At 57.5% G+C, this 54,035-nt stretch carries 66 protein-coding genes, 1 other RNA gene and 1 pseudogene (2 of these 68 only partly in view); 18 read left to right on the top strand and 50 right to left on the bottom strand.

Translation table 11 applies throughout. The annotated features are described in order from the left end of the window. From PspR84_RS04300 to PspR84_RS04275, 6 genes are all read left to right on the top strand, one after another. Positions 1-2,730: the 3' portion of an FAD-binding and (Fe-S)-binding domain-containing protein gene (locus PspR84_RS04300; RefSeq protein ID WP_160055763.1), read on the top strand. 81 nt of this gene lie to the left of the window's left edge; only the last 2,730 of its 2,811 coding nucleotides appear in the window; its start codon lies beyond the left edge, outside the window; the stop codon is at positions 2,728-2,730. A gap of 130 nt (positions 2,731-2,860) precedes the next feature. Continuing rightward, positions 2,861-3,139: a hypothetical protein gene (locus tag PspR84_RS04295; protein WP_160055761.1), complete on the top strand. Its 279-nt coding sequence runs from the start codon at positions 2,861-2,863 to the stop codon at positions 3,137-3,139. A 96-nt stretch (positions 3,140-3,235) separates the two neighbouring features. Then, positions 3,236-3,624: a transfer-messenger RNA gene (gene ssrA / locus PspR84_RS04290) on the top strand. 234 nt (positions 3,625-3,858) lie between these two features. Next, positions 3,859-4,386, top strand: coding sequence for a Panacea domain-containing protein (locus PspR84_RS04285; RefSeq protein WP_160055759.1), 528 nt, complete (start codon positions 3,859-3,861; stop codon positions 4,384-4,386). A gap of 92 nt (positions 4,387-4,478) precedes the next feature. Further along, positions 4,479-4,859, top strand: coding sequence for a hypothetical protein (locus PspR84_RS04280; RefSeq protein WP_160055757.1), 381 nt, complete (start codon positions 4,479-4,481; stop codon positions 4,857-4,859). Positions 4,860-5,206: 347 nt separating this feature from the next. After that, positions 5,207-5,671, top strand: coding sequence for a hypothetical protein (locus PspR84_RS04275; RefSeq protein WP_160055755.1), 465 nt, complete (start codon positions 5,207-5,209; stop codon positions 5,669-5,671). A 25-nt stretch (positions 5,672-5,696) separates the two neighbouring features. Here PspR84_RS04275 and PspR84_RS04270 read toward each other — a convergent pair whose 3' ends face one another. The 6 genes from PspR84_RS04270 to PspR84_RS04245 all read right to left on the bottom strand — a co-directional run bounded on the left by PspR84_RS04270 (position 5,697) and on the right by PspR84_RS04245 (position 12,497). Next, positions 5,697-6,206 carry a lysis system i-spanin subunit Rz gene (locus PspR84_RS04270; RefSeq protein ID WP_160055753.1) on the bottom strand — a complete coding sequence of 170 codons (510 nt, stop codon included), beginning with the start codon at positions 6,204-6,206 and terminating at the stop codon, positions 5,697-5,699. Then, a complete protein-coding gene (locus PspR84_RS04265; RefSeq protein WP_160055751.1) occupies positions 6,206-6,628 on the bottom strand; it encodes a cell wall hydrolase in 423 nt (140 codons plus the stop codon). Before PspR84_RS04265 ends, PspR84_RS04270 begins: the two co-directional genes overlap by 1 nt. A gap of 60 nt (positions 6,629-6,688) precedes the next feature. Further along, on the bottom strand, positions 6,689-7,828 hold the full coding sequence (locus tag PspR84_RS04260) for a tail fiber domain-containing protein (RefSeq protein ID WP_160055749.1): 1,140 nt from the start codon (positions 7,826-7,828) through the stop codon (positions 6,689-6,691). 26 nt (positions 7,829-7,854) lie between these two features. After that, on the bottom strand, positions 7,855-8,271 hold the full coding sequence (locus PspR84_RS29575) for a hypothetical protein (protein ID WP_238785218.1): 417 nt from the start codon (positions 8,269-8,271) through the stop codon (positions 7,855-7,857). 242 nt (positions 8,272-8,513) lie between these two features. Beyond that, entirely contained in the window at positions 8,514-8,870 is a 357-nt protein-coding gene (locus PspR84_RS04250) for a hypothetical protein (RefSeq protein WP_160055745.1), read from the bottom strand. A gap of 3 nt (positions 8,871-8,873) precedes the next feature. Continuing rightward, positions 8,874-12,497 (bottom strand): phage tail protein, encoded by a 3,624-nt coding sequence (locus PspR84_RS04245; RefSeq protein WP_160055743.1) that lies wholly within the window; start codon positions 12,495-12,497, stop codon positions 8,874-8,876. Positions 12,498-12,631: 134 nt separating this feature from the next. Between PspR84_RS04245 and PspR84_RS04240 the strand changes: the two genes are divergently transcribed. Then, positions 12,632-12,988 (top strand): hypothetical protein, encoded by a 357-nt coding sequence (locus PspR84_RS04240; RefSeq protein ID WP_160055741.1) that lies wholly within the window; start codon positions 12,632-12,634, stop codon positions 12,986-12,988. A 42-nt stretch (positions 12,989-13,030) separates the two neighbouring features. Here PspR84_RS04240 and PspR84_RS04235 read toward each other — a convergent pair whose 3' ends face one another. The 23 genes from PspR84_RS04235 to PspR84_RS04125 form a co-directional block, all read right to left on the bottom strand. Beyond that, positions 13,031-13,615, bottom strand: a complete 585-nt coding sequence (locus tag PspR84_RS04235) for a tail assembly protein (protein ID WP_160055739.1) — start codon at positions 13,613-13,615, stop codon at positions 13,031-13,033. Beyond that, the gene (locus PspR84_RS04230) at positions 13,612-14,394 is read right to left on the bottom strand and encodes a Mov34/MPN/PAD-1 family protein (protein ID WP_160055737.1); all 783 of its coding nucleotides are present in this window, start codon (positions 14,392-14,394) and stop codon (positions 13,612-13,614) included. The genes PspR84_RS04235 and PspR84_RS04230 overlap by 4 nt, the downstream gene beginning before the upstream one ends. A gap of 3 nt (positions 14,395-14,397) precedes the next feature. After that, the gene (locus PspR84_RS04225; protein ID WP_160055735.1) at positions 14,398-15,099 is read right to left on the bottom strand and encodes a phage minor tail protein L; all 702 of its coding nucleotides are present in this window, start codon (positions 15,097-15,099) and stop codon (positions 14,398-14,400) included. Between the two features lie 54 nt (positions 15,100-15,153). After that, positions 15,154-15,498, bottom strand: a complete 345-nt coding sequence (locus PspR84_RS04220; RefSeq protein WP_160055733.1) for a phage tail protein — start codon at positions 15,496-15,498, stop codon at positions 15,154-15,156. Then, a complete protein-coding gene (locus tag PspR84_RS04215) occupies positions 15,498-18,926 on the bottom strand; it encodes a tape measure protein (protein ID WP_160055731.1) in 3,429 nt (1,142 codons plus the stop codon). Before PspR84_RS04215 ends, PspR84_RS04220 begins: the two co-directional genes overlap by 1 nt. A gap of 54 nt (positions 18,927-18,980) precedes the next feature. Beyond that, a complete protein-coding gene (locus PspR84_RS04210; RefSeq protein ID WP_160055729.1) occupies positions 18,981-19,391 on the bottom strand; it encodes a hypothetical protein in 411 nt (136 codons plus the stop codon). Positions 19,392-19,451: 60 nt separating this feature from the next. After that, positions 19,452-19,661, bottom strand: a complete 210-nt coding sequence (locus PspR84_RS04205; RefSeq protein ID WP_160055727.1) for a hypothetical protein — start codon at positions 19,659-19,661, stop codon at positions 19,452-19,454. A gap of 41 nt (positions 19,662-19,702) precedes the next feature. Beyond that, positions 19,703-20,029, bottom strand: a complete 327-nt coding sequence (locus tag PspR84_RS04200) for a hypothetical protein (protein ID WP_160055725.1) — start codon at positions 20,027-20,029, stop codon at positions 19,703-19,705. Between the two features lie 39 nt (positions 20,030-20,068). After that, complete coding sequence (locus tag PspR84_RS04195; RefSeq protein WP_127648850.1) at positions 20,069-20,566, bottom strand: hypothetical protein; 498 nt, start codon at positions 20,564-20,566, stop codon at positions 20,069-20,071. A 55-nt stretch (positions 20,567-20,621) separates the two neighbouring features. Further along, a complete protein-coding gene (locus PspR84_RS04190; RefSeq protein ID WP_160055723.1) occupies positions 20,622-21,008 on the bottom strand; it encodes a DUF3168 domain-containing protein in 387 nt (128 codons plus the stop codon). Next, the gene (locus PspR84_RS04185) at positions 21,001-21,579 is read right to left on the bottom strand and encodes an HK97-gp10 family putative phage morphogenesis protein (protein WP_160055721.1); all 579 of its coding nucleotides are present in this window, start codon (positions 21,577-21,579) and stop codon (positions 21,001-21,003) included. The genes PspR84_RS04190 and PspR84_RS04185 overlap by 8 nt, the downstream gene beginning before the upstream one ends. Positions 21,580-21,582: 3 nt before the next feature. Further along, positions 21,583-21,765: a hypothetical protein gene (locus tag PspR84_RS04180; RefSeq protein WP_160055719.1), complete on the bottom strand. Its 183-nt coding sequence runs from the start codon at positions 21,763-21,765 to the stop codon at positions 21,583-21,585. A gap of 10 nt (positions 21,766-21,775) precedes the next feature. After that, positions 21,776-22,108, bottom strand: a complete 333-nt coding sequence (locus PspR84_RS04175; RefSeq protein ID WP_174244431.1) for a head-tail adaptor protein — start codon at positions 22,106-22,108, stop codon at positions 21,776-21,778. Next, positions 22,108-22,407 (bottom strand): head-tail connector protein, encoded by a 300-nt coding sequence (locus PspR84_RS04170; protein WP_160055717.1) that lies wholly within the window; start codon positions 22,405-22,407, stop codon positions 22,108-22,110. The genes PspR84_RS04175 and PspR84_RS04170 overlap by 1 nt, the downstream gene beginning before the upstream one ends. After that, positions 22,408-22,626, bottom strand: a complete 219-nt coding sequence (locus PspR84_RS04165; protein ID WP_160055715.1) for a hypothetical protein — start codon at positions 22,624-22,626, stop codon at positions 22,408-22,410. Between the two features lie 57 nt (positions 22,627-22,683). After that, positions 22,684-23,889: a phage major capsid protein gene (locus PspR84_RS04160; protein ID WP_160055713.1), complete on the bottom strand. Its 1,206-nt coding sequence runs from the start codon at positions 23,887-23,889 to the stop codon at positions 22,684-22,686. Beyond that, on the bottom strand, positions 23,886-24,530 hold the full coding sequence (locus PspR84_RS04155) for an HK97 family phage prohead protease (protein ID WP_160055711.1): 645 nt from the start codon (positions 24,528-24,530) through the stop codon (positions 23,886-23,888). The genes PspR84_RS04160 and PspR84_RS04155 overlap by 4 nt, the downstream gene beginning before the upstream one ends. Continuing rightward, a complete protein-coding gene (locus tag PspR84_RS04150) occupies positions 24,514-25,725 on the bottom strand; it encodes a phage portal protein (protein ID WP_160055709.1) in 1,212 nt (403 codons plus the stop codon). The genes PspR84_RS04155 and PspR84_RS04150 overlap by 17 nt, the downstream gene beginning before the upstream one ends. Before the next feature lie 7 nt (positions 25,726-25,732). Next, on the bottom strand, positions 25,733-27,274 hold the full coding sequence (locus PspR84_RS04145) for a terminase TerL endonuclease subunit (RefSeq protein WP_160055707.1): 1,542 nt from the start codon (positions 27,272-27,274) through the stop codon (positions 25,733-25,735). Then, positions 27,274-27,750, bottom strand: coding sequence for a TerS protein (locus PspR84_RS04140; protein WP_127648860.1), 477 nt, complete (start codon positions 27,748-27,750; stop codon positions 27,274-27,276). Before PspR84_RS04140 ends, PspR84_RS04145 begins: the two co-directional genes overlap by 1 nt. A gap of 156 nt (positions 27,751-27,906) precedes the next feature. Then, the gene (locus PspR84_RS04135) at positions 27,907-28,221 is read right to left on the bottom strand and encodes an HNH endonuclease signature motif containing protein (RefSeq protein WP_160055705.1); all 315 of its coding nucleotides are present in this window, start codon (positions 28,219-28,221) and stop codon (positions 27,907-27,909) included. 1 nt (position 28,222) lies between these two features. Next, positions 28,223-28,675, bottom strand: coding sequence for a hypothetical protein (locus PspR84_RS04130; protein WP_160055703.1), 453 nt, complete (start codon positions 28,673-28,675; stop codon positions 28,223-28,225). Between the two features lie 60 nt (positions 28,676-28,735). Continuing rightward, entirely contained in the window at positions 28,736-29,068 is a 333-nt protein-coding gene (locus tag PspR84_RS04125) for a phage holin, lambda family (protein WP_160055701.1), read from the bottom strand. 107 nt (positions 29,069-29,175) lie between these two features. Between PspR84_RS04125 and PspR84_RS04120 the strand changes: the two genes are divergently transcribed. After that, positions 29,176-29,724: a hypothetical protein gene (locus PspR84_RS04120; RefSeq protein ID WP_160055699.1), complete on the top strand. Its 549-nt coding sequence runs from the start codon at positions 29,176-29,178 to the stop codon at positions 29,722-29,724. Positions 29,725-29,750: 26 nt separating this feature from the next. On the opposite strand, the gene PspR84_RS04115 is transcribed toward PspR84_RS04120, so the two are convergent. The 14 genes from PspR84_RS04115 to PspR84_RS04050 form a co-directional block, all read right to left on the bottom strand. Beyond that, positions 29,751-30,263 carry a hypothetical protein gene (locus tag PspR84_RS04115; RefSeq protein WP_160055697.1) on the bottom strand — a complete coding sequence of 171 codons (513 nt, stop codon included), beginning with the start codon at positions 30,261-30,263 and terminating at the stop codon, positions 29,751-29,753. Positions 30,264-30,348: 85 nt separating this feature from the next. After that, on the bottom strand, positions 30,349-30,816 hold the full coding sequence (locus tag PspR84_RS04110; protein ID WP_160055695.1) for a hypothetical protein: 468 nt from the start codon (positions 30,814-30,816) through the stop codon (positions 30,349-30,351). Positions 30,817-30,975: 159 nt separating this feature from the next. Continuing rightward, complete coding sequence (locus tag PspR84_RS04105; protein ID WP_160055693.1) at positions 30,976-31,365, bottom strand: antiterminator Q family protein; 390 nt, start codon at positions 31,363-31,365, stop codon at positions 30,976-30,978. Beyond that, the gene (locus tag PspR84_RS04100; protein ID WP_160055691.1) at positions 31,362-31,646 is read right to left on the bottom strand and encodes a hypothetical protein; all 285 of its coding nucleotides are present in this window, start codon (positions 31,644-31,646) and stop codon (positions 31,362-31,364) included. The genes PspR84_RS04105 and PspR84_RS04100 overlap by 4 nt, the downstream gene beginning before the upstream one ends. After that, positions 31,643-33,016: a DnaB-like helicase C-terminal domain-containing protein gene (locus tag PspR84_RS04095; protein WP_160055689.1), complete on the bottom strand. Its 1,374-nt coding sequence runs from the start codon at positions 33,014-33,016 to the stop codon at positions 31,643-31,645. Before PspR84_RS04095 ends, PspR84_RS04100 begins: the two co-directional genes overlap by 4 nt. Then, the gene (locus tag PspR84_RS04090) at positions 33,013-33,816 is read right to left on the bottom strand and encodes an ATP-binding protein (protein ID WP_160055687.1); all 804 of its coding nucleotides are present in this window, start codon (positions 33,814-33,816) and stop codon (positions 33,013-33,015) included. Before PspR84_RS04090 ends, PspR84_RS04095 begins: the two co-directional genes overlap by 4 nt. Next, a complete protein-coding gene (locus tag PspR84_RS04085) occupies positions 33,797-34,531 on the bottom strand; it encodes a helix-turn-helix domain-containing protein (RefSeq protein WP_160055685.1) in 735 nt (244 codons plus the stop codon). The genes PspR84_RS04090 and PspR84_RS04085 overlap by 20 nt, the downstream gene beginning before the upstream one ends. Before the next feature lie 2 nt (positions 34,532-34,533). Further along, positions 34,534-34,758: a hypothetical protein gene (locus tag PspR84_RS04080; protein WP_160055683.1), complete on the bottom strand. Its 225-nt coding sequence runs from the start codon at positions 34,756-34,758 to the stop codon at positions 34,534-34,536. Further along, complete coding sequence (locus tag PspR84_RS04075) at positions 34,755-35,042, bottom strand: hypothetical protein (RefSeq protein WP_160055681.1); 288 nt, start codon at positions 35,040-35,042, stop codon at positions 34,755-34,757. Before PspR84_RS04075 ends, PspR84_RS04080 begins: the two co-directional genes overlap by 4 nt. Continuing rightward, positions 35,039-35,371 carry a hypothetical protein gene (locus tag PspR84_RS04070; protein ID WP_160055679.1) on the bottom strand — a complete coding sequence of 111 codons (333 nt, stop codon included), beginning with the start codon at positions 35,369-35,371 and terminating at the stop codon, positions 35,039-35,041. Before PspR84_RS04070 ends, PspR84_RS04075 begins: the two co-directional genes overlap by 4 nt. Then, complete coding sequence (locus PspR84_RS04065; RefSeq protein ID WP_160055677.1) at positions 35,368-36,099, bottom strand: Rha family transcriptional regulator; 732 nt, start codon at positions 36,097-36,099, stop codon at positions 35,368-35,370. The genes PspR84_RS04070 and PspR84_RS04065 overlap by 4 nt, the downstream gene beginning before the upstream one ends. After that, the gene (locus PspR84_RS04060) at positions 36,096-36,599 is read right to left on the bottom strand and encodes a helix-turn-helix transcriptional regulator (protein WP_160055675.1); all 504 of its coding nucleotides are present in this window, start codon (positions 36,597-36,599) and stop codon (positions 36,096-36,098) included. The genes PspR84_RS04065 and PspR84_RS04060 overlap by 4 nt, the downstream gene beginning before the upstream one ends. After that, positions 36,596-36,934, bottom strand: a complete 339-nt coding sequence (locus PspR84_RS04055) for a hypothetical protein (protein ID WP_160055673.1) — start codon at positions 36,932-36,934, stop codon at positions 36,596-36,598. Before PspR84_RS04055 ends, PspR84_RS04060 begins: the two co-directional genes overlap by 4 nt. Next, positions 36,931-37,242, bottom strand: coding sequence for a hypothetical protein (locus PspR84_RS04050; RefSeq protein ID WP_160055671.1), 312 nt, complete (start codon positions 37,240-37,242; stop codon positions 36,931-36,933). Before PspR84_RS04050 ends, PspR84_RS04055 begins: the two co-directional genes overlap by 4 nt. A gap of 868 nt (positions 37,243-38,110) precedes the next feature. Here PspR84_RS04050 and PspR84_RS04045 point away from each other — a divergent pair. The 5 genes from PspR84_RS04045 (at position 38,111) to PspR84_RS04025 (ending at position 41,481) form a co-directional block, all read left to right on the top strand. Continuing rightward, positions 38,111-38,875: a S24 family peptidase gene (locus tag PspR84_RS04045; protein WP_160055669.1), complete on the top strand. Its 765-nt coding sequence runs from the start codon at positions 38,111-38,113 to the stop codon at positions 38,873-38,875. A gap of 133 nt (positions 38,876-39,008) precedes the next feature. Further along, complete coding sequence (locus PspR84_RS04040) at positions 39,009-39,392, top strand: helix-turn-helix transcriptional regulator (RefSeq protein ID WP_160055667.1); 384 nt, start codon at positions 39,009-39,011, stop codon at positions 39,390-39,392. 68 nt (positions 39,393-39,460) lie between these two features. Further along, positions 39,461-39,646, top strand: coding sequence for a carbon storage regulator CsrA (csrA, locus tag PspR84_RS04035; protein ID WP_160055665.1), 186 nt, complete (start codon positions 39,461-39,463; stop codon positions 39,644-39,646). Between the two features lie 241 nt (positions 39,647-39,887). Beyond that, positions 39,888-40,085 (top strand): hypothetical protein, encoded by a 198-nt coding sequence (locus PspR84_RS04030; RefSeq protein ID WP_137218918.1) that lies wholly within the window; start codon positions 39,888-39,890, stop codon positions 40,083-40,085. Between the two features lie 220 nt (positions 40,086-40,305). Then, positions 40,306-41,481: a DUF3596 domain-containing protein gene (locus PspR84_RS04025; RefSeq protein ID WP_160055663.1), complete on the top strand. Its 1,176-nt coding sequence runs from the start codon at positions 40,306-40,308 to the stop codon at positions 41,479-41,481. On the opposite strand, the gene PspR84_RS04020 is transcribed toward PspR84_RS04025, so the two are convergent. The 3 genes from PspR84_RS04020 to PspR84_RS04010 all read right to left on the bottom strand — a co-directional run bounded on the left by PspR84_RS04020 (position 41,478) and on the right by PspR84_RS04010 (position 44,733). Next, entirely contained in the window at positions 41,478-42,125 is a 648-nt protein-coding gene (locus PspR84_RS04020; RefSeq protein ID WP_160055661.1) for a hypothetical protein, read from the bottom strand. The two genes, PspR84_RS04025 and PspR84_RS04020, sit on opposite strands and share 4 nt — an antisense overlap. Positions 42,126-42,127: 2 nt before the next feature. Continuing rightward, on the bottom strand, positions 42,128-43,402 hold the full coding sequence (locus tag PspR84_RS04015; RefSeq protein WP_160055660.1) for an AAA family ATPase: 1,275 nt from the start codon (positions 43,400-43,402) through the stop codon (positions 42,128-42,130). A gap of 290 nt (positions 43,403-43,692) precedes the next feature. After that, positions 43,693-44,733 carry a DMT family transporter gene (locus PspR84_RS04010; protein WP_174244430.1) on the bottom strand — a complete coding sequence of 347 codons (1,041 nt, stop codon included), beginning with the start codon at positions 44,731-44,733 and terminating at the stop codon, positions 43,693-43,695. 142 nt (positions 44,734-44,875) lie between these two features. Here PspR84_RS04010 and PspR84_RS04005 point away from each other — a divergent pair, with 142 nt between their 5' ends. From PspR84_RS04005 to PspR84_RS03990, 4 genes and pseudogenes are all read left to right on the top strand, one after another. Next, the gene (locus PspR84_RS04005) at positions 44,876-46,282 is read left to right on the top strand and encodes a DUF2252 domain-containing protein (RefSeq protein ID WP_160055656.1); all 1,407 of its coding nucleotides are present in this window, start codon (positions 44,876-44,878) and stop codon (positions 46,280-46,282) included. Between the two features lie 176 nt (positions 46,283-46,458). Continuing rightward, positions 46,459-46,830 (top strand): hypothetical protein, encoded by a 372-nt coding sequence (locus tag PspR84_RS04000; protein ID WP_160055654.1) that lies wholly within the window; start codon positions 46,459-46,461, stop codon positions 46,828-46,830. Between the two features lie 259 nt (positions 46,831-47,089). Continuing rightward, positions 47,090-47,677 (top strand): annotated as a pseudogene (gene rimJ / locus PspR84_RS03995) (ribosomal protein S5-alanine N-acetyltransferase). Positions 47,678-47,744: 67 nt separating this feature from the next. Further along, entirely contained in the window at positions 47,745-49,184 is a 1,440-nt protein-coding gene (locus PspR84_RS03990; RefSeq protein ID WP_160055652.1) for a glycosyltransferase family 39 protein, read from the top strand. Between the two features lie 66 nt (positions 49,185-49,250). Here the strand turns inward: PspR84_RS03990 and PspR84_RS03985 are convergent, their stop codons facing one another. Both PspR84_RS03985 and PspR84_RS03980 read right to left on the bottom strand, forming a co-directional pair. Further along, the gene (locus PspR84_RS03985; protein ID WP_160055650.1) at positions 49,251-50,072 is read right to left on the bottom strand and encodes a phosphatase PAP2 family protein; all 822 of its coding nucleotides are present in this window, start codon (positions 50,070-50,072) and stop codon (positions 49,251-49,253) included. Continuing rightward, positions 50,069-50,740: a histidine phosphatase family protein gene (locus PspR84_RS03980; protein ID WP_174244429.1), complete on the bottom strand. Its 672-nt coding sequence runs from the start codon at positions 50,738-50,740 to the stop codon at positions 50,069-50,071. The genes PspR84_RS03985 and PspR84_RS03980 overlap by 4 nt, the downstream gene beginning before the upstream one ends. Before the next feature lie 254 nt (positions 50,741-50,994). On the opposite strand from PspR84_RS03980, the gene PspR84_RS03975 reads away from it, so the two are divergent. Beyond that, positions 50,995-52,914: a methyl-accepting chemotaxis protein gene (locus PspR84_RS03975; protein WP_160055645.1), complete on the top strand. Its 1,920-nt coding sequence runs from the start codon at positions 50,995-50,997 to the stop codon at positions 52,912-52,914. A gap of 179 nt (positions 52,915-53,093) precedes the next feature. Here PspR84_RS03975 and PspR84_RS03970 read toward each other — a convergent pair whose 3' ends face one another. Together PspR84_RS03970 and PspR84_RS03965 are read right to left on the bottom strand one after the other, a co-directional pair. Continuing rightward, positions 53,094-53,306: a plasmid stabilization protein gene (locus PspR84_RS03970; RefSeq protein ID WP_026000704.1), complete on the bottom strand. Its 213-nt coding sequence runs from the start codon at positions 53,304-53,306 to the stop codon at positions 53,094-53,096. Positions 53,307-53,413: 107 nt separating this feature from the next. Next, a protein-coding gene (locus PspR84_RS03965) for a DUF1329 domain-containing protein (RefSeq protein ID WP_160055643.1) crosses the window boundary here: on the bottom strand, positions 53,414-54,035 show its 3' end. It continues 752 nt past the right edge of the window; 622 of the gene's 1,374 nt are visible here — the last part of the coding sequence; the start codon falls outside the window, past its right edge — the gene reads right to left on this strand; its stop codon occupies positions 53,414-53,416.

Below are 54,035 nucleotides of genomic sequence, written 5' to 3'. Positions count from 1 at the left end.
CTGGCCTTCGGCACTGATGCAAGTTTTTATCGGCTGATTCCGAAACTGGTAATCCGCGTCGAGTCCGAAGATGAAGTTGTGGCTCTGCTGAAACTGGCTCAGCGCGACCATGTTCCGGTGACCTTCCGTGCGGCCGGCACTAGCCTGTCCGGCCAAGCGATCAGCGATTCCGTTTTGATCGTGCTTGGGGATAACTGGAACGCGCGCGAGATTCGCGGCCAAGGCATGCAAATCCGCCTGCAACCCGGGGTGATCGGCGCGCAGGCCAACGCGTGGCTGGCGCCGTTCGGGCGCAAGATCGGCCCGGATCCAGCATCGATCAACGCCTGCAAGATCGGCGGCATCGTCGCCAACAATGCCAGCGGTATGTGCTGCGGCACCGCGCAAAACACCTACCACACGCTGGCCGGGATTCGCCTGGTGCTGGCCGATGGCACACGTCTGGATACCGAAGACGCTACAAGTGTCGCGGCATTCCGCGTGAGCCACGGCGATCTGCTCGAACGCTTGGCGACATTGGGCCGCGAGACCCGCGCCAACGCCGAACTGGCTGCACGAATCCGCCACAAATACCGTCTGAAAAATACCACCGGCCTGTCGCTCAACGCCTTGGTGGATTTCGATGAGCCTGTGGATATCTTGAGCCATTTGCTGGTCGGCTCCGAAGGCACCCTCGGTTTTATCAGCGCGGTGACTTACGACACGGTGATCGATCACCCGAACAAAGCCTCGGCGCTGATCGTGTTTCCGGATGTGGAAACCTGCTGCAACGCGGTCACCGTGCTGAAAAGCCAACCGGTGTCCGCCGTAGAACTGCTGGATCGCCGCAGTTTGCGTTCGGTGCAGGACAAACCGGGCATGCCGGCTTTCGTACAACAACTGTCGAAGAATGCCTGTGCGCTGCTCATCGAATCCCGCGCCGCCTCTTCCACTTTGCTGCGGGAACAGCTGGCGCAGATCATGGCGTCGCTCAGCGGTTTCCCTGTAGAAAAGCAGGTCGACTTCACCGAAGACCCTGCCGAGAACGCCAAGCTCTGGGCCATCCGTAAAGACACCTTCCCCGCCGTCGGCGCCGTACGCAAAACCGGTACCACGGTGATCATCGAAGACGTGACCTTCCCGGTCGAACAACTGGCCATCGGCGTCAATCGCTTGATCGAATTGTTCGACAAACATGCCTACGACGAAGCGATCCTTTTCGGACACGCGCTGGAAGGCAATCTGCACTTCGTCTTCACCCAAGGCTTCAACAATCCGGAAGAAGTCGCACGCTATCAAGCGTTCATGGACGACGTCGCACAACTGGTCGCGGTGGAATTCGGTGGTTCGCTGAAAGCCGAACACGGCACCGGCCGCAACATGGCGCCATTCGTGGAACTGGAATGGGGCAGCGACGCCTATCAGTTGATGTGGCAGCTCAAACGTCTGCTCGATCCGAACGGCATTCTCAACCCGGACGTGGTGCTCAGCGAAGATCCGCAGATCCACCTCAAACACCTGAAACCGCTGCCGGCGGCCGACGAGATTGTCGATAAGTGCATCGAGTGCGGCTTCTGCGAGCCTGTCTGCCCTTCGAAAGGCCTGACCCTGAGCCCGCGCCAGCGCATCGTCATCTGGCGCGATATTCAGGCGAAAAAACGTGCGGGCATCGACACCCGCGAACTGGAAGAAGCCTACGAGTACCAAGGCATCGACACCTGCGCCGCAACGGGTCTGTGCGCGCAACGTTGCCCGGTAGGCATCAATACCGGTGAGCTGGTGAAAAAGCTCCGTGGCCGACACGCGACGCATCAGAAAACCGCCGACTGGATCGAAGGAAATTTCGCCAAGACCCTGCAAGGCGCACGCTTCACTCTGCACGTGGCCAACGGTGCGCGGATGATGCTCGGCGCACCGCGTCTGGCGAAGCTTTCAGCAGCCATTACGCGCCTGTCCAAAGGCCAGGTGCCGTTGTGGACAAACGCGATGCCGCAACCGGAAAAAGCGATTCGCTTCAGCCCCAGCGTCTCGGATGAACGTCCGCGTGTGGTCTATCTAGCCGCGTGCGTATCGAGAGTCATGGGCCCGGCGGCGGGCGATAAAGAGCAGATGTCTCTGTACGACAAAACCCGTGGCTTGCTGGAAAAGGCCGGTTACCAAGTGGTCTTTCCGGACAATCAGGACAACCTCTGCTGCGGTCAGCCCTTCGCCTCGAAAGGCTACGCCGAGCAGGCAGAACACAAGCGTCAGGAGCTGATCAGCGCATTGCTCCACGCCAGTCGCGGCGGGCTCGATCCGATCTATTGCGACACCAGTCCTTGCACGCTGCGGCTGGTGCAGGACGTAGGAGAAACCCGTCTGGATCTGTACGACCCGGTGCGCTTCATCCGTACGCACCTTCTTGATCGACTGGACTTCACCCCACAAGACGCACCGATTGCCGTACACGTGACCTGCAGCACACAACATCTGGGCGAAAGCCAGGCGTTGATCGATCTGGCGCGCAGGTGCAGCAACACCGTGGTGATTCCGGAAGGCATTCACTGCTGCGGATTTGCCGGCGACAAAGGCTTCACCACGCCGGAGCTGAACAGCCACTCGCTGCGCACGCTCAAGGATGCAGTGCAGCATTGCAGCGAGGGGATTTCCACCAGCCGGACTTGTGAGATCGGTCTGACGCAACACGGCGGAATCGACTACCACGGGCTGGTCTATCTGGTGGATCGCGTGACCCGGGCGAAGGCCTGCTGAAGAAAAATAGAACCCTTGAGTTCGACTGTAGTCCACAGATTAACCCCGACTGATCGGGGTTTTTCTTCCATACGGTTGCCCGTCCTGACGGCCAGCGAAGTCTGGACCCACTCGGTTCAAGGAGATACACATGAAACGTTCTGTACTGTTAGGTCTGTTCGTTACTGCATCGATGATGGCGTCCACTTCGTTTGCCGCTGACAAGCCTGCGGACCTGTGTGATGCCAATATTCAGACGATTAACAATTCCAAAGGGCAGCTGTCGGCTAACCCTGAACTGAGTCAACGTGCTGAAACCAGTGTAGCCAGAGCTCAGTCGCTCAAGGCCGAGGGCAAGATTGATGACTGTGTTGCGGAAACCTCGCAAACCATCGTGGAATTGCGCAAAGCTACCGGCACCAACAACTGATCAGCGTCCCGGCCAACCTTCGGGTTGGCCTTGTGGGCCGATTGGCGTACACTGCACACGCTTGTTGCTCAAACAGATGTACTGAGCAATGAGTTCGGGGCCGTTTAGGATTCGACGCCGGTTGCGAAACTTTAGGTGCATGCCGACTTGGTAACAGAAGTCGTAAATCCACTGTTGCAACTACTTATAGTTGCCAATGACGACCAATACGGTGTTGCTCTCGCTGCTTAATTGCAGCTGACAATGCTCCTGGTACCTTCGGGTCCAGCAATCATCAGGGGATGTCTGTAAACCCAAAATGATTGTCATATAGAACAGAATCGCCGTGCAGTACGTTGTGGACGAAGCGGCTAAAACTTACACAACTCGCCCAAAGCACCCTGCCCTTCGGGTCGCTGAGGGTTAACTTAATAGAAACGGCTACGCATGTAGTACCGACAGCGGAGTACTGGCGGACGGGGGTTCAAATCCCCCCGGCTCCACCAAATAAGCGTTAAAAATCAGGCACTTAGCGATAAGCAAAAGTGCCTTTTTTGTGCCTGATAGGGTGGATTTAGCTCTGTAATGACAGGGTTATGACAGCATGAGTGCGCGAAACCGTAACCATCAGTCCGCTCAATTTCACTGTATGGATGAACAGGTATAGAATGCGTATGTGCGTGACCTATACTTGAATACAGAAAGGATGCTCAAATGGTTTTTGCAGAGAAGGAGGGGTGATGATGCAAGAAATATTTTCCCCTAAAGTGGCGGTGGACGTAATGCTTTACGTATCCGCACGCCTAAAAAATCCCACTATTCACGAAGTGCTGAAAATTCAGTATTTTGCGGATAAGCTACATTTTTCCCGCTATGGATTCATGCCCAGCGGTGACAAGTACATTGCAATGGAATTTGGGCCGGTTGGCTCGAAAACATACGATGTGATCAAAGCAGCCAGGGGCGAGCGTAACCGCTTCATACCTGAGTCCTTTGTCGACGCAACTAAAGGCGCATTAGAGGTCAAGGGGTCTCAGGTCATCGCGTTAAGCGAGGCTGACGTATCGAAGCTGTCGGCAGCTCAGGTCGAATGCTTGGACGAAGCAATTACTGAATATGGAAACATGGATTTCGGTAAGCGCACGACAATCAGTCACGATGAGGCGTGGGACAAAGGCTGGGCCCGTTCGAACAAGGCAATGATGACTATGGATATCGTCCGCACTCTTCCTAATGCAGATGAAATAATCGAACACCTCAATACATAGGGCGCAGGATGTCATTAGGGAGACTTTTTCCTGCGGATTACGCAAGGACGCAGATTGAGCGACAGCTTCAGCCGGGGGTTGTCGTGAAGTTTATGGCTGAAATGGACGATGGAAGAATGCATGAGAAGCGCTTCGTAGTTCTCGACGTCAGCGAAGACACGTTCACGTGCGTAATCAACAGCAGAATTTCAGCATTTATCGCAAAAAATGAAAACAAGGCGAAATGCCAGGTCCAGATCGAAGCCAGTCAACATCCGTTCATGAGCTGGGATTCGCATGTAGATTGCTCACGAATTCGTACATACAGTCGCACCGAGTTGGTTGATCAGCTATGTGCCCATCCTGAATGGATCCTTGGTATGACGACGCCGGAATTACGAGAGAGAATCATTGCCGCGATAAAAATATCCAAGACTATTCCTAGCGCTTTAGCAGCCCAGTGCTGCGCGGCATTTTCTGCATGCTCGCAATAGCCCTATAAATCCTCTACAAACCAAAGCTCTTGATTTGGCTACACTCTGACCACACGTAATTCATTCTGGCAGAGTGATAAGGAAAGAAATGTCGATTTTCGTAGTTATCCCGACTGACGCCTCGAAGGGTACAGGAGCCTGGATCGCCAACTCTGGCCTTCAGCATTTTGTGCTTCCAAACGGGGAGTACGTCGTTTCGTTTGTCGGCACGAGCAAGGAGCTCAGCGACAGGCTCGGCATAAGCGAAGGGAATTCGGGAAACGCTATAGTATTTTCGGTCAGCTCATACTACGGTCGAACCACTCCTGATACATGGGAATGGATAAAACGAAACTGGGGGGCATGACATGGGCGGACGAACTCCAGGCTCTGACGGCCAACCTGGCATTACACCTGGAACATTACCTTCAAGCCCTCCCTCAACGTTCAGCTCTCATGATCATAGCTTCACTCTACAAATGATCATGGAGCTTCAGAAAAGCAGTGGCGCGATAGAAACTCAGTTGAAAGCCCTCCGTGATCAGCTGAACAAAATCGAGGACCGTCACAGCAAAGCAGACGAGAAAACCGACTCCAAAATAGACAAGCTTGATGATTCATTGAGGGGTGTTCAGAACAAAATTTCGGTTCTGTCCAAGGTGGCTGTGATTCTCTTTGCTATTGCCGTAATGGTAGGTGGCGTGGCTTGGACTGTTACCCAAGATGCGTTCAAAGACATTACCAAAACAGCTATTAACTCGGCTCTTGCGAGCTCAGTTAAAACCTCTCCGGCCCTACCGTCGCAAGCTTCCGAGGCCGGCCAGGTTAAGTGATTTCTCTAAATCGGGCTGTGTCGGATTAACGCTCACGAACCAATTTCCGCACGTAATCCTGGCACGCCTGCAGTGCGATCAATCCCCGGTCGCCGGTGTCGGTGATGGCGATAATTCTTTGAGCATGCGTTGGGTCAAGTCGGGCTCGTACGGCTGCATGATCCACGCCGCCGGCGCCGGTGGCTTTTGGCACGTCACAGCCACCGGCTGAGTCCGCGCCGATGAGGACTGACAGCCGCAGATCAGCAGTGGCAAGGCGATCGCGCATGCGATCTTGGTCACGTTGTGCATCGCTCAATTTCCTGTAATGGGTTTGCTCACTGGCCGCCAGTCGCTGCTCGAGCGCCAGGCGCTTGTCCTGCTCGGCCTTCTGCGCCTCGGCGCTGGCCGCGGCAAGCTGATTCAGCGTCTCGCCGTTGAGCCTGGCCTGCTCGGAGAGCTGCCGGTCATAGCGCCAGTCCTGGAACTGCCAAGCGCTGCCGAATCCAGCGAGCACCAGCACCAACACACCGACCAGTTTCCAAGGCAACGCCATCACGGCACATCCTTGAAGAAGACGTGACCACCCAACTTCAGCGTCTGCTTCGCCTTCGCCGACCAGGCCGGCGCCTTGATGCTGGTGGCGTAATAGTGCGTGGCACCGCCAGTGGGATCCGGTACCGCGCCATCGACCACCTTGTCAGCAGCGATACGGCACTGCGCCAGTTCGCGGAACGGGATCTGCTTCACGCCGATCAGGAACTGGTAGTTCGCGTCGGTCTTATTCCAGCAACTGAACTGGTACGGCTTTTGGCAGACGCCGGCGTAGCCCTCGCCCCACCACGACTTTTCCTTACCATCGAACACGCGGTTGCGGATCGTCCAGGCGACGGCGATCTGGCCGCCCGTTCCCTCGCCGCGAGCCTCGCCCCACAGCGTGCGCGCAAGGATGTCTCGGTCTTTCTCGGTTACTGGCATCACTTTTCTCCAGGCAAAAAAATCCCGCTCGATGGCGGGTTGTGTGTTGTTCAGGCAGTTCTATTCGGGGGTTGATTTCAACTGCTCGATTTCGGCCTTTAGCGTTTTGATAGCCGATACCAAGTAGGGGATCAGGCCTGTGTAATTCACGCGCCAGATGTCCTGCTCGCTTCCCGAAGCCGCAGGAGTAACCAACAGCGGCGTCACCTCATAGAGCTCCTGAGCGATGACCCCAACCTCGTGGTGCGGGTATTCGGTGGAGTCAAGGAAGTCCCGGCGGTCGAACTCGACCGGGCGGATTTGCAGAATTCGATCAAGGCCATCGAGAATTTCAACATCGTTTGTCTTCAGCCGTCGGTCCGATCCCTGGCTTACCGTCCCCGGAACGTTCAAGTTGCCCGCATACGTGTAGGTCATAGTGGGGCCGGTGGCGGTGTTGTTGAGGTTCACGGAGCGCCAGCTAAAGCCCCCTGTTCCACCGCCCTGATTGCAAACCCAGTCACCGGACCCCACCAAACCGCCAGCACCAGTATTCCAAAGCTGATAGAGGCCCTGTCCTGCACCCACATTCGTTGTTCCGCTTGTGCGAACGAAGGCGGTGGCGGAAAGACCCGTTATATCGCTGTTATTGCCTTTGAGCGCCCTCGCGGTTACTTGCGCTTGAAGCTTGCCGATCGCCACCAGAACCGTGTCGGTAGCGGCGACCACCGCTGCGGTAGCTGTGCTCAAACCAGTCAAGACCGACTGTAGGACGCGGGACCCCGTGAAATACTTGTTGGTGTCCCCCTCCGGCAAGCCATTGGTATCCGACAGATCAAGTGCGGAGCGAGCGCCGGGCTTGTCCGTTGCCCCCGTGCCGCCCTTTGATAACGGCAGAATGTCGTAATTGCCTGTGGTGCCGAGCGCAGCCAATTGCTCGCCGTAAGTGTTGATGATCGAGCGCACCTGGTCAGCGAGATCCTTCTGGTATCCCTGCACCGGCACGATGGAGTAGAAGCCGCCTGCCGCTGTCGGCCCCTCATAATCCGGCGAGATCGACAGAGCCGTGTTGCTGGCAATGTTGGTGACTTCGTACCATCGACCGTCAGGTCCACGAAAGCCATCACCGACCCGGCTGTTGGCAATGAAGGCCGTGCCCGTGCCGATCACCGCATTGGAATTTTGGGTGACAGAGACCGTTCCCGTTTTGTACCAGGGCATTGTGTATCTCCAGAAAAGTTTAAGTGTCAGGCCAACAATTTTGCGCAAAGGAACGGTCGATGGCCTTGATCAGTCCAGGCGGTGTTAGCGAGGCTGTACATCAGAATTCGACCATTCACATAATCGACTCCAAGCGCGCAACCTCCGCCGGTACCGTCGTTGTGGCAGTTCATCGTGAAAGGGTTGAGTGAAAGGTATTCGCCGACTCCGAGAGATTTGTTGATTCCCCAAATATATCTACGGCCCGTCACCAATACCTCACTGCCGAGGTAGGTCCAGTTACCGGCAGCGAAAGTAACCACCACCGCTGGCGCACCGCTGTCGTAAATAAGTGCAGCGCTTTCATCCCAAAGGCGCATCCCGTAGGCGGCTGTACCCATAGAGGCCCATGCGGCGACGAAATACTGGCCGCTTAGAGTCGAATTCACATTCGACGCCTTCATCGTAAACCCCGTCCAATTGCCAGGCCCGCCAGTGAACCAGACCGAAATCGGTACCTGTACAGGCCCGCCTTGATCGGGCCTTATGAATACAATCGGTGGGTCCTGACTAGTCACTGCTCTCGCGAAAACGCCTGACGCATTGCTAACCCCGGAATAGGATCCTCTGGTCAAAACGCACAGCCGTGGAGCTTCCGCATCGATCTGAACAAACGAACTGTCATTGATGCTTTGAAATCCAAAGGTCATATTGAGAACCTGATTGCGTATCCCTTCGCTACAACAGTGGAGCCAATGGTCGTAGCACTCGCCGAAGGATTTTTCTTCAGCACTACAACTTGACCCGACGAGGTTGTAACAAAGGGGTAAGACTTTGAATTTCCATTGCCATCAGCCTCTGACGACTGCACGTCCTGTGCCCTCGTCGGGATGATCATGAACACGCAATTGGCAGGGTTGAATCCGGGGATCGAGATTGTGTAGCTGGGCACGGTCCCACTGAAATCAATCACGCCCTGCCAGATCACCTGATAGGTGAAGCTGTTGGTATCCATGGCGAGCTGGCCGCTCTCGTTAAAGACACGCAGTCCAAATAGCGCCATTGATTACCCCAGATAGCCGAGACGAACACGCAACACGTTGTTGGCGTCGTAGACCGAGACGTTCAGCGAATTGATCACCAAGCGACCCTGCCCTGGAACGATGCCGTTAATTTCGAGCGTGCCGTCTTTGTTCAGGATCCAGCCTTGCTGGCCGGCGATGTAGTTGGTGGAGCTGATATAGCTACCGATCTTCGCGTTGGTGATCGTTCCGTCCTGGATGAACGCCGAGTTCATGAACACCTGTCCGCCCTGCACTGCAAACGGCACCGCGATCGCGCCGCCGGCAATGGTGTTGACGATGGCGAACCGGTCCGCGCTCACAAGGAACTGGCTTTGCAGCCCGGCACCGGTGTTCTCGATCCCGAGCCCGATACCTGCGGCGACGTACTGCCCATTCGCCGTGACCTGCATCTTCACTGACCACATCGTATTCAGCTTGCCGGCCGTGTCCGCGTAGGCATTCGACGTCTGCTGAATGGCCGCCGAGTTGTCGGCAACTGAAACATTCAGCTGATCAATCTTCGTCGCGGTCGCCGATTCGTTCGTGGCTACCACCTCTTCAAGCTCGGTGATGTTGGCCTCGTTCGCGGCGATTTTCGCGTCAAACGTTGTGATGCGCCGAGCGGTTGCCTCGTTTTCAGAGGCCCTGACCTTGCTTTCAGAAGCGATTGCCGCCGTACTGGTCCAGCCCTTGATGGCGTCCGCGAGATCGCCAGCCCCATCATCGTCCCGATAGGAGGCGCGAAGGGCTTCGAAAGCCGTGGCCTGAGCGGTGATCTCTCCGTCGAGCTCGATAATCTCGGTGGTGTTGGTCGCTACCTGCTGGGCGAGGCCGTTGGCCGTTTCCACTGTTTGCCCAACATCGAGCCAGTAGAGCGGGTTCGGCGGTGGGGTTTCGGCCGGTACCGGGCCGGTGGCCTGATAGATCCGCTTGCCCTGTACCACCAGGTCATATTCGACGTAGGTAGCTTCCGGGTCGTACCCCTTGAGCCCGTCGAGCGCGTCGATCTGCTCCTGCAGCCCTGGGATCAGATCTATTTTGTCGACGATGTCCTGCCCGAGCTCGGTCTCTCCGATCTGCCCTTTGATCAGTTCAAGGATAGGACCGGCGTTGGAGCTGGCCTGCCCCATCACGCCAATCCCTTCTGGGTACCACGGACCGACGTTGCCGGTACGATCCACCAGCCGCGCCCAGAAGAAGAACGTGGCGCCCGCCAGCAAGCTTTGCATGCTGTAGTCGCTCTGCGGGTAGGCCAAATCAGCAAGCTTCGTCGCAGCCTCTCGAGACGGCGAGGGGCCATACCAGATCTCGGTGCGCTGGGTGTCTTCTGCGCCAGCGGGGAAACCCCACTTGAGTTCGATCCCGAACAACAAAGATGTCGCAGTCAGGTGCGTGACCGCCGGCGGCAAGCCGGTTTTACCCAGCAGATCCGTCAGCACCGAGTTGGTCGGCACCGACGAGACATTCATGGCGCTGACCGCACGAACTCGCGCCAGGTACTGCCCTGAATAGATCCCGCGAACATCGACCATCAGCTCACCGGTACGAGGCACCTTGATCCACTCCCGCGCGCCCCACCGCCATTCAACGTCATAACCAACAGCGCCGGGCGCAGCGTCCCAGGCGATGGACATGCTGGTCACGGCAATGCCTTGTTCGATTACTACGTTCTGGCTAATCAGCACCCGAGCCGGTGCCGCCTGTGTGCCGATAGGAATACCGGTGATTGGCCGGACATCAACCACGGCGCCGAAGTCGATAGCGTTAAACTTGCTCGGCTCGTGCTGAATCATCTCGAGCTGGAACTGGTGCCACTCGGGGCGCGTCACGTTGCGCACGTAGAACTGCATCAGCTTCAGGTCGTCGTAATCTAGCGCCCATCCGCATTCGGCTACTGGCGCTTCGCTGTAGTCCGCCATGACAGTGATTGCCCGGCCGACTGCAGACCGGACTACTCGAGATTCCGATTTGCCACTTGGCAGGTTTACGAGGAGTCGAGCGCCTGCCGGAACCGGAGTGTCCCGGTCAAGCGTAATGACCCGGCCAGCGACCGCCGAGATACGCCCGCCATTCGCACGCCCGGCCAACGACGGATCGGCTATAGCGATAACTTGGCCAGGTTTGGGAATTTGCCCATCCAACCCCACGCGCATGGTGGCACCGCGTGTTTGCAACTGTTCGGTCAACAGTGCCCACTGGCCGGCACGCTGAGCCTGCCCCAGCGATGTGCAGCCGATGGCATCGACTGAGAGCTCGCGCACCATGCCCAGCTCGGTCATGGCTTCGTCATCAAATACCGGCTCCTTGTCGGTCTCAAAACCTTGGTCCGGATTGTCCCAGGAGACCATGGCCAGCGTATGACGATCCCGTGCGCGAGTGCCCTCGTATTTGATTTCACCGTTGTTCAGGATCTGAGCAGGACTGTACGTGTAGACCGGATCGCCAGGTATGTCGGCATTGACGACGATCTGGCTACCATCCCAATAGGCCATGCCGTGAAAGATCGAGGCAAGATCCTGCAGCACTGCGTAGGCCTCTGCCTGCTTCTGGAAATACAGGTTGCAGGTGAACCGCGGAACCTGACCGCCCTTGCCGTCCGGCACCATCTGGTCGCAGTACTGGGCAATTCGGTACAACGACCAGCGATCAACCATCGTGGCGTCGATGCGCTCGCCTAGGCCGTAATACGGATGCAGCACCAGGTCGTAAAAGATCCACGCCGGGTTGTTGGTGTAAGCCTCCTTGAAGGTGCCGTCCCAAACACCGTTACTGGTACCGGGCCCGCCAGTGGAATAGGTGCGGGTCTCGGCGTTGTAGTTGGCCGGTACCCGAATAATGCGGCCGCGCATCAGGGCCGCGACCTTGGCGATATCGCCGCCGAATTGCTGGGCGTCATACTCGAGGCAACCCACGGCGGTCAGCGGGTATTCCTGATCGCTGTCGACAACCTCGGCAATGGCCTCGACCAGCATCCCGTCTTGCACCAACGAGCTGTTCGCCTCTGGCGTCAGGCGCCGGGCGCGGATCGTCCAGCGGCTGCCGACGGGTAAGTCGATCCGATGCGATCGCTCGTACTTGGTGACGTTTTTCCGGTCAACAAACGAACTCAGGGCTTGCAGATATGAGCCGCTGTCCGTGGAGATCTCAACGACATATTCGATTCGAACGCCATTGATGTTGCCCTTGGCATCCTGGCTCTGCAGTTGTGGCCAAGCAAAGCGGATCCGCACCGCATCGATTTGCGAATTGGTGATGCTGTGCAGCCAGGGGCTGGTGCTGCGCAGCTCCTGGTTGACCTGAATTTCATTGCTGGCTTCCGAGATGCCCTCAAGCCGGGACTGGTTCAGCTCTCCGGTGCGAAACTGCCATTTCACACCCGGGTAGTTGAGCGTGCCGTCTTCGGCCTGCACCGGAGTACCATCGAGCTTGATTGAGCGCAGTCCGTTAACAGGGCCAACGATTGGCCCCCAGCTCCAGAGATACACGATGCGCGCGGTAGCAATCGACGGCACGCTATTGGTGGCGATGCTAGGCTGCTTTTGCTTGGCCTGCCCGCCCTTGCTACCAGTGACAGAGCGGCGCTTTATCGGTACCGCGCACGAAGCCTTCTTTGCTGCTGCGCTCATGCGCCCTCCAGAATAAAAAACCCGCCGAGGCGGGTTGAGTGGTGGCCAAAAAGCCCGATGTTCTTTTGCTAAAAATTAGTGTTTATTAATCTGCCGTACGGAAAGCTTTTGAAAATTTTTCAAGGAGATAAGTAATGACTGAATTTCACATCGACCCAGCAAATGATGATGGTTCACCTGATCAATCCCCGGGCATAACTACTTGGTGCGTGATGCGACTAGGAGTGAAAATTGCGTCCACTTCAAGCCCCGACTTAGCCAAAAGAATGGTGGCCTTTTTTTTGAAGCTATTAGAAGACGGGATAGTCATCGACACGACAAATCCAATCGTCGCTGTTTTTAAAAACGGGGATCTATCAGCAGAGGTGTTCTTCGATCACGCAGAGTTATTCATGATTGGTGAGAAACAGTGGAAACGCCACGTACAATCGGGTCACACCCTTTCTAAAGCTGCAAAACAGGGAATTCAAAGCGGTAATAAAAATAAATAGCTCTATCGAAAAAGCAGATTCCCCCAGGGTACGGAAAAAACTTTAAACATTGTCTTGGGTGTAGATGCCACCGGACTCGATAGCCCCACCTATCTCTCGCTCGCCGTAGAGCAACGGATAGGGGTTGCCTTGGGCGATGGTAGTCACCGCGCCGCCGAAACCGTAACTGGGGTTATTGCCGTCTTCGTTGCGGTCGCTGGTGTTGGCCTTGGTGGTGGGTGAAAGAATCTGTACCACACCACCCAATCCGACAGCCGCGCCGGTGGCCAGCAACCCCATGCCCAACGCCGAGGTGGTACCGCCGGTGAATAAGCCCGCCACGATCAGCGCCACGCCCAGCAGCGTTTGAAACATGCCCGCCTGCTTGCTGCCCTGGATGATCGGCATGATGCGAATGTCGCCGGCGCCGGTGTCTTTCATGCCCAGTTCTTCCGGGGCGATATTGCGCTCGTCGACGAATACAGCGAAGACCAGACCCCGCTCTTCTGCGGTGCGCATGAACTGCTCAAAGCCTGGCTTCAGGTTGCATAGCGCGCTTGTGGCATCCAGCACGCCATTGATATCAAGGACGTACTCGCGCCCGAAACGCTTACCCAGAACACCGCCGAGTTTGATGGTGCGCTTCATGGTCGGTAATCCTTGTGGCGGAGAATCAGCTTTACCCGGTTGGCCATCGACCAACCGTAAATTTCACGGCTGGCAAGTCGCCCGGGCATATGGTGGTAAATGAACGGCCCGGCACCACCGAGAGTGGCAGCGGGTTCGCTCACCAGTGCAGGTTCGTCGCCCAGATAGATCACTGCGTGATTGGGGTGGAAGCAGTTGCGACCCGGCGTTGGGATCTGCAGCACCAGCATGTCGCCGCGCCGCGCCTCGCTCACCTGATAAAAGCCCGTGGCTTTGAAGTTGTCCTCATAAAGGCTCGGCCCGGCTTCGTCTTCCCACCACAGATCCTGTCGCTCGAAGTTTGGCAACTGCAGCCCCACCTCGCGTGCGTACCAGTCGCGGCACGCTGCCCAGCAATCGAGCAGGCCGTGGGAGAAATCGCGGCCCAACAGCGGAGCCTGAAATCCCGAAGGTTTGAACCATTCGAACTCGCCGCCGGGACACCCGACGATGCCCCACGGCAATTCGTGCAACTCACAACTGACGCGATCGGCCATGCTCGGCGCGGGCGACTTGTCAGGGTGGCTGTGAATGATCGCCAGCACCTCGCCGCGATCCTCTGCGGCAGCCTGATCTCGCTCACAGATTTGGAAGTTTTCGCGATCTGTCTTTGCCCGGTTGGCGCACGCCACGTACTCGCGGCCGGCGGCGGTGTTGATCAGGAGGCCACAGGCTTCAGCCGGGTACGACTGTTCCGCGTGGGCGCGAATCGCGTCCTGCAGCTGTCTGTTAATGCGCATGGATTACCTCGAACTGGTGATCAGGCTCGCGCCCATTGAGCCGCCGAACCGGCGAGTGTTGCCGCGCAGCTTGCAGCTGCTCCACCAACCGCCACAGCGATCAAGCGCTGGGTTGTCGGTGGGTTCGTTCTTCTTGGTGAACATCGCGCCGCCCATGTAGGCGCAGGCCTCGCCCCGATAGCCGCCACGACAGGCCCACCGGCAGAGTTTTGTGATCTGTTGGGACGGCAGCTGCTGCCCCTCCATGTCCGTCGGACTCGACAACGAGAACACCACCGCGGCGCGGGTTTCTTCAGTCTTCTGCTCGATGTACCAGAGGTTGACCTTGCTCTGATCGTTGGCGTCCGGGTTGCCTTCTGGAAAGTTTGCGGCGTCGAGGAAATGCCGGAACGTTTCGATGACTCGAACTTTGGCGCCAGCAAGGTCACGGAACTGCAAGCACAGCGCTGTGATGGCTCCAGGTACGCCATCCAACTCATTGACCACCTGCAGCGTTGGAGATGCCGGCCGACCATCGCCCCGGATATCGAACCCCTTCGCAGTGATTTGGATCGGGGAGTAAACCCGCCCCTGCCAAATGATGTCGCCCTCCTGGGCATGGCCATGGAAGCGCCAGATATTTGCGCCCAGGCGCGTGGCATCCAGCTCGAACAGCCGGATCTGATTGCCCGGCTCGAGCTTCTGAATATCGGTGTTGTAATTCATAGGGCTCCAGAAACAACAAACCCCGCACTTGGCGGGGTCGGTGATCGCATTCGATCAGGGGGTGTAGACCTGCTTGAACGAGAATGTCAGCGTGAACAAGCCGGGGCCGACGGATTTGGGCTTGTATCCGTTGCACCGGTATCTTCCTCGGGCACCGCCTGGCGGAGTCCAAAGGAAAGATTTGTAGCCTTCGTGCCGATCGAGGAACGCCCAGATCAGCGGCAGCTCCTCTCCTTGCTCCATCGACCCGGTGTGCATGAGGTTCCAAACCTGGCTTTTCGTGTTGATCCCGATTCCGCCAGCCTGAACGTAACCGTCGCCGAATTCGTTCTCCCAGGTGCGCTGGGAGATATCGCCATCGGCGCCAACCTCAACGTCGTAGATAAATTCCTCGGCCATCAGACCCTCCTCCAGAGTCGCCCGCCTTGGCCCATCTCCCGATCGAGGAACCGACCGAACTGCGCTTCCAGACCGGCGCTGATGGATTCACCCTGCATCTGCGCCTGTTGATCCGTCATGCCCGGCTGGGCCTGCACGCTGACAGGGGCGCTAAACGCGATCTGTATATTGCCGCCTTGCGCCGGCTGGCCAGCGCCAACCAATGCCGCTCGCCCATTGCCAGACGACTCCAGACTACCTACACCGATCTGCGCTTGTGGCTCAGAACCGCCCAGCTTGTTGTCGATCCTCGACAGCATGGCATCGAGTTTCGCGCTGGTATGAGCGGTCGTTACTCGCTCGCCTTTTTGCAGAAACCAGCTGCCGTCCTCGGGCACCGAGTCGATACCGTCGTGCGCCATACCCGCCAGCGCAGTCATGCCCACAGCCGAGGCCAGAGGGCCGGTAACGGCCATCGCGGTTGCCATTGCCGCCGGCGCCGCTGCTGGGCCGATGATCGGAATAGCCGCGGTAGATGCGAAGGCGTTGAGGCCCGCCGTTAATGACATGGCTTGAGCGTTCGCCCCCATCGCGCCGGCGGCGCTCGCCTGAGTGGACTTGCCCACCAGCAGTTGCACACCTTGGTAAATCAGCCACTGTGCCGCCATGTCGCCCAAAGCCTTCAGCATCGACTTGGCGAAGTTGCCAATCATGTCGCCCAGCGCGTCACCGGCATCCTCTCCGCCGCTGGCCACATCCGAGAAGAACGTACCCAACCCACCGGTCGCCTCGCTCAACGCAGTGTTGGTGACGTCAGCAGCCTGCGCCGAGTAGTCCCGCGCGGCATCGGCGTAATTGGCCCAGGCTTCGTTTACGCCATCCATCCAGTTTGTTTGCTGCTCATCCGTTGCAGCGTAAAAGTCCTGCTGGTATTGCAGCCGCTTGTCGTACTCACTTTGAAGGACCCCCGTTTCCTTGGCGTATAGCGGGTCTTCAAGCTGGCCAGTGTTGTGCTGCTCCTCAAGGTTGGCCACATCAGCGGCGTACTTCTGACGCAGTGCCAGGTCGGCCCGCATCCGGTCCCGCGCCTTGTCGCCCATGCCAACGCCGGCAAGCTCTTGGTCGAAGCCATCCTTCGTGGTTTGGGTAGTCAGCGCTTGGGCGTTCTTGAACGCCGTCAGCTTCAGATCGTCCTCGTTCGCCTTCTTCAGCTTGTTCAGCGCATCCAGCTCGGCGGCCATACCCATGAGCTTTTTCTTTTGCGCCTCGCTCAGCTTTCCAAGCTTCCCTTCTTGGAGTTCGAACGATAGCTTCTGAATCTCGGTAGCATCCTTCTGCTTGTTACCGGTGGTGTTGATCAGCTCAATCTGGCGCTTGTAACTCTCCTCAGCCGACTCGAAATCCTTGAGCTGTTTCTTCGTCGCTGACTCTGTTTCGCTGATGTTCTTCTTCAATGCCTTGGCTGCAGCATCGTCGGAGGCCTTCTGCGCGTCCTTGGCGGCTGCGGCCGAGCGAATCGCAACGGCCATCCCTTCAGTTAGATCTGTATTTTCAGAAATGAACCGGTTGGCAGCCTCAAGGGCTGTTTTGTCTTGTGCGGCACCTAGTTGTTTTTGCAACTGCTCAAGGTATTTCTGTCCAGCCTGATCAGCAGCAGCGATGGCGGCATTGTTCTTTCCGCGAGCTACGGTATTAGCATCTGTCTCCCCGGTAAGCCGAGCAAGAATTTCACGTTGCGCGTCCAGCGCCGCACTCAAATCGGTAACAGGTCCCTGGCTATTTCTGATGGAATCAGTCATCGAGGTCATGACGCCAGGGACCAGCCGAACCTGCTCAACCACCGCCAGCCAATCGACAACAATCCCCGCGGCCTGATCCTTTGACGCTTTGCGCACCAAATCTAGCGCACCCTGGACATCCGAGGGCAAGGGCGCCAGACCGGCCATTAGACCGTCGGCACCAGCTCCCCCCATATTTCGCAGGTCATTTTCAAACTTGTCGGCAATCGCCTCGGACATCTGACCGAGGTCGGACTGCATGTCCTCGACCTTCGACTTGAGCTGGTCGAGAGTGACAGACTGAGTTGCCCGATTCAGCTTCCCAAATCGCTCGATCAATTTATCAATCGGGTCTCCGAGATCCCCAAGCTTTTGCTCGAGAACGCTGGTGTTGTCCCGCAACGTGATGAAGGCGGTCGCCGCTCCGATGGCGAGCGATGCAATACCGAGCGGCCCTCCGAGAACCCCCATGATTACGCCGCCGGCTCTGCTCACCCCCGCCTGTGCGACCGCTACGGCGTTCGTAGCTCGCGCCTCAACCATCCGGGCTTCGGCCAACTGAATAGACATTTGCGTCTGAACTGCAGTACCGCGTGCGGCCAAGGCCTCCTTTTCAGCGAGAAACACCGAGGTCTGAGCTTTCTGCTGCTCGGCCTGTGCGGCGAGCAGAACAGCGGCAGCCTGGGCCTTGCGCGCAGCGGCATCCTTGAACGCTGAATACACAGCCACCGCGGCGGAGTCAGCGGAGGTCACTCCGTATCGGGTTAGGGCGGCAATCGCGGCGACAAGGGCCACATCGGCCAAGGTCTGGAAGTTATCGCCCAGAACGCTAATGCCACTGGCCAAAACTCCAGCAAAGTCAGTCGTTTCATTCAGGCGCCCCGCGTAAACGGTGAAGGCGTTCGACAGATTCTGCACCGCATCTCGCACCGCCACACTCATGCCATCAGCCAAAATCCCGTTGGCTTCGGCAGACTTCTGTAAGCCCTCGGTAAGCACATCCAGGCTGAGCTTGCCTTGGGCGCCAAGGCTACGTATTTCCTCGGTGGTCTTGCCGGTAGACTTCGCAATTGTGTCAACCACTGTCGGCATAGCTGCAAGGATCGATTGCCAGCCATCAGCTTCAACCTTGCCGGTTTGCAGCGCCTTCGAATAAGCATCGATGGCCGCACTGGCCTTGTCAGCTGATGCCGAGTTGGTCACCAACAGAAAACTGAAACTGTCCATCACATCCAGCGCTTGGCTGGTGTTGTAGCCCATCGACTTCAAACTGTCCGCTGTGCGGATGTAAAGCTCTTGAGCCTCGCTCAGTGGACGATAGGTGCGCTTGGCGGTCTCCAGCAGACGAGCCTGCACCTGGTCGTACTCGCCAACGCTGGTGGTGGCCATACCGATCCGGTCAGACATCTGTCCATACGAGTCGGCAGCTTCGATGATTTTCCCGACTGAGGCAGCGCCAACGGCGGCTGCCAGAGCACTCTTTATCAGGCCGGAAGCATGCACCGCCTGCTCGCCAGCACGGTCAAAAGCCCCATCAATACGCCCAAGGCTTTTATCTATCTTCCCAGACGCTTGGGCCACGCTGGAATCCGCACGCGCCATTTCCTGGCGGAGCTGCGCGGTGGTCGCCTCGATGCGGACCAGCATCCCTTGAACGTCTGTGTCTGCCATGCTTTTCTCCGCACAATAAAAAGCCCGCCGAAGCGGGCTGTACTTACTCATTCATTACCGAAGATTGATTTCGGCCTTGTAGTCGTTAACGCGGTCCTTGAAGTCCCGGGCCTCCTTGCTTTCGGTGAGGTCGCGACCCCACATAGCCGAATCCAAATAGCTTAAATAAGCAGAGTAGAGAGCCTTGATCCTTTCTCGCATAACGTCGCCCTCGGGATACTTATCGTATTCTGATTTGACGAGAGCCTTGATCTTGTCTCTGCTTTCAGTTGCACAGGCCTGAGCATCATCGCTAATTGTTTTTGATTGCTTTCCTTTTGCAGACGCAGCCATCTGTGACTTCAAACCACACAGGTAAACTTGGCCCCCCATCTCAGCGTCAATGGGTGCCACTTTCTTCTCTTCGGCCATTGCGGTTGCCACAACGAAAAACGCAAAAACACCGGCCGCAAAAGACAACTTCATACCGTTTACCTCCAAAATTAACTTAGGGAGGTTAGCAAAATAGGAAGTGAACTGCTGGCGTCACCCAACTTTCCTGCCAGTCAGCGCCTGCCGCAGTTTGTCAGCCACAGCAGAAGGCGATGGCTTGCCCTCCTTGGATTTCGTTTTGCCGCCGCCGAAGGGGTTGGTCATCTGTGCCCACTCGATCTTGGCGTCCATTGCCAGAAAGAGCTCAGGCATCGGCGTACGCCAGGCTAGATCGGGAGGCCAGCCCAGCCAGCCCGTGGCCACCGCGTAGAGCCGGTCAACATAGCTGCCGTCTTCTACGGCACTTACGCCGCCGGCTTGCCCTTTCCCGCGTCGGGGCCTTTCGGGTTGTACAGCGCCACCAGGTAAGCGTTCAGCTGCACCGACACTTCCAACACGCCGGTCTGCCAGACCTGCTCGGCGACCGCCTCGGCCTCCTTGCCTTTCAGGCCTGCGCCGCTGGCGATGATCACTGCGCAACCGTCGATGCTAAGGGCGTTGATTGCCTGAGAGGCGCCGCGCAATCCACCGAAGTGAGCCTCGATCGCCCGAACCGCACCAAGCGTGGGCAGGAGCGTGTACGTCTCGTCATCGAGCTTGATTTCGACGGTACCGTGAAGAGTCTTGCTCATGTTTCGAATCCTTTGGAGTCGGGGCCGAAGCCCCGCAGGTTAGGCAGCGGCAGCCGGGAGGATTTCCAGAATGTCGGAGTTGATGCCGATCGTGACGTTGCGGCGAACCACGTTGTCAGCGGCGCCGGCGGCGACGGTGTTGTTCATCACTTTGCCGCGCAGGTAGAACGTGGTCGGCAGCAGCGCCGGGGTAGCATCCGGATCGCCATCGTTCAGGGTGATCTTGATGTTGTAATCGCCCTTACTGCGATCCTTGTGCGCAACCTTCAGCTTCGCTTGGCCCAGATCGCCGTTGTCCAGACCTACGGTCAGAGTCAGGTCGCCGGCGTCAGCGGTGCCCTTGTACTTGCGCACGCGGCCATCGCGCAGAGAGGTGAAGGTCACGGAGCTGAACGTATCGCCGAACTCGCCAAGGTCTTCCACCTCGCCGATATCGACGTAGGTGTCTGCCTTGTAGAGTGCTTCGGTATCAGCACCGTTCTTGCTACCGATGCCGATCCGGCAGCCGGCGGCTGTGTTGAGGTTGTCTTCGGCCATGGGGGTTCCTCCAAAGGCACATTGGATAAAGCCGCGGTGCGGCCGGGTGTGGGTTTTAGTGGGTGGTTATAACGCGGACCGTGATCGATCCCTGGTACGTGACGCCGTCAGCATCACGCTGGGCGTCGGCTTGTTCGACCCGAACCGATACAGCGCGGCCGACGGCCAATGGCAGGCGGCGCTCATCAAGGGCTGCTACAACTTCGCCGAGGATGCGCTTCACCTCGGCCTGACCGTGGGCATCCGACCACACCGACAGGTAGATCAGACGCTGTTCACGCTTGCGGCCGGCGATTGGCGTGGTGTTGGTGGATATCTCCCGGTCAATCGAGACGTACGGCATATCTGTATCCATGGGCGCGCCGTCGTAGATCGGGCACGAGACCTCGGCCTCAAGCCGAGCGAACAGTGCTTCCTGCAGAGCAACAGACGGATCACTCATCGCTTGCTCCCACGCTGGCCTTGTGCAGCGTTCTGGCCACCGCGGCGCGGATGTTGGCCAATACGAATTCACGGTTCACGTCCTTCGCGGGACGCAACCAGGGATGAGCCGGCCGGGCCGGGATGTCCGGGTACTTACCGTAGAACGTGGAGCCGTCGGACTTGTTCTTCGTGTCCCGGGCGCGCAACGCATTCCGTCGACCAGACAGCTTTGATTTGTCGCGGTTGTTGGTGTGCTCACCGCCCACCGCGTTTTTATCAGCCCTTCGGTACAGGGTGCCGCTGTAACCCTTGGTGCCGTACTCAAGGAAGCGGAGGTAGAAGAAGCGCTGCGTGTCGCGCTTGCCCCGGATACCGATCTCGGCATTGAGGCCGCTCTTTGACACGAACACCTTCAGTGCAGCCGAGGCGGCGCCCGTATCCTTCGGTATCAGCTGCCTCATCGTTGCCAGGATCTGCTCAGCGCTTTCCTTCATCACGCCGACCAGCTCGTTATCCATCGTTGCGTGGATGTTGCGCAGCGTCCGGCGTAACTTGAAGTCGCCCGACATGCGGGATCGGCGAGCGGCCATGCCCTACTCCTTGGCCTTGGCGGCCTTTTCAGCGGGCGGGGCTGACTCGGTAACCGGTTCCACCAGTCCACGCGCGAGCAGATCGGCGGCGAGCTTGGCGTCGAGCTTGGCGTCGACCGTAAACTCTTCACCCTTCTCTCGATCGCCAGTAGCGCCAGACAAGGCGCCCAGTGCAATAACTCTCATAAATTCACCCTCAAGGGTTGGGGACGTTTGAGCAAAGCAGCCGGAGCATGCTGTGCTCGTTGTCAATCAGCGCAGCGCCGATCAGGTAGGTGGTGGTGATTCCTCTCGCCGTGTGCACGATGCGATTTCCTGCGACGGCATCGGCCCTTGGCCGGACGCGGATCTCGGCGGTAACCACAACCTTCAATTGCTCAGCCACCGGTGCAATGCGCCCAGTCGGCAGGGTTATCTCAGCCCACAGTTTTCCAACCTCAGTCCAGACGACATTGAAGCCACCAGAACCGTTCGGAGTGCGCACCTCTTTATGGATAGCGCACCGGTGACGCATTGGGCCTGCTCTCATCAGAAACGCTTCCTGGGCCAGAGAAGTCGGTCAACGGCCAGAGGAACAGCCGATGAGATAGTGCCGATCACCACGGCCTCGCGGTTGGCGTACCAGTGACCAACGAGCAGCAGTACCGCCTGCTCGACATCCGGAGTGAACGCCATTTGCTCAGGACCGGTCGGCGCCGATTCGACGAGCTCACGATCACAGTGCATGGCCACGTGCGCTTTTGCGGCCTCGAGGTAACCGGTGATGAGCGAATCCTCGTCGTCGCCGTCTACTCGCAGGTGGAGCTTCACGCGTGCCAGATCGATCATTTACTTGTTCTCTTTCGGGGCCGTTGCCTTCGATTGCTTGGGCGCGGAAGTCTTCGTCTTGCCATCACCGTCGACTTCCTCCGCCAGCCCCTTGCCAATCAAGGTATGGCCGTATTCATCATCGACTTCGTCGAACACCTGGCCAGCCCTCACCGAACTCGAGTCGGCACCCAGCAACGTCGCGTTTCCCGCGAATCCCCACAATGCTTTGATTTTCATATTGCCTCCTGAAACGAAAAGGCCGGCACAAAGGCCGGCCATCGAACACTGCGGGGGTTAGGCCGCGACGGTGAAGCGGCCTTTGACCAAACCTTCACGACGGCGCACGCCCAGGCCGAGGCGCTCTTCAACCAGCAGCGCGCGTTCGTTCTTGATGAACTGATCGTTGATCAGGCCCATCTTGAACAGGAACGACATACGATCGAACAGCACCGACGAGCGAGCGAAGTTCGCCACCAGGAACTCGCCGCCAGTGTCAGCATCGCCCTCGTCGACACTGTCGGAAGTCACCACTGGGCGGCCCCAGAGCACCGGTGTAACCAGACCTTGAAGGTTCGCGAACAGGTAGCGGTTCTCGCCGTCCTTTTGAAGTTCGATATTCATCCAGTCGAGCTCGGTCATCACAACGCCGTCGGCGGAGAGCATCGACTGCTTTCGAACCTGGTAGATCGCGCGGCGCACCAGATCGATTGCCGTATCGCCAGCCTTGGTCAGCGCCGCGTCGTACACGGTGGCCTGGGTCATCAGGCCGTTCAGGTTCTCGCCGGTGCCGTCGCCCTTCAGGATCTGACGCTCTTCCTCGAGCTTGAGGTCGTAGCGCAGCAGCTCCTGCAGGTAGGCCATCAGCTGAGGAACATCGTCCAGCGCCTCGTCGGTCACGGGCATCCAGACGGCGATCTTCTTGACCCGGTCGGTTTGGGTTGTGAAGGTCACGTTGCTGGTTGGCTTCAGGCCACCTTCCGCGACCGGAGCGGCGCCGCGGGTGTGCAGGTTTTCTTTGAAGTAGGTGTAGTTCTGACCGGACACTGGCACGGTGGTCAAGAGATCGCGGATGCGCAGCTCCTGGCGGATGCCGGGCTGGATGACCGGGTCATAGTTCGGCGCAACGATTCCGGCGCTGGTGACCTTCATTTCCTTCATGCTGGCCATGTCGGACTTCGTGACTTCGATATCGGCCAGGGAAACGCTCTTCGCCTGCAGCGACTTGTAGGCATCGTCATTTTTCACCAGATCGATGAAGCTCTTCGCCTCGCCGGGCTGGCTGCGCAGCTTGATGCCCTTCTCTTCCAGCTTCTGGACCTGCTCGATGACGCGCTCGATTTCGCCCTTCTGCTTTTCGATCTGCGATTTCATTTCGGTGGTGACAGTGTTGCCTTTCTGCATTTCATCGGCGACAGCGTCATACTTCTTTTGCAAGCCAGTGAAGCCTTCCTTCAGTTGGGTTTCGAGCGTGGTTTTAACTTCTTGAATTGGATCGGTCATGGCGACACCTTAAAAAAATTATCAAAAGTGGTGGAGAGTGATTTCAGCCCTTCCACGATCGCCGTGGCCTCGCTGCCGCCGTCACGGCGTAGCGCGGGATAGCCGAGTGAGGCGACGGCTGCCGCCTCTTTCTGAGAAAGCCCAATACGTTCGCGAAGGGCGTTCTCGAAAAGTCGAATGTCAGATTTCACGGTGAGGACTTGCGCCTCTGGGTTCATCCCGAAAGGCACCAATGATGCTTCCCAGAGTTCCGCCTGCTTGATGATGCGGATGGTGCGGCCTTCCCGCTCTTCGTATGCCGCAAGGATCGTGTTGAAGCCGATCGACATACTGTCGAGCGTGCCCTCCTTCATCAGCTCGTAAGCGTCGCGGGCATAGCTCACTGCCAAGTTGACTTTGCCTTTGATGTAAAGCCCGTGGCTGTCTTGGGTAAAGTCTGCCGAGCCCACCAGTCGAGTGAGGTCGTGAAACAGCGCCAACTTCAGGCGGCCGCCGCGAGTGGTTTTAACCTTGGTGAATGCGCCCGAGAGGATGACGTCATCGCCCAGGTCAACGTTGTTGAATACCGCTGCATATCCCTCGAAGTTACCGGCGTCATCACTGGCCTTTACTTCAAAGGGCACTTCAATCTTGCTGAACATTGGTCTGCATCTCCCACCGGGTGACCCGGTCGTATTCTTCGCCAGCCAGCGGAGGAAGGTTTTCTTTACGGCGGACCTCGTTGATGGTCATCCAGCCAGATCCGCCGGAGCCGCCGAGGGCGCCCTTGTAGTAAGTGGCCCGGCCTGCGCTATCTGCGCGCAGCAGCCCCTCGACAACGAACTCGACGAATAAGGCAGTTCCTGCGAACAGCTTGTCGTTGATCTCGTCTTCGATAGCCTTGATGTAGGGGCTCAAGCCGAACGTGATGAAGCCGCTGGTTTGTTGCTCCAGGTTCGATCCCATGATTGAGGTCTTACCTGCGCGGTTGGCCAGGTACAGCGGAACGCCCCAGATGCCGGCAAGCGCTTCTTCTTGAAACTGCTGGGACTCGATGAACTGACTGTCCTTCTGGGTCATGCCAGCAGGCACTATGGTCGGCCCACCTTCGAGCAGTCCCATCTTCCCGATGTCCTCGACGTCTCCGTCGCGGATCTTCGGAAACTTGTTCAGCACCTGGTCGCGCTGCTCGGACGTGAGGAAGTTTTCGTAAATGACATAGCCACCGGTGAAGCCGCCCTTTCGCATAAAGCGGGCCGACCAGTCCTGCGCCGCTTTGGCCAGGCCCATGGCTTCCTTGTGGAATTCAACCGGTGAGAGACCGCAGATTCCGTCAGCGCTGAACAACTTGAAATGCAGCATGTTCTGAGGCGAGACAGGGAAGCGCTTCCCGTTGAGGGTCACCCAATACAGCAGATCGTCTTCGGTATCGATTTCGACCGCATCGGCACCGACCGGCACCAGGCCAATGAAGTCCCCGTTATCGGCTCGTTCGATCATCGCGTACCCGTTGCCGCGCAGGGCCATGTTTACTACGGCTGCTTTGATGAAGTTCAACATCGTCATGTACGGGTTTGGCTTGGCCAAAATCCGTAACGCTCGCTTGTTGTCCTTCACAAGAATCCGCCCGGCAGGCTGATCTTCGAACAACTTCAATGGCAACCCTGAAACCGTCTCACTGAGGATCTTGATGCAGGACCAGACAATGGGAATTGCCATGGCTTTCTTGGGGGTGATGACCGCGCCGGAGCGCGTCTGTCCGCCGATGTCTGTCTGTACCTCAACATATTCGCCCGTCTTGGGGTCGTTGAAGCCAAAGAAACTCCAGCTCATTGGGTTGTACCAGCGAGACGCCATATTGAACCTATAGAAGTCCGGAAAATCCGTTTTGGAGGTAATCGTCGATGCTGCCCTTGCTCTCTTGCGGAGCGCCCAAGGTGGCTCCGAACGCCATCGCGAGCGCTGACATTCCGTCGATGCGGCCGGTAGCTTTGTCCTTTGCGAACTTGCGGCCGCCGGCCGGATCTTTCTGAATCACCGCGTTGGCCGCGCACATCGTCAGCACCGGGTGCATGCCGTGCCGGACCCGACCGTTCAGCAGTTCGGACTCCAGCGCGTCAATTGCCGGGGCCATATCCTTGAAGCCTTGGCCGTACTCGACCAGCGGCAACGACACGCCCTGCGCCTCAGCGTCCCGTTTGAAAAGGTCGATGCGGTAACGGTCGAAAGCGAGCGACACCAAGTCGCCGCCCAGCTCGCCAAGGATTCGCGCGATGTCTGCAGCAACAAACGCATAGTCGACCGTGGCGCCCGGCGTGGTGATCAGTAATCCCTCGCGAGCCCAGACCTCGTACGCCGCCCGATCGCGTTTCGCGCGATCCGCTAAACCAACTTCCGGAGTCCAGAAAAACGCCCACGCACACCAGTACCCATCACGCTTTCCGATCAGGACAAGCGCGGTAAGGTCGGTCCTGAATGACAGGTCTAGGCCACCATAAAGATCAAGGCCGTCCGGGGAATCCGGTTCGTCTCCGCATGACTCCCAGACCCCTTTGGAAACGAAAACCGAAACCGTCGAGACTCGCTGGTTGAGGCAGAGGTTGCGGAAAGTGTTTTCGGACGCCGGCATTCGGTTCGCTCTGTCGGCCTGTTTCTGCAAATCTTCCAAGGAGCGGAACGTCCCCAGCGCCGGGTTGGCCGCGCGCCACGCTTCCCTGTCGGTGAGCTTGCAGTCCTTAGGCGCCTGATAAACGTGACTCACAATGTGCGGGTCTTGCGAGCGCTCGGCGTCGTCGAGCCAGATGCTGAAAAGGTCGCTGTCTTGCGCGGCCTGCGTACTGATTGCGATCAACAGTGGCGAGTCATGAGCACCCTGAGCGGTTGTGATCGCGTCGATGAAATCGCTCTGGGGGCCTCGAACCTGCCCGACCTCATCGAGGATCGCCAAGACCGGCGACAGCCCGTGCGCTGTCTTGCCCTCAGCCGCAAGCGCCCGGAATTCGACGTTGAGCGGCAACCCAATCAGCTGTTTGCTGCTGGGGACGATGTGGATGATTTCCTTCAGATCCGGATTCAACTGGATCATTTTCACAGCCAGCTTGAACACAACCCCAGCTTGATCTCGACTCATTGCGCCGGAGACGATCTGCGTATTGAGCACGGCCTCGGGACCAACCAAGTGGGCCAGAAGGATCCCGGCGATCAGGCCGGTCTTTCCGTTCTTTCGGGCAATGCTCAAATACGCTGTGCTGGTGCCGGCCGGATTGTCGTAGATGGCCAGGATGAAATCCTTTTGGAAGTCATCCAGCACCAGCGGCTGCCCAACATGCTTGCCTTCCGGGACACGACAGTATTTCTCGATGAACGCGATGACCTTTTCACCGCGCGTTCTGCGCCGGGCGGCCATCAGTGCATCGCCCGAGGGATCAGGTCATCGTCATCCTGGTTCGCCAGGACCTTCTCTGCGGCGCGCTGCTTGGTCGCCTTTTTGCCTTGGTCGCGCGACTCACCTTGTGTCGCTTGGGCATGCACTTGCAGTGTCCGGCTCAACGCCACGGCGCGGCGGCTCAAAGTCTCCAGAAGGTTGTGCTTAGGATTGATCACCTGAGTACCGCGATCATTGGTCAGAACATCACCCTCGATATCGATCTCTTTCTGCAGGCGCTCGATGTCAGACAGACATCTGGCAAGGTTGCCGGCCAGGACCAGATCGGAATCGGTCCAGCTCTCTCGCGTGCGCGCGCGCACAATGGAATCCCAAAAAGGCTTGTCGGCTTTGCGGATGTTGACGAAACTTGGTGGCTTCAGCGGCCCGGCGGCTGCGGCCTGCATAGCAGCAACCGCCGATGTCGCGCTATCGGAGCGGGTGCGCTTGGCTGTCATAGTTTTTCTCAATCGTGCCGCGTTGTGTTTTGGCGGCGTTTTCCGGGTTAGAGATGAAGAAGAGGGTCGAGGGCGGTCCTATGTGGCGAAAAACCTCATATTTGACCACCCCCTAGGGGCACTGACGTGCTTCAACCGATCCCGTGATGGATTCGCTCAATCGCGGTTCCAGTGGTGGTTCGGGTCGACCGGGATGCCTGACACGTCGTGCCCTGGCAGGATGCCGGTCTTCTCTTGCCTCTGCTTCGCGCTGTCATGGCAGGGCTTGCACAAGCTCTGCAGGTTTGACGCATCAAAGAACAGATTCTCGTCGCCCTTGTGAGGCTTGACGTGGTCGACGGTGTTGGCCGCTTCGACAACGCCCATTGCTCGACACAAGCGACAGGTTGGCTCTGCCTGCAACTGGTACCAACGCAGTCGATACCAGCGCCTTGTCTTGTAGAGGTGATGCCATGGCGAAGTGCTGGCCATCTCAAGCTACGACCAATCGCTTCAACTGCTCACTGAGCAGTGCGTCAAGGTGACGACTGAGCCGGGTGGACAGTTCGCCTTCAGACTCGGCAACCAATCGCACCGACTGATCTATCGCCTGCTCGAGTGGATCGAGAGTGATCGACGCTGCGCAGTCTCGAAGCGTCTCGACTTTGCCGATTGCGAATTCGATACCGGAAGTATCGATCTCGACCTTCAGGTTGCTGACTAGCTGGCTGCTGACGACGCCGCGCTCTTTCAGACTGAAGATAGTCTCGGAGATCCGCGGCGCCTCGCCGGGACTTCCGAGGCCTCGCTCGCACGACAGATCATGAGACGCGATCTGGATGTGATGCCCGTACTCGCTCCGAAGGGCGCGATCAATCAACTCCAGCACATGGGACTTACCGCTACCCGTTGCGCCGATAACAACGATCTCTATTACCTTGGTCATGCTGCTTGTCCTCGCCGCGTGTCGCGACACAATTTGCTGATTCGCGAAACGTGTCGCGACTTACTCGGCCTTGCGGGTTGGTAGCTTGAAGTCAGTAACCCGATCGGCAATGTTGCGGATCTTCTCCACACCCAAGAAGCCAACCCAGCCGCCGGCGAATGTGGCCATGCTCTGTGGCAGGCCGAAGAAGTCCAGGCCGCTGATGATGGTCAGGGTCAAGCCGCCGCAGATCGCGCCCTCCACCAACATCTGGCGACGGGTGCCGCCTCCGTAGGTAATCCGCAATACCGCCATGGCGCACGACAGCGCAGCCGCATAGAGGATCGGCGAATGCTGGCTCAACCACGCAAGCGCTATCGCCCATGTGTCTGGTTTGTCTGGCATGCTTGGCATCTCAGTTCCTCCCCGTCAGGGAGTCAGGAATAAAAAAGCCCGCTCGGTGGCGGGCAGTGGCTCCATGCTATCGTTCGGCTTCCACGCTAAACGGACGCACGCCACTCATGGAAAACGAAAAAACAGCAAGTGTTCAAATCACATACACCACAGGGCATCGGAACCTGCCGTATGCGACAGATATCGAGACAGGCCACCATCCAATGATCTGGTTGTCGAAGGAGCCTGAACGGATCAACGAGATACCAGAACTCAAAGGTGAGCCAGAACTGGAGAAATTGATTCGCGCCATCAATGGCCCTGGCCAAGACTTCGAAACCTTCCGCTGCGCGCACACAACGACGAAAACTGAAGCTGGCATCACGCGATCAATGTATGTGGCGGTTATTTTTAGGAACCGTCAGTGGGCAGAGACGCCTGATCCGTATCTAGTGCTCTCCCGGAGCATCGTGATTGCCCTGGCTCACAGTAATGAGTTCCCAGATAACGCCCTTCCGTTTGAAGTGCGGCTGCGTAGGCACTGGCTGAAGGAAGAGAGTGTATGGGCGTACACGGCAGACATTCACCTTTACATTCAGGCTCCGGATGAAGCGCAAATGCGTGAGGAGCTAGCCCGCCAAACCGCTTTCCTGCAAAAAATCTTGGTCCAGCCATAAATTCATTCTCCACTACCCGATCAGGATCATTCACGCCTGATCGGGTTCAGGGCCGCCACCAGCAGGGCCTGACCTTTGAACAGGTCGGCGTGGGCCATACTGATCAGCTTGCTATCAGCGAAAGAGTGGCCGCTCAGCAGCCGATCCAGCTCTTCCAGTGACCCCTTGAGCTGCATCGCTTTCTTCAGCACCGTTTCGTCGTACTCGGCACGCACCTCAAGTACCAGCTTCCTGACCTCCTCGTAAGCCATGCCTACACCCACTGGGCCAACCTGGCGAATCATCAGGAAGGTGTCGGTGTACACCGCACCAAATACCTTGCCATCAGCGTGATAGAAGTCGCTGATGGCGCCGAAGCCGAAGCATGCGGCGCTTACGCTTTCAAACTGCTTGGTACTCAACAACTGACCAGTAACGCGGATAAACACCTCGGGCAGCGCCTTGGTAAGTCCACGCAGTGCGCGCAGCAGACGCTGGACGTCACCAACGACGACAGCATCAATCACTGGCTGAGCATCATTCTTAGCTTGATCGGTCATTACCGCGCTCCAGAAACGAAAAAGCCCCGGCGAGTGCCGAGGCTTGAATGTCCATTAGCAGCCCAGATGAGCTGCAGAATCGAATTTAGTGAATAGCTTTCCGCGCCTTTTCCATAGCGCTTTGATACATCGCATCAAATAAAGGAGTCATGTCTTCGAGAGTAATTTTGAACTCCTCAAAGTCGTTAAGCCAAATCGTGTATCCCTTGTCGATTTGCTCAAGCTGCAAATGGAACGATATTGCGCCCTCCGTCTTCGGTTTTGGGTCAGGATCATAGGTGAACCATATGACGAACTGAATGCGATCTGCGGATACTCGTTGGAACTCCTTTTTTGGAATTCCGGCGAATGTCCCGTTCTTATCAATCTCTCCAATTGCGACGTGTGGCGCCTCCCGGCCATGGATCATTACCGGATTGCCGCTCGGCACGCCCAGATACTCCGCAAACTTCCTGCGCAACTGCAATGCGACATCGCGCAAATGTTCAAGCTTCTCAGCATCAGCCTCGAGAGCTTGCTTGTAGGTATTTGCCACTTCCAAAAACTTTGACATTCCAGGCACTCCATTAGTCGGAGTAGCAGATTGCCATAACGAAAAAACCAATCCAACAAAAAGCCCGACGCAATGGCCGGGCTTTGTCTGCTGTGTCGCGCTTGAAAAGCTGAACACGGAGCCATGAAAACAGGTGTTTATCCGGCAGGAAAGAACTTTTTAAGCCGCGAGACGAATTTCCTCGATTGCGCAATCAATCCACGCAACACCGGCCTTGATCACCTCCCGCGCTGAACGTTCGGATATTCTCGCCGACTCGCCAACTCTGACCATCGTCCACTTCGCACCGAAGTACAGCCAGATGAAATTACCCATCTGCTCGTCGCGCTGAGCCAGCTTGGCCACCGCGCGATCAACCACCAAGGCGATGTCATCCGTGACGCAATAGTTCTTCACTCCGCCCTCGGTCACGTTGTTGTCGCGGATCAGCGCGTACAGCGGTGATACGTACCGGGGAACGCCCATTCCATCCATGCGCCACCAGCCCCATTGCTCCAGTAAGTATTCGGTGTCACCCAGTGGCTTGTCTGCGTAGGTTCGTTTTTTCATGCTGCCTTCCTCGGGTTTGGCTCATCCATGCCGAACAGCTCCCGCAGCAGCTTGTCAGCGATCTTGTTTTTTGCGTTGCCTTCAGTGATCCAGCGCCGGGCGAAGTCCTCGAAGCCCAAGTTGGCGCGGGACGCGTGCCAGTCGGCAATGATGTCCATGAACGCGGCCGAGCCGATTCGGCCATTGGTCTTTTCCAGCAGCAGGCGATTGCCCTGTTTCAGGAACTGGCACTCGACCGGGGTCAAGCTTTTGCGCGGAAGTGCCGCCGTTACGTTGCTCATCGGGATTTTCCTCTGTACTGACTGGCGAACGAGCGGCCCATTTCGACCTCCTCGTTACTCGGCTCGCGGTTGCCGGCGAAGTTGACGAATCGGGCGTACTGGCCCTGCTGCTGAACGTGGCACGACCCGGCTGGCGCGTGCCTGCACTTCGGCATGATCAGCTCGGTGACGCCGTTCTGACCCTCCTCCGAGTCCATATCGCGGTGAACGAGGATGATGCAGTGAGCGTCCGCTTCGATCTGCCCGGAGTCGCGCAGGTCGGAGGCGATCGGCTTTTTGCCCGGGCGGCTCGTCGAGTTGCGGTTCAATTGCGCCAGCAGGATCACCGGCACCTCCAACTCCTTGGCGATGTTCACGATGCCGGTCGAGATCTTGCCGAGCTCTGAGGTGCGGTTGAACGACTTACCGTCGGAGCCGATCAGGCCGATGTAATCGATCACCACCACGTCGAGACCATGAGCGCGCTGCACCTGGCGGGCGATGCTGCGAATGCGCGCCACTGTAAGGCCTGATTTGTCACAAACGAACAGCGGCACGTCGACGATCCTGCTCACCGCCGAAGTCAGCCGCGGCCAATCATCGTCCTGCAGCTGTCCGTCATCGAGTTTTCGCAGATCGATACTGCCGATTGAAGCCAGCGCACGATTGCCCAGTTCCTCCTCCGGCATTTCCAACGAGAACACCATGCCGACGCCGGCGCCGCTGCACGCGATGTGCTGGGCGATCTGCAGGCCGAGCGTGGTTTTACCGCTCCCCGGCAGACCGGCCACGATGGTGACGGTCTTTTTCCGCAGTCCGCGGATCAGCTTGTCCAGATCCACCAGCCCGGTCGACAAGCCAGATTGCAGCGTGCCGTTGAACTTCGAGTCGATGATGTCGATGTTGCGCGTCACCACCTCGTCCATGCGCTTGTAGTCTGGCTCTCCGGTTTGCAGGTCGCGCAGATCAGCCATTGCCTGTTGGGCGCTGGCAATGATCTCCGCGGCTGGACGGTTCTCAGTGGCAAGTTCGCGCACCGCATCCGCTGCATCCACCAGACGGCGCAGCACGGCGCGCTCAGTGACAACTTTGGCGTAGGCCTTCCAGTTGGCTGTGCTGGGCGTGTTACGCGCCAGCTCGCCGGCGTAGGCCATCGTGCGCGTGCCGCTCGGCAGATACTCAGCGAAGTCATGCAGCGTTACCGGATCCACTGGGCTGCCGGCCGAATGACAGCCAATCATCGTTTGGAACAGCGCAGCATTCTCCGGGTCATGAAAGTCCGCCGCCGAGACTTGGCTGGTGATAGCGTCGAACAGCTCGCCATCCAGCAGCATCGCCCCCAGCAATGCGTGTTCAGCCTCATCGCTGAACAGTTCGCGATATTCACTCATGCTGTGGCCCTCATCGAAGACCAACTGAAGCCGACTGCTTGACCACCGTTCTGGCGCAGGCGATCGAGCGCGCGGTCGCCGATGAATTGGCCGAGAGCGTTGGCAGGCAGGTTGGACACCACCACAGTTGGGAGTACCAACTGATACCGTCGATCAATGACTTCATGCAGCAAGCCCAGTTCGTATTCGCTCCCCTTCTGCGCGCCGATCTCGTCGATCACCAGCAGGTCCAAGCTCGCCAATTCGTTGATCACGTCGCGCTCGGTGTATTCGGCGCCGCGCACCATCGCGCCCTTGGCGATACGGATGATTTCCGCCGCCGAGACGATGTGCGCCACCGCGCTGAACTTCCGAATGACCTGCTGAACCATCCCGCTCGCCAGATGCGTTTTCCCGGTACCAACGTTGCCGGAAAGGATCAGCGAGCGGCCGGCGCGGTAGTTCACTTCGAACTGATCAACGTACGACTGACAGGTCGACAAAGCGCGGACCTTTTCCAGCACCGCACCGGTGGTGAAGTTCTCCAGCGTGCACTCCGCGAACCGCGGCGTAATACCCGATCCGATCAGCAACTCGTTCAGCGTCGCCGCTTTACGGCGGCCCAGCGCCTCGGTATGGGCTTCGCTGCGTTTGTCGGCGGTGTTCATCGCCTCCCACTGGCACCGGCGGCAAGCACGCACCAAATAGGAGCCGTCGAACTGCTCCACCTCAGCACCGTCGACCGTGCCATGCACCGGGCACTGTGCCTCGAAGAAGCGAACATCCGGCACGCGGCTGAACTTAGAAATTGGTTTGGCCATGTGGCACCTCCGGATAAGCGTTTGGTTCGTGTTGCGGCAAGTTGGTGAACGTCGAGGACTTCCCCGTCGCCGGGGCGAGTTCGTCATGCCAGCGCTCGCCGTTGAGCCAGGTCGAGGCCATAGGCACGTACTGCCCATCGTCCTTCGTCCAATCTCGGGAAAGGCGGTGACTGCCCAATGCGGTCATTAGGGTTTGTCGTAGTTCGGTGCTTGGCTTGAGCTTGTCCCAGGCCTTGCGAGCGTTCGCCTTGGCTTTTTTGTTTGGGTACAGCTTCCAGAACACTTCAAAGGCCTCAGCCAATTCCACTTCCGAAGTGCACAAGGTTTTAGGTTCTTTGACTGGTTCAGAAGAGTGACTGGTTCTGGTGCTTTCTGGGCCTACACCCCCTGTAGGCTGTGGGCCTACACCTGTGCTTTCTGGGCCTACATGGGTGCTTTTTTGGCCTACAGCCCAAAGGTTCAGGAAATACAAATTCGTTGAGTTGCCTTTCGGGCCTTCCCGGTTCTCGATACGCAGCAGCCCCTGAGCCTCAAGCTGCTTGATGTGCTTGCGCACTGTGCTCCGGTCGATCTCGCACTGGTCGGCGATGTGCTGGTAGGACGGCCAGCACTCCCCTATATCGCTGGCGTTGTCGGCCAGCTTGATCAGCACCAACTTGCGCAGCGGGTTTCCGACCTTGGTTTCCAAAGCCTTGACCATCAAATTCATGCTCATGGTCAGATCTCCAGCTCGGCGCAGACGCGGCGGATAAAAGCGTCGTACCCTTCGGCCATCACCAGTCCCTGATCTTCAAGCGCTTGGCGATAAGCCTTGGCGGACCCGTACAGAACCCAGCGATCACGCTCTGGCAGGTCTTTGAATGCCGTGTAACTCGGCCACGGGCCGGCAATCACCGACACGGGGCCTTTCTCGGCGGTTGTGGTTTGCGGGAGGCGGTTCATTGCAGCGTCTCCCCAGCTGGACGCACACCCGCTCGCAGAGCTTCCTCAGGACCGCTGCTCAGCCTCAGCACTAGGACGCGGATGGCCATGTTTGCGTTGGCGATGGATGCAGACAAATTCCAGGCCGTGTCCGCATTTAGGCGCAGGTCCTGCGTGTGAGTCAGTTCGTCGTAGGCGTCGTCGGTCAGGTTGAAGCCCATTGCTGCCAGCGTGAGGTTGTCGAACTGTTCAAAGTAAGACTGATCGTGGTGAGCCTGCCGCTCAGGTTTAAATTGACGTTTCATGCCTCACCCCCGTCGTTTTGAATACCGAGTTGCTCGCGCAAGCGGCGCGTTTGCTCGGTCTGAATTTCACGTGGCTCTACGCCGATGATTCGGCGAGCCAATACCCTCGCGCATATCTGCGCCTCAAGAGCACTCCCGAAAGCCTCTTGCTGGTTGAAATGCCAATGCTCGCGAGAGCCTGGATCGTCTGGACTGCCGATGATCTCGACCGTGGTGTCGAGCAGCTCCCAGATGCGATAGGCAAGCTGCTCGTTGGTGAGAAGGCTCATTGTTTCGTCGTTGATGTGCACGGTCGCTTGAGGCTGTGGAAATTTGAGTACGTTGCTCACTGGGGCGCCTTCTGGACCAGGCGGAACCGGCCCTCAAAATATGGGTGGGTCGCTTGGGTGGCAGTGGCCATCGTTGATTCGGAAACAAAGCGGTGGAATGCCGCCGTGACGTGGCTCTTGGACCAGACCAGGTACTGCGAGCCAAGCGCTTCCTCATGGCCGTTGCGTACCATGCCGGCGGGGTTCGGCTGGCTTGGCCATACCTTCAGCACGTAGTCGACGACGGCGCCGGACAAGCCATGGCGAGCCAGCATGGTTTCCTTGATCCTGGTCAGCGACTGGCAGTTCTGCGGACAGTGATCCCACACGGTCGTCTGGCTCAAGTCCTCGACGCGACGCTCAATGCGATCCAGCGCCACTTGCTGCTCCCGCTGCTGTCGCTCCACCGCCACCAGGTGATTTGCATTGGCGGCGGTGATTTCGGCCTGGGTCATTGGCTGAGCGGACCGATCTTCAAGTTCTTGCCACCGATCGACGAGGGCAGCGGTGAACTCAGGGCTGAGCTGCGCGACGACCACGAAGCTGTCGCGCTTGCATACTTGGTACTGCTCGACCGTCTGGCCGAGGTGGTTTTTAACTTCCTCAATTTGAGGGAGTTGAATGGTTTTGCGCTCAACCAGCGTTTCGATGGTCCGCTTCACGTTGTCGTGACGCTTGCCCACGAGTTCGGCGATCTCTTGCGAGGACATCGTGACGGCATCGCCACCTTGGAATTTGGCGATGGTCATTGAGCTGTCTCCGATCCGAAAGCTAGCCAGCTCATGTCGACCTTGCAGGCTCGGGCGATCTCCGCGAGGTAGGAAGTGCGCTTGGTCTTTCCGCTTTCGATCTGGCTGATAGACGTCTGCTGAGCGCCGATCAGGCGGGCGAGATCGGCCTGGCTGAGAGAGGCTGACTCGCGAGCCAACAGCAGCCGATCAGCGAGACTTGCACCCGGACCACGTGGAATCCGCGTCACGTTTTCGTATTGGGGGACTTGTGGCGCGGTTTCTGACTCGCCCAACTGCTTAAACTGGTCGATGGCGCTGTACACGCCACCGAAGCCGGTATCGCTGAAGTACTTCGCAAGTTCAGCCAGAGCGCCGGCGGATTTTCCCCCGTTGTGCAGATGATCAAGGTGGATGGCGCTGCTCAGCGCGCAATTCCATTCAAGAAGATCCTTCGCCGCAAGCAACTGAAACTCAGCCTCTTGAGCTGCTTCTTGCATAGATGGAAGTTGATTGTTCATTTGGCGACTCCCTGGTGCGGGATGTTCGCCAGCTTGTACGCGGCTGCAGCGCCAGCGTCGGCCATGGACATTGACAGCAGTGCGAGTGAGTTAATGAGCCAGCCAGCACTCATCGCGAGATCATTGTTCAGCTCGTTGTGGTTTGCGGCATGAGCAATGAGCTCGCCAATGGCAGCGACTCCGTGGAGCGTGCTGATTTGGAAGTTGTCATTGGTGTTCTCGATAGCCTGCAACCGATCTACCTGATCGGGGGTGAGCCTAGCGTTCTTCGCTGAGCACGCCGGAAATTCGCGCTCAACATCGATCAGCAACTGGTTCCACATTGGAGGATTCATTGAGCGTCCTCCCCTGCTGCCTGGAGTCCGCGGCCTGCGGAGCGGACGAGCGCTGCGACAACGTCACCGATAAAACCAAGGGTGCGAACCTCGGCAAGGTAGGCAACTTCGCCGTCATTGATACATGCGCCGAGACGGCCGCATAGTTGACTGACTCCGTCGGCGAGATCGGCAGCGATCGAAAGCGCGCCGACCAAATCCGCGCTCTCGTTGATGGAGAAGAGCTCCGTGTAGTCCGGCCCGAAAGAGCAAGGACGAAGCTTAGGTAGTTGCGCCTTCGGTGGCGTGGTGCTATTTTCTGGACTCATTTTGGTTTTCCTGAAGCAAAGTGATACCGAGACACCCGTTGGCGCGGGTGCCGACTTGAAGGCTCGACTTAGGTCGGGCTTTTTTGTGCCTGGCGTTTAGGTTTCCCCATCATCCACGACGCAAAATTAATGCAACCCCCTCCCCTGAGAGGGTCGTCACCTACCCCGGGCGGGCTGGCGGAATAGTTGTTCGAGCGCGCATATCACATCTCCAAAAATTGCAACTCATGCCTAAACAGTGCGAAGGCAGGGGTCCGCTTTAACGATTAAAAATCTGCGCAAATGCTTCTTTGTCGCCATTTCGATTGAAACCGTCGCAATTATTGAAATTTCTTTAGAAATAAGGGGCCGCGCATTGCGCGGTTCAATGTTTGCGCATGCGAAAACTTTTCGATGAGGCTCAAATATTCCACTGACGGCAGTACTCGATTGTCTGAGCATCATCGCGACACACCACTGGATGTATTCACAGCACCTTCGGCGGACTGTGCTCGCACTGAAGGCTGAGCCACAATTTGCTCCATCGTGGGCGACCGTTCTGCTAGCTCAGGCCAGACCAAGTGCCAGTCGTTTGGACGAAGCTCTTTTCGGGTGACGAGTCCAGAAGTAGCTCTCTCGATTCCGGACGCCATTTCAGCCGACGCCATTTTTTGGCCGTAAGCGATGCGCCGCAGGTAACCAGCAGTCGTTTGCGTGTCGGCGATGGCGTATGGAGGAGCAGTTTTCAGCCACTCAAGGAGAGCTTTATTTCTTGCGATCATGGATAAATTCTCTTTTATCTATGCACAAAAGATAACCCAGAGGTTACCCATGAACAACACCTAAAGGGAATTTACCCGCAGATCATTTTTTTGGGATCATGGATCGCATGGATATTTTCGAAGTTCGTCGCCAAAACCTGCGACTGCTGGTTAAAGAAAAATTTAACGGCAAAATCGCTGCGCTCGCTGGGGCCGTTGACCGAGCCGCCAGCTACCTTTCTCGCTGCCTCACCGATAACCCCAGCCACCGCAAAGGCATAGGTGAAAGGGTGGCGCGCGATATCGAAAGCAAGCTGCTTCTACCCGTCAATTGGCTCGACCTAGATAGAAGTTCGACATCTGGCCAGCTCTACGAACTAGGCGAAAGCCTAGATAGTGATGAAGAGTTGGACTTGCAGCCAATGGACGCCTGGGATGAAAACACCCCAGTCAGCGAGGACGAGGTAGCGGTGCCATTTCTTCGGGAAGTCGAGCTGGCTGCCGGATCTGGGAGGTTTTCCATTGAGGAAAACGCGAATGCAACGTTGCGATTCAGCAAACGGGACTTGAGGAAAAATGGCGTTCAGTTTGATCAAGCTCGGTGCGTGAAGGTTAGAGGCAACAGCATGCTTCCGATCCTTAGGGATGGAGCAACTGTTGGGGTGGATATTGGAAAAAGCTCGATCGGCGACGTAGTCGATGGGGAGCTCTACGCAATCAGTCACAACGGACAGCTGCGGGTCAAGCAAGTCTATCGGCTGCCGACCGGCATCCGCCTGAGAAGCTTCAATCGTGAAGAACACCCTGACGAGGACTACACATTTGCCGAAATAGGCAATGAGGAAATGCGATTTCTAGGTCACGTTTTTTGGTGGGCGATGTACGCGAGGTAATCCGACAAGTGAAAGAAACCGCCACACGGCGGTTTTTTTTCGTCCGCAAAAATAAAAATAACCTATAGGTGTTGATTTAAAAATAACCTCAGGGTAACTTTAATCCATCGCAGTCTTGCATGGAGCTTACCTAATGATCACCCCAACCATCACCGCTCATGGTTTCACCGGATTCCTAGGTCGTGGTGCCGCACCACGGGAACTGGAGTGCCTGTTGGCCGTCGCAGCGGGCCGCACTTCGAAAGAAGTGGCGCGTGATCTTGGGGTTGCTCCGGACACCATCGATAAACGCCTTCTGGCGCTGACCACGAAACTTGGCGTAACTCGCCGCGCCGCCCTGGTAGCCGAAGCTTTCAAACGTGGGCTGATCTCACCGGCTGCTGTCCTAGCCATGATTTTGGCAGTACACGCTTCGATGGCCGAGGATCCCGCGCTGCGCGTTCGTCGAGGCACCGGCGAGCGTCGGATCGAAACGCGCGTGGCCGTACGCCGCATTGAGGTCGCCCTCACCGCTTAACCCAACCTGTTTCTGCGAAAGCCAACAACGCGGCCGGGATTCGCTCGGCCTGAAAAAGGAGCAATGCAATGCTGATCCTCACCCGGAAAGCTGGTGAAACCATCCGCATCAATGACGACATCAGCATCACAGTGCTTGGCGTCAGCGGTCAGCAAGTGCGCTTGGGTGTCACGGCATCAGCGAACGTTGAAGTACATCGCGAGGAAATCTACCAGCGCATTCAGGCGGGTCTGCCGAAGGGTGGCCAACGATGATTCGCACTCTTTTAATCTCGCTACTGCTGACGGCGGGTCACGCAAGCGCCAGCGAACAGGTCATCAGTGTGCAGCACGACAGCCAGCGCGGCGTTACTTGCTGGATCGTGAACAACACCGGCATCAGTTGCCTGCCTGACCGTTCGCTCCCACAGGTAAATGTGAAGCCCAGTCACATTAAGAACGAGCCGATGCCAGCGGCTTCGCCAGCCCCGCTCCCACACGTTGAGAGGTTCCAGCTATGACGATGGTGACTCAAGGAACGCATCTACACCTCCAGAGCGATCTGGAAAAGCTCGGCGAGCGGCTGATCCGATTCGGCCAGGCACTCAAAAGCCCCGACACCACGGTCGGACAGTTGAGCGCGCTGGCCAGCTCGTGTGGCATCAAGCTGAAGTTGCGTGCGGTCTCCGAATCTGGAGGAGCAGAGAATGTGTAGGGCAAGTAAGGCGACACAAAAAACGATCTTAGAAACCGTGTCGCGACACGAGGTGCGGTGAAGTTATGCGCTATGTGACCGTCAGGAAATTTGCCAACGAGTCTGGCTACACAGAGGACGCGATCCGCTCAAAGATCCGTGACGGCATCTGGCGGCTCGGTGAGATATGGATCAAAGCGCCGGACGGCCGGACGCTTCTCGACATAGAAGGATATGAGTCATGGGTAGAGGCGGGCGGGGAGTTCGGGCGGTCTCCGATACGAGTATCGAAATCACGTTCATGTATCGGGGCGTCCGGTGCCGCGAGCGGATCACGCTCAAGCCCACCGCCACTAATCTGAAGAAAGCCGAGCAGCACAAAGCCGCGATCGAGCATGCGATATCGATCGGCACCTTCGATTACTCGGTGACCTTCCCTGGCTCGGCCAGGGCGGCGAAGTTCGCGCCCGAGGCCTCGCGCGAAACCATGAACGGCTTTTTGACCAGGTGGCTCGAGGCGAAGAAAAAACACGTTGCGAGCAGCACGTTCGATGGTTATCGAAAGCTGGTCACCCTCCGCCTGATCCCCGCCCTGGGCGACACCATGCTGGTGGACCTGAAGCGGAAGGCAGTGAGGGACTGGCTGGACACCCTGGCGGTGGGCAACAAGACGCTCAGCAATATCCAGAGCTGTCTCCGCTCCGCGCTAAACGATGCGACGGAGGAAGAATTGATCGAGCAGAACCCATTGGCAGGTTGGACCTATACCCGCAAGGCAGCGCCGCCGAAGGAGGACGATGTCGATCCGTTCAGTCCTCAGGAGCAGCAGGCGGTGCTGAGCGCCCTCACCGGCCAGGCGCGCAACATGATGCAGTTCGCCTTATGGACCGGCTTGCGCACCAGCGAGCTCGTTGCGCTGGAATGGGGCGATATCGATTGGCTGCGGGAAGAAGTCATGGTGAGTCGCGCAATGACCCAGGCTGGAAAAGGAAAGGCCGAGACGACGAAGACCGCGGCAGGTAGGCGCAGCGTGAAACTGCTCCGCCCAGCGATGGAAGCGTTGAAGGCGCAAAAGGCGTACACGTTCCTCGCAGATGCCGAGGTATTTCAGAACCCGCGCACGCTTGAGCGCTGGGCGGGTGACGGCCCGATCCGGAAAACAATGTGGGTGCCGGCGATGAAGAAAGCAGGAGTTCGGTACAGACGGCCCTATCAGACACGACACACATATGCATCAATGATGCTGTCTGCCGGCGAACATCCAATGTGGGTAGCCAAACAAATGGGCCATACCGACTGGACAATGATAGCCAGGGTTTACGGTCGATGGATGCCGGACGCAAACTTGAAAGCTGGATCAAGAGCGGAACTGCTCTGGGGCAATCATCAGAGAACCGAGTCATCGCTTAGTGACTAAGCAGGGGGAAGAGCCTCAAGAAATCGAGTGAGACTAGGAGAGCAACTAGACATCTGCGTTAAATGAGCCCGTTTTTTTATTTCTTTAACGAGGTCTAAATAGCACGGCCCATCCTTTTTATAATATTTTTTACTACGACGTAGAACCATGCCTAGTTTACCCTCACAGCTATTTATCGTAGTTCTCTCATGTGCGATATTTGTAAATAATGGTAGCAACCAACAATCCGTAGACTGCACAGCCACCGCCAATATAAATCGCCCAGAGTATATTTCAAGGAGCTCAGGCTCTACGCTGTCGATGATCATTTGCTCTACTCCAATTACAATATCTTCCAAATCCTGAGTTGGGTCGACAGGAGAACAATCACTATCCGCTACATCCGAATCAAGATGGACTACTACATAATCATTCAGAGAAAAAGCCTCATGTAGATTATCAGATATAGAGCAATGCTCCAGCACCTGCTGCCACCCCCCATAATCGCCTTCTTGCTGCCGCGATACATCAGTAGCATCTCTCGTCGGCTGAAGACAATTAACTACCACACCAGTATCACTAATACCCTTATAGAAAACTTTTATAATTTTTTCGAGAACAACCTGATCGGTAATTCCTTCAGCAAACAGAGCAAAACTAGGCATCCTTAAAATCCTTTTGGAAGTCCACCCAATGATCCTCTAATGAAAGCTTCTGACAACTTAACAATCGGAGCTTTTTCATGAGACCGCGGCTTAGTCGCACGACGAATTTCTGTGGCACCTTCATCATCTCTCGAAATGATGAACAGACGCTGTTGATCATCATCAAGGTTGATACCATCAAGCACTGCAGGATTATGCGTCGTCAAGATAACTTGCTTTTCGTGATTCACTGCGAGCATATTAAGCTGCTCAACCAGACGCCTACATAACTTTGGATTCAAAGAAGCATCAATATTATCAATAGCAAAAAAGCTTGGAGTGTAAGAAGAAGAGAAAAGCGCAAAATAAAACATCAAAAACAGAAAACCTTCGTTCGCACCCTTTATGTCAAAAGAGTTATTTTTTTTGCAAATATACCTATCACTAACTTCCAACGAAAATCCTGCGGTATCGTTATCAACAAAATCTATCGCTCGAAACCAACCAAAAACCGAAAGAAAATCGTTTAGTTCGCGTTGATATTCTTCTCCTCTCTCAACAAATTCAACCTCCATCAATTTTAAAAGACCCTCACCATTAATACCAAGAGGCAATATCTGGCCGTCTTTTAAAAACTCCCTTAACGAAGTATTCTCCGGAGAGAAAATTATGAACTTAGATAAAGCTTTTCTAGTATAATTAATTACCTCATGACGACCAGAAAAGTATTTCCCCAAGACACTTTTATCATCAAAGTCGATAGAACTCCCAAGTGCAGACTTCTTCCCTACACCCTTGTTCATATTTTGAAACATTTTCGCTATTACTTCATTTTTATCTTTTTGACGAATGTCAGGAGAATTCATAAAAGACTCCATGATACTCATGAAGTCCTCCGGATCTCCAGCAACATTGCCAGCTATTTTTGGAAGGCTACGAGGGGCATTCTCGTCAACTTCAATAGCGGAAACGCACTCCCACTTTGAATATGCGTCTCCAGAATTATTGATTCTATATGTAACGCTACCTCCATCCACTAGAATGGAGAATTTTGTATACTCTTTACCAGCTTCTTCGAAAGCGGACTGCATTAACTTCGGCTCAGTCACTCGAATCCCACGTGACGCAAGGAATTCATTATCAAGCTTTTTTGCAGACGCAGCCCCAGCAAACGCTATAGCTTCTAGAATATTACTTTTCCCAGCGCCATTTTCACCGATAAATACATTTAATCGGCCTAATTTTAGATCAACCTTATTGATGGATTTAAAATTTTCTATCGTAATCTGATTTATCACGCGGATTTTTCCCGAAAGATTGCGCTAGATATTCTCTCTCAAGCCTCTACTTAAGAGCTTGACACATGACATCGTAGGTTAGCACAGAGCCCCTTCGAGGAGGAGACATCGAAATGACAGCAATATGGCAGCACCTCTCCTGAAAGCTAACCGGCATTAGGGTTGGATGGGGGTTCAAATCCCCCCGGCCCACCAACTCTCAACGACAAAGCCCGCCAAGTGCGGGCTTTGTCGCATCTAACCGTCCCATCCAGCCCCCACCGCAAAAAACCAATCCCTCCCCACACACTTCAATGCTCATGCCGATGATGCACATCCGGAAAATGCGCATGCCGGTGACGCATCGGCGTATGCACATGCGGATGACTATGCGGCTCCGTTCCATCCCAGTCGAACCCATGCGTATGCTGATGATGCTCATCGTGTATGTGGCGATGTTCATGCTCGAGCCGCTCGTGCTGATGCTCATGACTATGGTTCTCCATCAGGTGAATCCATACCCCCACGGCCATTAACGCCGCAGCGAGCAGGAACATCAGCGATACCGACTCGCCCAGTAGCAGAATCGAGATCGCTGCGCCCAGAAACGGCGCGGTGGAAAAGTACGCGCCGGTGCGCGCACTGCCCAGCCCGCGCAGGGCGAGGACGAACATCACCAGGCTGACGCCGTAGCCGAGAAACCCGACCAGCAGGATGGGCACCAGCGAGTCGGCTGCGGGCAGTTGTTTGCCGATGAACAAGGCCAGGCCGCAGTTGACCACTCCCGCCACAAGACCTTTGCTGCCCGCGATAAACAGTGCATCCGAGGCAGAGACCTTACGCGTCAGGTTGTTGTCGATGGCCCAGCAAAAGCAGGCGAACGCGACGGCCAGCGGGCCTGTGCAATCTTGCGCCGACACGGCCTCTTGCGGCCAGGACAACACGACACCGCCGGCCACGATGGCGAGCATGCCGATCACGATTCGCCGATCGGCGTTTTCCTTGAACACTAGCCACGCCAGCAGTGCCGTGAGCACTGATTCCAGATTGAGCATCAGTGACGCGCTCGCGCCGGAGGTTCTGGTCAAACCGAACATCAATGCCACCGGCGCCAGCACACCGCCGAAGCCGATGGCACCGATCAGCCACGGCCATTCGCCGGTGCCGAGTCCGGAACGCTGCCAACCTCGATCGCGGGCAACACGCAGGACGGTCAAACCCAGCCCGCTGCCCAGATAGAGCAACCCGGCCAGTAGAATCGGCGAAATCTGCACCCCCAGCAGCTTGGCGAGTGGCGTACTGGCGCCAAACAATGCTGCCGCAACCAACGCGTAAAGCACGCTCACATTCATGACGGGATCACTCGCTCGGGCCGATGGAATACCGGCAATGATCATGGCAAAACTCAGAGTTCACGTCACCGGACTCAAGCCAGCGGATAAACCCCGGAAGCACTTCTACACTCACAGCGCCCTTACGCCAGACCGAGCCCCCATGACCGCACTCAAAGATCGCATGCAACAAGGCAAAGACGCGCGCAAGAAGTGCCCGCGCAGCGCTCAGGCATCCACCGGCAAAATGAACCGTGACCCGATTCCGTTGACCAAGGCCTCCAGCCAGGGCCGCGTCGCGTCGCTGGTCGAGCTGCGTTACGGGCGCATGCTGGTGTCGCCGTTCACGTTCTTTCGCGGCAATGCCTTGTTGCAGGCGCACGATTTGTCGGGCACGGCGAACATGGGCCTGAACTTGCCCATCTGTGGTGACTGCCATCTGATGAATTTCGGCGGTTTCGCCACGCCTGAGCGCAATCTGCTGTTCAGCGTCAACGATTTCGACGAAGCACATCCCGGGCCGTGGGAGTGGGATCTGAAGCGTCTCGCGGCGAGTTTCGTGGTGGCTGCCCGCGATTTGCGCCACGGCGAATCGGTCGAGGAACAGGTGTGCCGTGAAATGGTCGGCGCCTATCAGACGACGTTGCTGGAATGCGCCGAACAGAGTTCGCTGGAAAACTGGTACGAATCCATCAGCTACAACGATCTGCTCGCTCAGGCGCGCAAAAGTACCCTCGAACATGTGGAGCGCGCCATCGAAAAGTCTGAGCGGCGTACCCACGCCGAGCTGTTGCCTAAAATCAGTGAACGCGATGCCAGTGGTCGTCTGATTATTCGCGATGACCTGCCGGAAATTTTCCACCTGCACAAAAACACCACGCTGCTGGACGCCGACGATGACTGGCTGCGGTTGTCAGACTGGCGACCTCTATACGATGCGTTCATGCGTGATTATCGAAACACGCTGCAACCTGACCGTCGCGAGCTGCTATCACGCTTTCACGCCCAGGACATGGCCTTCAAAGTGGTCGGCGTCGGCAGTGTCGGTACGCGCTGCCTGGTGGCGCTGTTGACCGACGATCAGGAATTTCCGTTGTTTCTGCAGTTCAAGGAAGCGCGACGTTCGGTGCTCGCCGATTACGTCAAAGTCAAATCGCGCACGCGCCACGAAGGCCAACGAGTGGTCGAGGGGCAGCGGTTGATGCAGGCCGCCAGCGATCTTTTTCTCGGCTGGACCACCGGTCCCAGCGGTCGGCACTTCTATGTGCGGCAACTGCGCGACATGAAAATCTCCGCTGAGCTTGAGACCTTCGACGCCGAAACCTTCGCCGCCTATGGACGTGTGTGCGGCCGAGCCCTCGCCCGGGCACATGCCAAGGCATCCGGCCTCGCGGCGCAAATCAGCGGTTACATTGGCAAAGGCGATGCGCTGGCGGATGCGCTGCTGAAGTACGCGCAAAGTTACACCGCACAAAACGAACGCGACTTCGAGCGCTTCCAGGTGGCTTGTCGCAAGGGCCGTTTGCGCGCCCGGTCAGAAGCTGATTTTGCCGCTGACCATATGCCTTGAGTGGGGCCGGCTCCTCCTTCCCACACCGAACGTCCTAGGAAAATTCCCGCAACACGCGTCGACTTTGGTGAACTGGTGGACAGTTCCTCAGGACGTTACCCTCCACGACCACTGCCATCCAACGGACGGTTTGGCAGCCGCAACTGCAGTGAATGTTCACTCCACGGAGCTACGTCATGAAAAAGACCCCACAACTTTCGCTGGTTGGCTCGGCACCTTCCGACGCGCCCGCTTCCAGCACCCAACCTCAGTCGAACACCACCGCACGCGCCGAGGCGACCCGTCGGCGGCGTAGCGTCCCGCTCAATCAACTCATCAGGGTGCGCGACGATGTCGACACACTGACCCTGCTCACCCACGCCAGCGAGATTCTCGACTCCCTCGTCGCCATCAGCGCAAACCTTACCGATGAGTTCGACGGCTCGAAACGCCATGTGGCGGTGGCCATGAAGCAACTGAGCGCACTGGCCGAGATCCTGGTCTGCCGGGCGCGGGACAATCTTGACCCGCAGGGACCGCAAACCAGCGGGCCTGAAACCCGCCATTGACGGGTGAAACTGTAGAGTCGCACCGTCGCTCGGGTGAGCATCGGACAACGCCGAGCCGCCCATCGAGATGAATTTTTCTTCACTGCAGCTGCGCGGCCAAGCCTTGTACAGTCCGCTCGCTCATTCAAGAAACTACGGTTCGCCCGCGCTCCTGCGGGCTTTTTTTTGCCTCGGATTTACCGCGTCAGCCTGTGAGGGCTTGCTCTCCCACAGGTGAGTGCGCCAACCTGCCGGAAGATCCGCCACTCCGGAGTATCCGATGCCGCTGTTGACCCTGCCCTGCCAACGCCTGACGCTCGCGATACTGTCTCCGGAACAAGCCTAACTTGAAAGCGAGTTCTACCAGCGCAACCGGCGCCACCTCGCGCCATGGTCGCCGATCCGCACCACCGAATATTTTTCCACCGAGCAGATTCGCCGACGCCTTGAAATACAGGCCAGCGCATTCGAGGCCGGGCTGGCCATGCACTTCGCGCTGTTGACCCCGGACGGCCAGCAAATGATCGGCGCCTGCAACTTCAGCGGCATTATTCGCGGGGCCTTTCAGGCGTGTTATCTGGGCTATCACATTGATGAAGCCCAACAGGGACAGGGCTTGATGCATGAAGCGCTGGAGGCTGGCATCGACTACATGTTCGATATCCAGAACCTGCATCGGATCATGGCTAACTACATTCCCGGCAATGAGCGCAGTGAGCGCTTGCTTGAGCGTCTGGGCTTCGAACGCGAGGGTTACGCCAAGGCGTATCTGAACATTGCCGGGCGCTGGCAGGATCATGTGCTGACGGCCCTGGTCAATCCGCTGTTCGAAACGCCGGAGAAGCGTTGGTCACGACAACTGGCCTAGCTTCACAATTTATTCAGGATTGCCGCCGTATGCTCAGGCTCCCGCCCCTTCCGGTTGCCTGAAAGCCATGTCGCGTGCCGCCACTTCGCTGTTTCTGCTTGCCGCCCTGCTGTTTTTCTTCGGCTTGGGCGGCCACCAATTGCAAGGCTCCACCGAGGCCCGCGTCGCCGGGATCGCCATGGAGATGCACCTTGATAACGATTGGGTGACGCCTCGCCTGTTCGGCGAACCGTTTCTGGAAAAACCACCGCTGAGCCTGTGGCTGGATGCTGGCGCCATGCGTGTGTTCGGCGTTTCACCGTGGGCCGTGCGACTGGCGTCGGCGGTGGCCGGGCTGCTCAGTGTGATGCTGCTGTACGGCATGTTGCGCCGCTTTGAACGGCCGAAAATGATTGCCTGGACCGCAGGCATTCTGCTCGCGACCATGGCCAGTTACTGGAGCAACGTGCGCGGGGTCGGTGAGGACGCGTTGCTCGCCCTCGGCGTGACCACCGCGCTGCTGGCCTTTTTCCAGGCGCAACGGGCGTCGACCGCGGGCAACTCGCTGTTGTTTGTCGTTGGGATCGCCATCGCTACATTGAGCAAGGGTGTGCTGGGGCTGGCCATGCCGGGCGTGGTGATTTTCGCCTATCTGCTGGCCGACAACCTGATGGACAAACGACTGAAAATCGCTGACTGGCTGCGACCGGGTTTCCTGACCCTGCTCGGTTTGATTCCGCTGCTGATCTGGCTCGTCATCCTCTTCCAGCACGGCGGCGCGCAGGCCGTCAAAGAGGTGCTGCTGACCAACAGTGTCGGGCGCTTCAGCGGTTCGTTCGTCGAGGCCGGGCACTATGAACCGTTCTATTACTACCTCGCCAAACTGCCGGAAGCCTTCCTGCCGTGGAACATTCTGGTGTACCTGGGGCTCTGGCATTTCCGCAAACAATTGAAGGCCAACCGCTACTTGCTGTTTTTCAGCCTGTGGATCGTTGCGCAGTTCGTGATGCTGACGTTGGCGTCGAGCAAGCGCACGGTGTACCTGATGTCGATGACGCCAGCCGCAGCGGTGATCGCGGCAGAATATGCAGGCGTGTTGTTCGAACGATTGAAGCTGTACGAATCCGCCAATCAGTTCATAGGCCGAATCGCCCGTCACCGTCAGACATTGGCAGTGACTGTGCTCACGCTGGTGATCGGCAGTTATCTCGCCGCCGCGCAATGGGCACTGCCCCACGCCGACAAAAAACTTTCGTTCCTGCCATTGAGTGCAGAGATTCAGACGCTGCAAACCGCCGGACATCAGGTCGCACTGTTTCAGGCCAACGAGCGGGTCGGTGGCGCGACGGTCTTCTATACCCAGCAAGTACTCAAAGGGCTGGATACCGAAGCGCAGTTGCGAGATTTCCTCACGGCCTCGCCCTCGCATGTCGTGGTGATGGCTGGTGACAGTGAACCCACGCCGCCACTGAAAGTACTCAAGACCATGATGGTCGGGCGTCAGGCGTATTACTTCGTCGGCTATTGAGGCCTGCGCAGCCACATAAAAAAACCCGCCGGTGATTGGCGGGTTTTTCATTTCATCCGAACGGGTTCAGAGAGAAATCTCAGGCTGAGTACTGAACGCTTTCTGTGTGCGCTTGCTCAGCACCGGCACATCCAGCCGCGCCCGTCCGTAGAAGGCCAGCGCTGTCAGCAAACACGCCAGCCACACGAAGATTCCGGCCCAGAAGGTGTGGGACATGTAGTGCCAGCCCTGCAGGACGCGAGTAGTGCCGTAAATGAACCCAAGCAGCAGCGAGCCCCACAAGATTGCACTGGAAAAACGCCATTGATAGCGCCGCGCCACGAAATACAGCGCCAGCATGGTGAAGCCACCCGACGCATGACCACCCGGCCAGCAACGGCCACTCCCGGCTTCGTGGAACAGTTGAAAGTTGCTGTACCACTCAATGTGGGCCATTTTTCCGCCGTACAGTGTGGTCTCGATCGGGCAGTAAACGCTGGTGTGGGATTTGAGGAAGTGGATCACCCCGGTGCAAACCGCAAATGCGACCACCACAAACAGAAAATCCCTACGGTGATCAGCGGCAAATCGCAGCACCGGCGCGACTTTGCTGCGCTCCAGCATTGCACCGAGTCGCGGACGTTTGTGCGGATTGACCAACGGCCAGACCACCGATAGCAGCGCGCCGATCAGAGCGATTTCCGCCGTCCAGTTGGGAATGATCCGCGCCCATTTATGCGTGAGCTTTTCAAAGAAGTGGATTTTGTCGAGCGGGAAGGACTGCGTCAGCGGATCGAACAACAGGTTGCTGAAGGCGATGTCGATTCTGGTCATGTCGAACATCAGGAACACCAGCGCCGCACAGGCGAGCGGAATACCAAAATTGTAAGCGTAGAAACGGGATTTCATCGGGTGGTCACCGTGCGCCAGTCGGAGGCTTCAATAAAGCCGAGCATCTTGGGAGCCGCCGGACTGGCAGCGGAAACAAACAATGACGAGCCATAACCCATGTCCGAGGCTGGCACTTTGAGGTCTTTCTCGATTTGCGCCATGCATTCGCTGTGGGTCACCAGGACCAGATTGCGACCGGGAACCTTATGGGCCAACGCGTCCTGCAACATGCGGCCCCGGCAGTTGATCAGCCAGTCGTCACCGCTGGCGGCATGGTTGAACATGTAACCGGCCGTCTGCACCGTGCGCATCGACGGGCTGTTATAGATGTCGGCGTTGTTCAGGCCCAGTTGTTCGAACCTTGCACCGACCGCCACCGCGACACTGCGCGAGCGATCGGTGATGCCGTCGTTGCCACTCAGGCATGCCGCTCTGGAGTGATCGCAACGCTCGACGTGACGCACCAGCACGATCATCTCGCCCTTGGCCCAACCGGCTGTCAGCGCCTGCGCACCGGCGACATTGCCGTGGGCCAGATCCGGCACCGCCGCCGGCGCCAGCAACCACAGGGTCAGCGGGATCACCAATACCGATGCCGCCAACACCACCCAAGTGTTGCGAAAACGCGCCAAAAAGCTCAGATCGATCGAGCGTTTGACGCCGAACAGACTCAGTCTCAATTCCACAAAAACCGCCTCGCCACTGTGCATCACGGGTTCATTCGATGCGGCGAAGGTACAGAGGCGCGCGTGGGCAGCCAGTGAAACCCATGTGAAAAAAGTCTTGGGATCCGATGTTACAAATTTCGTAGGACAAAATCCTTTCAGCTCTGGGAAATGCGGCCGATACAAACCTGCTAACACCCTTGCTGGCTCTAAAAAAACAACAATCTTCCAGCCTAACCGACGACAAGAAACCCAACGTTTCTGGAGGATTTTTGATGAATAGCTGGTTCGGCAACATCAGCGTGAACATGAAACTGGGCCTGGGCTTCGGCCTCGTGCTGGCCCTGACCTGCGTGCTGGCCCTGACAGGCTGGACCAGCCTCGGTGGCCTGATCGACCGCAGCAACTGGATGAGCGACATCACCCAGCTCAATGCCGGTCTGACCAAACTGCGCGTGGTGCGCCTGCAATACATGCTGACCAATGGCGATGAAACCGCCGCACAGAATGTGCAGACCACCCTTGAAAGCTTCGCCGCGCAACAACAGAAGCTGATCAACAGCTTCAAGAGCCCGGAAAACGTCAAACTGCTCAAGGAGCAGGCCGCGACCATCGCTGAATACCAGACGTCGCTGAACAAAATGCGCAACGCCTATCGCACCGGCAACAGTGCCCGCGACAGCATGAGCGTGAGTGCCGAGACCGCGTACAACCAGATCGAATCGATCAGCAAACGCGTGCAGCAGATGGACATGAGCGAACAGCGCTTCGAACAGTTCCAGGCGATCACCGCGGCCAAGGAAGCGTTCATCCTCGCGCGCTACGAAGTGCGCGGCTACACCGCCGCCACCAATGCCGAAACCGAGCAGAAAGCCGTCGGCCAGATTGACGCCGCGATCGCCAGCCTCAAGCAACTGAACGTGCATTTCGCCGACTCGCAGCAAGACGCACTGCGTCAGCTCGAAACCGCACTGGTCAACTATCGCAGCGCGTTGATGGCGTACAAAAACGCCAACACCGATGCCGTGCAGGCGCGTAAGGAAATGACCGACCAGGGCACCACCATCGTCGCCCTGAGCGAACAGCTGTATCAGATCCAACTCGATCGCCGTGACGCTGAAAGCGCTCAGGCGCGCACCTTCCAGTTGATCAGCACCCTGCTCGCCCTGCTGGTTGGCGTGATTGCTGCGGTGATCATCACCCGTCAGATCACCCGTCCGCTGCAAGAAACTCTGGCCGTGGTCGAGCGCATCGCCAGCGGCGACCTGACCCAGAACGTCACCGTCACCCGCCGCGACGAACTCGGCGTCCTGCAACAAGGCATCGCGCGCATGGGTGTGACCCTGCGCGATTTGATCAGCGGCATCCGCGACGGCGTCACCCAGATCGCCAGCGCTGCCGAAGAACTCTCGGCCGTGACCGAGCAGACCAGCGCCGGCGTGAACAGCCAGAAGGTCGAGACCGATCAGGTCGCCACCGCCATGCACGAGATGACTGCCACCGTGCAGGAAGTTGCGCGCAACGCCGAAGAAGCCTCGCAAGCGGCTGCCGCCGCTGACGGCGAAGCCCGCGAAGGCGACAAAGTGGTCAACGAAGCCATCGCGCAGATCGAGCGTCTGGCCAGCGAAGTGGTGCGTTCCACCGAAGCCATGAGCGTGCTGCAACAGGAAAGCGACAAGATCGGCAGCGTCATGGACGTGATCAAGGCCGTGGCCGAACAGACCAACCTGCTGGCCCTCAACGCTGCGATCGAAGCCGCGCGTGCCGGTGAAGCCGGTCGTGGATTTGCCGTGGTCGCCGATGAAGTTCGTGGTCTGGCCCAACGCACGCAGAAATCCACCGAAGAAATCGAAGGCCTGGTCGCCGGTCTGCAGAACGGCACCCAGCAAGTCTCGGCCGTGATGAGCAACAGCCGCGCGCTGACCGACAGCAGCGTAGCGCTGACGCGCAAGGCTGGCGCATCACTGGAAAACATCACCCGTACGGTGTCGAACATCCAGTCGATGAACCAGCAGATCGCCGCCGCTGCCGAACAGCAGAGCGCCGTGGCCGAAGAGATCAGCCGCAGCATCATCAACGTACGCGACGTGTCGGAACAGACCGCAGCGGCGAGTGATGAGACGGCAGCGTCGAGTGTTGAACTGGCGCGTCTGGGTGGGCAGTTGCAGCAGATGGTCAGCCACTTCCGCGTTTGATCCTGATTTCGCGCTGAAGCTACAACCGAATCGCGAGCAGGCGAAGGCCTACAGGTAACGCGTCGATCACAGATTATGTGGGCGACGCCAATTCCCCTGTAGGAGTGAGCCTGCTCGCGATTGCGTTATGGCTTGCCCTACTGATGCGTGGTCATACCGTGAAACTGCGTGCCCCGCTTTCAACGCGAAGGCAAATCCAGCTCAACTCCGCCAACGCTTCTAAAGCGCTCTTGGATCCGACTCCCCAAGCCGCCAGTGGATTGAGTCTGTTCCAGAGCATTCTTCAAAATCAGACACGCTTGCTCTTCCATCGATCGACCATTGAGGTCGGCCGCTACCCTCAGCGCTTCATAGAGCTGAGGGTCAAGATTGTCGATGATCAAACTTGCCACAATGCTCTCCGTCATTACTGAAATCGCAGCAGCGGAGGCTACCATGAAGCTTTTGCTGCGACGGTTTCAGGTTGTAACGCCAGAAAAGCATAGACAGGTCTGCTATCTCACCGAGTGCCACGCTGCCGCAACGCCGACGGCATGAAGTACGCATCCTCCGGCACCGGTTGTGCGAAATCGACAGTCTCCGCCTCTTCGTTATCAAGGTTCTGCACGTAGTAACGACGCGCCTGCAAATCATGGAAAACATCCAGCGCACTCCACGTCGTCGGCAGGTCATAGAAGTTTTTCAGGTAGGCCATCGACACCCGCCACAACTCCCCTCGCCCGTCGTATTGATCGACCAGTGCCGCGCCCCAGCTGTCTTCATCGAGAAACAGCACACGCTTGGAATAGATGTGCCGCGAGCCCGGTTTCAGGTTGCCTTCCACCACCCAAACCCGGTGCAGTTCGTAGCGGGTGTATTGCGGGTTGAGGTGGCCGGGGGTGAGCAACTGCGCGTATTTCACGTCGGGGCTGGCGACTTTGTAGTTGTTGTAGGGGATGTAGATTTCCTGTTTGCCCTTGAGCTTCCACTCGTAGCGATCAGGCGAGCCGTTGAACAGATCGGTGTCGTCGGCAGTGCGCAGTCCATCGGAGGATGCGATCGGCGTGTCGTAGGCGAGGTTCGGCGCGCGACGCACGCGGCGTTGGCCGGCGTCGTAGATCCAGGCCTGGCGTGCGTCCTTG

This window comes from Pseudomonas sp. R84 (assembly GCF_009834515.1).
In the GTDB taxonomy this organism is placed as follows: Bacteria; Pseudomonadota; Gammaproteobacteria; order Pseudomonadales; family Pseudomonadaceae; genus Aquipseudomonas.
This window is presented reverse-complemented; position numbering and strand designations above follow the sequence as displayed.

Coding starts and splice junctions, on each gene's coding strand:
- PspR84_RS29575 (WP_238785218.1), bottom strand. CDS start 8,271: ATGAAGGCGTCGAATGTGAATTCGACTCTAAGCGGCCAGTATTTCGTC.
- PspR84_RS04135 (WP_160055705.1), bottom strand. CDS start 28,221: ATGGCCAGCACTTCGCCATGGCATCACCTCTACAAGACAAGGCGCTGG.
- PspR84_RS04075 (WP_160055681.1), bottom strand. CDS start 35,042: ATGAAACGTCAATTTAAACCTGAGCGGCAGGCTCACCACGATCAGTCT.
- PspR84_RS04195 (WP_127648850.1), bottom strand. CDS start 20,566: ATGGCCGAAGACAACCTCAACACAGCCGCCGGCTGCCGGATCGGCATC.
- PspR84_RS04145 (WP_160055707.1), bottom strand. CDS start 27,274: ATGGCCGCCCGGCGCAGAACGCGCGGTGAAAAGGTCATCGCGTTCATC.
- PspR84_RS04050 (WP_160055671.1), bottom strand. CDS start 37,242: ATGAGTCCAGAAAATAGCACCACGCCACCGAAGGCGCAACTACCTAAG.
- PspR84_RS04060 (WP_160055675.1), bottom strand. CDS start 36,599: ATGAACAATCAACTTCCATCTATGCAAGAAGCAGCTCAAGAGGCTGAG.
- csrA (WP_160055665.1), top strand. CDS start 39,461: ATGCTGATCCTCACCCGGAAAGCTGGTGAAACCATCCGCATCAATGAC.
- PspR84_RS04270 (WP_160055753.1), bottom strand. CDS start 6,206: ATGGCGTTGCCTTGGAAACTGGTCGGTGTGTTGGTGCTGGTGCTCGCT.
- PspR84_RS04100 (WP_160055691.1), bottom strand. CDS start 31,646: ATGAGCAACGTAACGGCGGCACTTCCGCGCAAAAGCTTGACCCCGGTC.
- PspR84_RS04120 (WP_160055699.1), top strand. CDS start 29,176: ATGGAAAACGAAAAAACAGCAAGTGTTCAAATCACATACACCACAGGG.
- PspR84_RS04140 (WP_127648860.1), bottom strand. CDS start 27,750: ATGACAGCCAAGCGCACCCGCTCCGATAGCGCGACATCGGCGGTTGCT.
- PspR84_RS04020 (WP_160055661.1), bottom strand. CDS start 42,125: ATGCCTAGTTTTGCTCTGTTTGCTGAAGGAATTACCGATCAGGTTGTT.
- PspR84_RS04080 (WP_160055683.1), bottom strand. CDS start 34,758: ATGAACCGCCTCCCGCAAACCACAACCGCCGAGAAAGGCCCCGTGTCG.
- PspR84_RS04085 (WP_160055685.1), bottom strand. CDS start 34,531: ATGAGCATGAATTTGATGGTCAAGGCTTTGGAAACCAAGGTCGGAAAC.
- PspR84_RS03975 (WP_160055645.1), top strand. CDS start 50,995: ATGAATAGCTGGTTCGGCAACATCAGCGTGAACATGAAACTGGGCCTG.
- PspR84_RS04160 (WP_160055713.1), bottom strand. CDS start 23,889: ATGACCGATCCAATTCAAGAAGTTAAAACCACGCTCGAAACCCAACTG.
- PspR84_RS04235 (WP_160055739.1), bottom strand. CDS start 13,615: ATGAAGCGCACCATCAAACTCGGCGGTGTTCTGGGTAAGCGTTTCGGG.
- PspR84_RS04065 (WP_160055677.1), bottom strand. CDS start 36,099: ATGACCATCGCCAAATTCCAAGGTGGCGATGCCGTCACGATGTCCTCG.
- PspR84_RS04170 (WP_160055717.1), bottom strand. CDS start 22,407: ATGATCGATCTGGCACGCGTGAAGCTCCACCTGCGAGTAGACGGCGAC.
- PspR84_RS04130 (WP_160055703.1), bottom strand. CDS start 28,675: ATGACCAAGGTAATAGAGATCGTTGTTATCGGCGCAACGGGTAGCGGT.
- PspR84_RS04285 (WP_160055759.1), top strand. CDS start 3,859: ATGATGCAAGAAATATTTTCCCCTAAAGTGGCGGTGGACGTAATGCTT.
- PspR84_RS04150 (WP_160055709.1), bottom strand. CDS start 25,725: ATGGCGTCTCGCTGGTACAACCCAATGAGCTGGAGTTTCTTTGGCTTC.
- PspR84_RS04125 (WP_160055701.1), bottom strand. CDS start 29,068: ATGCCAAGCATGCCAGACAAACCAGACACATGGGCGATAGCGCTTGCG.
- PspR84_RS04105 (WP_160055693.1), bottom strand. CDS start 31,365: ATGAAAAAACGAACCTACGCAGACAAGCCACTGGGTGACACCGAATAC.
- PspR84_RS03990 (WP_160055652.1), top strand. CDS start 47,745: ATGTCGCGTGCCGCCACTTCGCTGTTTCTGCTTGCCGCCCTGCTGTTT.
- PspR84_RS04155 (WP_160055711.1), bottom strand. CDS start 24,530: ATGTTCAGCAAGATTGAAGTGCCCTTTGAAGTAAAGGCCAGTGATGAC.
- PspR84_RS04240 (WP_160055741.1), top strand. CDS start 12,632: ATGACTGAATTTCACATCGACCCAGCAAATGATGATGGTTCACCTGAT.
- PspR84_RS04200 (WP_160055725.1), bottom strand. CDS start 20,029: ATGAGCAAGACTCTTCACGGTACCGTCGAAATCAAGCTCGATGACGAG.
- PspR84_RS04010 (WP_174244430.1), bottom strand. CDS start 44,733: ATGAATGTGAGCGTGCTTTACGCGTTGGTTGCGGCAGCATTGTTTGGC.
- PspR84_RS03985 (WP_160055650.1), bottom strand. CDS start 50,072: ATGAAATCCCGTTTCTACGCTTACAATTTTGGTATTCCGCTCGCCTGT.
- PspR84_RS04090 (WP_160055687.1), bottom strand. CDS start 33,816: ATGGCCAAACCAATTTCTAAGTTCAGCCGCGTGCCGGATGTTCGCTTC.
- PspR84_RS04245 (WP_160055743.1), bottom strand. CDS start 12,497: ATGAGCGCAGCAGCAAAGAAGGCTTCGTGCGCGGTACCGATAAAGCGC.
- PspR84_RS04040 (WP_160055667.1), top strand. CDS start 39,009: ATGATCACCCCAACCATCACCGCTCATGGTTTCACCGGATTCCTAGGT.
- PspR84_RS04210 (WP_160055729.1), bottom strand. CDS start 19,391: ATGAAGTTGTCTTTTGCGGCCGGTGTTTTTGCGTTTTTCGTTGTGGCA.
- PspR84_RS04045 (WP_160055669.1), top strand. CDS start 38,111: ATGGATATTTTCGAAGTTCGTCGCCAAAACCTGCGACTGCTGGTTAAA.
- PspR84_RS04220 (WP_160055733.1), bottom strand. CDS start 15,498: ATGGCCGAGGAATTTATCTACGACGTTGAGGTTGGCGCCGATGGCGAT.
- PspR84_RS04260 (WP_160055749.1), bottom strand. CDS start 7,828: ATGCCCTGGTACAAAACGGGAACGGTCTCTGTCACCCAAAATTCCAAT.
- PspR84_RS04280 (WP_160055757.1), top strand. CDS start 4,479: ATGGCTGAAATGGACGATGGAAGAATGCATGAGAAGCGCTTCGTAGTT.
- PspR84_RS04115 (WP_160055697.1), bottom strand. CDS start 30,263: ATGACCGATCAAGCTAAGAATGATGCTCAGCCAGTGATTGATGCTGTC.
- PspR84_RS04055 (WP_160055673.1), bottom strand. CDS start 36,934: ATGAATCCTCCAATGTGGAACCAGTTGCTGATCGATGTTGAGCGCGAA.
- PspR84_RS04250 (WP_160055745.1), bottom strand. CDS start 8,870: ATGGCGCTATTTGGACTGCGTGTCTTTAACGAGAGCGGCCAGCTCGCC.
- PspR84_RS04030 (WP_137218918.1), top strand. CDS start 39,888: ATGACGATGGTGACTCAAGGAACGCATCTACACCTCCAGAGCGATCTG.
- PspR84_RS04110 (WP_160055695.1), bottom strand. CDS start 30,816: ATGTCAAAGTTTTTGGAAGTGGCAAATACCTACAAGCAAGCTCTCGAG.
- PspR84_RS04295 (WP_160055761.1), top strand. CDS start 2,861: ATGAAACGTTCTGTACTGTTAGGTCTGTTCGTTACTGCATCGATGATG.
- PspR84_RS04275 (WP_160055755.1), top strand. CDS start 5,207: ATGGGCGGACGAACTCCAGGCTCTGACGGCCAACCTGGCATTACACCT.
- PspR84_RS04190 (WP_160055723.1), bottom strand. CDS start 21,008: ATGAGTGATCCGTCTGTTGCTCTGCAGGAAGCACTGTTCGCTCGGCTT.
- PspR84_RS04225 (WP_160055735.1), bottom strand. CDS start 15,099: ATGAATTACAACACCGATATTCAGAAGCTCGAGCCGGGCAATCAGATC.
- PspR84_RS04185 (WP_160055721.1), bottom strand. CDS start 21,579: ATGGCCGCTCGCCGATCCCGCATGTCGGGCGACTTCAAGTTACGCCGG.
- PspR84_RS04265 (WP_160055751.1), bottom strand. CDS start 6,628: ATGCCAGTAACCGAGAAAGACCGAGACATCCTTGCGCGCACGCTGTGG.
- PspR84_RS04230 (WP_160055737.1), bottom strand. CDS start 14,394: ATGCGCATTAACAGACAGCTGCAGGACGCGATTCGCGCCCACGCGGAA.
- PspR84_RS04025 (WP_160055663.1), top strand. CDS start 40,306: ATGGGTAGAGGCGGGCGGGGAGTTCGGGCGGTCTCCGATACGAGTATC.
- PspR84_RS04005 (WP_160055656.1), top strand. CDS start 44,876: ATGACCGCACTCAAAGATCGCATGCAACAAGGCAAAGACGCGCGCAAG.
- PspR84_RS04165 (WP_160055715.1), bottom strand. CDS start 22,626: ATGAAAATCAAAGCATTGTGGGGATTCGCGGGAAACGCGACGTTGCTG.
- PspR84_RS04000 (WP_160055654.1), top strand. CDS start 46,459: ATGAAAAAGACCCCACAACTTTCGCTGGTTGGCTCGGCACCTTCCGAC.
- PspR84_RS04180 (WP_160055719.1), bottom strand. CDS start 21,765: ATGAGAGTTATTGCACTGGGCGCCTTGTCTGGCGCTACTGGCGATCGA.
- PspR84_RS04175 (WP_174244431.1), bottom strand. CDS start 22,108: ATGAGAGCAGGCCCAATGCGTCACCGGTGCGCTATCCATAAAGAGGTG.
- PspR84_RS04095 (WP_160055689.1), bottom strand. CDS start 33,016: ATGAGTGAATATCGCGAACTGTTCAGCGATGAGGCTGAACACGCATTG.
- PspR84_RS04215 (WP_160055731.1), bottom strand. CDS start 18,926: ATGGCAGACACAGACGTTCAAGGGATGCTGGTCCGCATCGAGGCGACC.